The following is a 52,507-nucleotide window of genomic DNA, read 5'->3' on the forward strand; positions in this document are numbered from 1 at the left end:
AACCTTGGCTTTGTTTCTAGACTATGTAGTTGTCGAGGTTCGCTAAGCCCTCGGTCAGTCGCGCAGTTCAGCGCGTTTCCCTCAGGCGCTTTATCAATATAAGGCGGATTCCCTGGAGTGTCAACTACTTGGGACTATTTTGTTCCCGTGGCCTAAAACCCACACAACACAAGGGTTTCAGTCGCTCCGAAAAGCCCCGAAAGCAGGATTGACTAAAACTTTCTCGGGAAAATTTTTTGCTAAACGCTGCATCTTAAGTCTGAAATACAGGCGGTAGCAGCATCTGCAGCGTAGTGAAACGGCCTCTGTGTCTGTGTTAAGGGGGGTTAAGGGCAGGCTGTATCTCCGATACAGATAGTCTCTAAAAGCTTTTATTTGTATTGGCCGCTAGCAACAGGCTATCCGCGACTATCTACGAGCTAAGCCGGGGATGCTGAACGGTAGGGGTACTCTTTACTTTTTTGCTGCTGCTTGTTTGGGGTGAGTGGGCGCTGTTGACCCAAGGGAGTTGGTTCCCTTGGGTTGGGGCTGTCCTATCCTTTAGCTTTCCCCAGCTTCCTTAACCCGCTGTGGCACAGACTCATGACTATGAGGAGTTTTTTCCATGTCTTCGGTAAAGAACGGCAGACTTTTGGTTCGCGCTTGTGTTGGCCTGATAGTTAGTTTGCTGGCAGTCAGCTGTGCTTCGTCTGCCTTGGCACCTGACCATTCCAAAGCCCCGGTACGAACGGTCGACCTCACGGTATCGGCGGCAGCCAGCTTGGAGAATGCCCTAGAGGCGATCGCGCCTGAATTTCATGTGGCCTACCCCACGATTGAAATTAGCTATAACTTTGGTGCCTCGGGTGCCCTGCAGCAGCAGATTGAGCAGGGTGCCCCAGCTGATGTCTTCTTTTCTGCTGCTGTCAAGCAGATGGATGTGCTAGCTGAGAAGGGACTGATTCTAAAGGATTCCCGACGGGATGTACTGACAAATACCCTGGTGCTGATTGCCCCAGTTCAGTCGCAGATCGCGGTTACAGATATGGCCCAGATTAAAGATGCTGAGGTGGGAATTATTGCAGTGGGGGAGTTTCGTAGCGTACCGGCCGGGCAGTACACAGAGCAGGTGTTTACTAAGCTGAATCTGCTTGAACCTCTGCGGTCAAAGCTGGTGTTTAGCAACAATGTGCGGGGTGTGTTGGCTGCTGTAGAGAGCGGCAACGCCGACCTGGGCCTAGTCTATGCCACCGATGCGGCTCTTTCGGAGAGAGTCAAGGTGTTGGCTACGGCGTCTGCGGCAACTCACCAGCCCATTGTCTACCCGATCGCCGTGGTGAGCGCTAGCCCAAACCTTGACGCAGCGAGGATGTTTATTGCATTTTTGCAGACGCCCGTGGCTCAAACTAAGTTTAAGGAGTTTGGCTTTGGGGTTGTTGCTCCATAACGCCCGCCCTACGGCTGCAAAACTTACCTATGATTTTCCTCTCTCCCCTGTGGATCTCCCTTCGCATTGCTGCGATCGCCACTCTGCTAGCCTTTATCTCAGGCATTGCCGCCGCGCAGTTTATGCAGGGCTATCGGGGTCGCTGGCGATCGCTCTTAGACAGCCTGTTTTTGGCCCCCATGGTGCTGCCTCCTACGGTGCTGGGCTTTTTGCTGCTGCTGCTGCTGGGTAAGTATGGCCCCCTCGGGGCGCTGATGGGAGCAGCAGGAGCCAACGTTGTGTTTACCTGGTATGCGGCGGTGATCACCGCGACGGTGGTGGCATTTCCGCTGATGTACAAAACCGTGCTGGGCAGCCTGGAGCAGATCGATCGCTCCGTGCAGCAGGCCGCTCGCACCCTGGGCGCAACCGAGTGGCAGCTGTTTTGGGGCATTACGCTGCCCCTGGCTCTACCCGGTATTGGAGCCGGTACTGCCCTCGCCTTTACCCGTGCCTTGGGGGAGTTTGGGGCCACCCTGATGCTGGCGGGCAATATTCCGGGCAAAACCCAGACCCTGCCCATGGCGATTTTTTTTGCCGTCGAAGCCGGAGCCTTTCGCGAAGCCGCCCTGTGGACTGGGGTGATTTTAGCTATTTCCCTGAGCGGGCTGATGCTGATGAACCGTTGGCAATCTAAAGGTGCTAGATTGCCGGTCTTGGGGTGGATCGAGCGAGGCCGGGCTGTTGTTCGCCACACCATCAGTAGGCCGTTCGAACCCTCTGATGGGAAGACACTCTGCGTAGGCGCAGCTAATTCCAAAACGCCGCACCACTCAGTCACCGTGCCCCCTCACCTCTCGGTTGAGATGACCCACCATCGGCCTGGGTTTAGTCTGGATGTGGCCTTTTCTACTGACAACCATCCCCTGGGTCTGCTGGGGGCCTCGGGAGCGGGTAAAAGCCTGGTTTTGAGGTGTCTGGCGGGGCTAGAGACACCCCACAGCGGACGGATTGTGATGAACGGGCGGGTGCTGTTTGACTCGGCGTTGGGGATTAATTTACCTAGCCGCGATCGCAGAGTTGGCTATCTCTTCCAGCACTACGCTCTGTTTCCCCACCTCACCGTGGCCCAAAATATCGCCTACGGGCTGCGGGGTTCGAAAGCGGCGATCGCCCGCGAGGTGGCCGAGCAGCTCCAGCAGGTGCAGCTGGTCGGGTTTGGCGATCGCTATCCCCACCAGCTCTCTGGTGGTCAGCAACAGCGGGTGGCCTTAGCCCGCGCCCTGGCCCCCAACCCCGAAATTTTGCTGCTCGATGAGCCCTTTTCAGCGCTCGATGCTCACCTACGCAGCGAACTCGAAAAGCAGCTGCTCAAGACCCTGACCGATTACCAAGGCCTCACCCTATTTGTCAGCCACAACTTGGAAGAAGCCTACCGAGTGTGTCAGCGCTTGCTGGTGCTCTCGGGCGGCAGCGTGGTGGCCGAGGGGCCGAAACAGGCCGTTTTTGACAGCCCTGGCAGCGTGACCGTAGCCCAACTTACCGGCTGCAAAAACGTTTCGGTACTGCAACGCCAGGGCGATCACGCCCTAAAAGCGCTGAACTGGCACTGCACTCTGCAAACCCTGGAGCCGGTGCTGCCCACCCACACCCACGTAGGCATTCGCGCCCACCGCCTGACCTTTCCTGAGCAGCCCACCCAGCCCAACACCTTCCCCGGCTGGATTGCCTGGACCAGCGAAACGCCCCACCGCATTAGTCTCTATCTCAAACTGGGCAGCCCCCCCGCTAACCTCGACGATTATCACCTTCAGGCGGAGGTCTTCAAAGACAGATGGGCTGAGCTGAAGGATCGGCCTTTTCCTTGGTATGTGCATCTTGATCCGGCTCAGCTGCTGTTGTTGGGGAGCTAGGGGACTGCTTTAAGGGTTGCGGTTTAGGGTTTGAGGTGTAGGGTTTAAGGCAGGTCGTGAACCTGGAACCTTGAATACTCACTAACCTGTCGTCTTTTGCTTGGCAGACTGTTGGTGAGCTGTCCACCTTTACTGAAGAAGTTCGTCATGTTGCCGCGATCGCCTGTATGACCTATGCAACACCTTTTTGGGCTTTGGGCTGACTCCTCCCTCCCTGGAGGGGATGACGCTGGTCCGTTTCTGACCTTCTCTGGGATAGAACCCTGAGGTCCTGTATTACCCACGTGAGGATTTGACCATGTTGACCCGCCCTGACCCAGTCATGGATCTTTGGAAAACCAGGAGCCATCCCCTCGACCCCATCTTTGCCCCCCGGTCGGTGGCGGTAATCGGGGCCACCGAGCGCTCTGGCAGCGTGGGCCGCACGGTGCTGTGGAATTTGATCCGCCACCCCTTTGGTGGCACGGTGTATCCAATCAACCCTAAGCGGCGCAATGTCCTGGGCGTTCAGGCGTTCGATCGCATCCAGTCGCTTCCCGAAGTGGTGGATTTGGCGATCATCGCGATTCCTGCACCGGGGGTGCCCGCCGTGGTGCAGGATTGCGTCGCTGCCGGGGTTAAAGGCGCGATCATTCTCTCGGCGGGGTTCAAAGAGATTGGGGCTGAGGGCGTTGAGCTAGAGCGGCAGATTAAGGCGATCGCGGCGGGTCGCCTGCGGCTGATTGGCCCCAACTGTCTGGGCATTCAGAATCCGCTGACGGGGCTGAACGCGACCTTTGCGAGCCACCTGGCGAGGCAGGGCAACGTCGGCTTTATTAGCCAGAGCGGGGCGCTGTGTACCTCGATTCTGGACTGGAGCCTGCGGGAGAACGTGGGTTTCAGCGCCTTTATCTCCCTGGGTTCCATGCTCGACGTGGGCTGGGGCGATCTGATCGATTACCTGGGCGACGACCCCCATACCCACAGCATCGTCATCTATATGGAATCGATTGGGGATGCCCGGTCGTTTTTGTCGGCGGCGCGGGAGGTAGCGCTAAGCAAGCCGATCATTGTGATTAAAGCCGGGCGCACCCAGGCGGCGGCCCAGGCGGCGGCCTCCCACACCGGGGCGCTGACGGGCAGCGATGCGGTGCTCGATGCGGCCTTTCGCCGTTGCGGCGTGCTGCGGGTTGACCACATCGACGAGCTATTTGATACCGCCGAAGTGCTGGCCAAACAGCCGCGCCCCCGGGGTCCGCGCCTGAGCATTATCACCAACGCGGGCGGGCCGGGGGTGCTGGCGACGGATGCGTTGATTCGCGCTGGGGGTACCCTGGCGGAGCTTTCTGCCGCTAGCTTGGATGCCCTCAACGGGGCGCTGCCCTCCCACTGGAGCCACGGCAACCCCATCGACATTTTGGGCGATGCCGAACCAGCCCGGTTTGCCCAGGCGCTCAAGACCACCCTGGCTGACCCCGACAGCGACGGCTGCCTGGTGGTGTCACCCCCCAGGCCATGACCGACCCGACTAAAACCGCTCAGGCGGTAGTCGAAACCTGGCGCAGCAGCGAATCGAGCCAGCCGATTTTGGCCAGCTGGATGGGAGGCGCTGAGGTCGATGCCGGCGAAGATATTCTCAACCGGGCGGGGATACCCACCTACCGCTACCCCGATCTAGCGGCGCGATTGTTTGGGCTGCTGTGGCGGCACAGCTATGCCCTCAAGGGGCTCTACGAAACCCCAACCTTGACCACCAGCCAAGGCATCGATCGCGCCACTGTGGCCACCATTCTGCAAACGGCCCAGGCGGAAGCACGCTCCCTGCTCACCGAAACCGAGTCAAAGGCGGTGCTGGCGGCCTACGGCATTCCGGTGGTGCCGACCCAGGTAGTGGCGACGGTGGAGGAGGCGATCGCTGCTGCCGACGCGATCGGCTATCCCGTAGTTCTCAAACTCTATAGCCACACCCTCACCCACAAAACTGACGTGGGCGGCGTGCAGCTCAATCTCGACAATAGCCATGCCGTCGCTCGGGCCTTCGATCGCATCCGCACCGGCGTCACCGAAAAGGCGGGGGCCGAGCATTTCCAGGGCGTCACCGTGCAGCCAATGATTCGCACCGATGGCTACGAGCTGATTTTGGGCAGCAGCCAGGATCCGCAGTTTGGCCCGGTGCTGCTGTTTGGCACTGGCGGCCAGCTGGTTGAGGTGTTTCAGGATAGCGCGATCGCCCTGCCTCCCCTCAACAGCACCCTGGCCCGCCGCCTGATGGAGCAAACCCTAATCTACAAAGCTCTCCAGGGGGTGCGGGGCCGAGAGGCTGTGGATATGGATGCTCTAGAGCAACTTTTGGTGCGCTTTAGCCAGCTGGTGGCCGAGCAGCCCGATATTGCCTCGATCGATATCAATCCTCTACTCGCCTCGTCCGAAAGACTGCTGGCCTTAGATGCGCGGGTGATCCTTCGCGCCCCTGACTCACCGCCTGCCCGGCTAGCTATTCGCCCCTACCCCACCCAATATGTCTGGCCTGGGGGCAACGGCGTTACCATTCGCCCTATTCGCCCCGAAGACGAGCCGCTGATCACCGCCTTCCACGACATGGTGTCTGAGCACAGCGTTTACCTGCGCTACTTCCACCCCATCAAGCACAGCACCCGCATCGCCCACGATCGCCTCACCCGCATCTGCTTTAACGATTACGACCGCGAGATTGCCCTGGTGGCCGAAGTGAGTGCCCCAGACCCCAAAATCATCGGTGTCTGTCGGCTCACCCAAAAGTATGGACTGCCCGAGGCCGAGTTTGCCATGCTGGTGGCCGACTCCTACCAGGGTCAGGGCTTTGGCACCGAGCTGCTGAGCCGCCTGATCGAGGTAGCCCGCACTGAAGGGCTAGAGCGCCTGACGGGGGAAATCTTAGCTGAGAACCACGGCATGCAGCGCCTGTGCAAACGGGTCGGGTTTCAGCTCAAACCCACGGCAGAACCCGACGTTTTATCCGCCACGTTAGACTTGACCCTCTGAGGTCGAAGAAACAAGGGTCACCTGCCCAGGGTTACGACCAGCTGCACGGGTGAGTTGCAGTCTGGCTAACTTCATGGTCAAAAGTCCGTGCTTGGATGACCTATGGTTACCAGCCCAGGCAGCCATCGCCTGATCGCCACGTTGCTCTGCCCCAATCCACCCAAGTACAAGCACTCGGGTTACTCAGGTGGATTGGGGTTTAACACCTCCTCGACCTCCATCTCTAAAATCGATTCGCCCGTGGTGAGGGTCAGCCGTCTAAACTCCCCCCGCAGCTGAATGGATTTGTCGAGTAGCCTGTAGAGAGCTTCTGTATCGGTAGCCTTCGATCTTAGGTAGACCGTCTCCAGCTCGGGTTCTACTAGATAGAGCCGATTGTCCATCCGGCTGTCGGGGTGACTGGCGCTATCAACGGCAAGTTGCCCTGACAGCACGACATCTGCTGGCTGCTCTAACACTTTCACCAAGCCCAGACAGGCGATCGCACCGGCAGCTGCGCCCACCAACATGCCTCTGAAAAACCCTTGGCGCATGGTCCATCTCCCCAATCAGCAGATGCCGCCAGTTTAGGTCACCAACCCACCGGTTTTGGTGAGGGTGCCATAATCGAAAGCATGCACCTTGTGGTTCCACCCCCTATGCCCGCCATTGACTACCTGCGCATTAGCCTTGTGGATCGCTGCAACTTTCAGTGCCAGTACTGTATGCCGGAAGGGGCCGACTTGCAGTATTTACCCCAGCAGTCATGGCTGTCCCGCGCCGAACTGCGGCAGCTTTTAGAGGAGGTATTTATGCCTCTGGGGTTCTCGAACTTTCGGCTCACTGGGGGCGAGCCGCTGGTGCGACCCGGCATTGTCGATATCGTGCGCGATATCGCAGAATTGCCGGGGACCAAGGACTTATCCCTGACCACCAACGCCTTTTTACTCAGCGATTTGGCCCAGAACCTCTGGGACGCGGGGCTGCGGCGGGTCAACATTAGCCTCGATTCGTTGGATCCCGTCATTTTTGATCAAATTGTGGGGGGGCGCGGAAAATCCCGCTGGCCCCAGGTTTGGGATGGCATTCAGACCGCTCACCGGGTGGGGTTCTCGCCGCTGAAGCTCAACGTGGTGGTGATTCCGGGCGTCAACGACCACGAAGTGTTGGATCTGGCGGCCCTAACCTTTGATCGCGAGTGGCACGTGCGGTTTATTGAGTTTATGCCCATCGGCAACGACAGCCTGTTTGAGGCCAAGGGCTGGGTCGATTCGGAAACGCTGCGCGATCGCATTCGCCAGCGCTGGGGCCTGACTGCAGGCGATGTGCTGGGCCACGGCCCGGCAGACGTGTTTCAGATTCCAAGCGCTAGGGGCACCGTGGGGTTCATCAGCCAGATGTCGGAATGCTTTTGCGATCGCTGCAACCGCATGCGTCTGTCGGCTGACGGCTGGCTGCGCCCCTGCCTGCTCAACGAAACTGGCCAAATCGACCTCAGAACCTCCCTGCGCGAGGGCGTCCCTACCACAGAACTCAAGCGCCAGGTAGCTGAGTTGCTGGCCGATAAGCCCGAGATCAACTACAAAATGCGACAGTCGGGCACCAGCGGAGCCTACGGGCGCACCATGTCGCAGATCGGCGGCTAGCCCAAAAACAGCTTGTAGGCGGGGTTTTGGTTTTCGTCCCAATACTGGTAGCCGAGGGTGTCGAGAAAGCTTTGCCACTGAGGCATTTCCTGGGGCGGCACCTGAATGCCGGTGACGATGCGGCCATAGTCGGAGCCGTTGTTGCGGTAGTGAAACAGGCTGATGTTCCAGTCGGGGCTCATGGCGCTGACAAACTTCATCAGCGCGCCGGGGCGCTCGGGGAACTCAAAGCGGTAGAGCAACTCGTCGTGGGCCAGGGCTGATTTGCCGCCCACCATATGGCGCAGGTGCATTTTTGAAAGCTCATCGTCGGTCAGATCCAGCGTTTTTAGGCCTTTGGATTCAAATACCTGGGCCATAGCGGCGGCATCGGCCCGACCCTGAACCTCTAGCCCCACAAAAATGTGGGCTTCGTGGTTGTCGGCAATGCGGTAGTTAAACTCCGTCAGGTTGCGGGTGCCCAGGCATTCGCAAAAGGCTTTGAGACTGCCTGGCGTCTCGGGGATGGTGACCGCAAAGATCGCCTCGCGGTGTTCGCCGATCTCGGCCCGCTCGGCTACGAATCGCAGGCGATCGAAGTTCATGTTGGCTCCGCAGGCCACCGCCACCAGGGTTTGATCAGTGATGCCCTCGCGCTCAACGTAGGCTTTAGCTCCGGCGATCGCCAACGCTCCCGCTGGCTCCAAAATCGATCGCGTGTCCTCAAACACGTCTTTAATCGCCGCGCAGATGTCGTCGGTGCCCACCAAAATAATGTCGTCTACATACTGCTGACAAAGGCGAAAGGTCTCTTCCCCCACCTGGCGCACCGCTACGCCATCGGCAAATAGCCCCACGGTGCTCAGTCGCACTCGCTCTCCAGCTTTCAGCGATCGCGACATCGCATCGGCCTCGATCGGCTCCACGCCGATAATCTTAATCTCCGGTCGCAGTCGCTTCACGTAGGCGGCAATACCCGAGATCAGCCCGCCGCCACCGATCGCTACAAACATGGCGTGAATGGGCTGCGGATGCTGCCGCAGAATCTCCATGCCGATGGTGCCCTGACCCGCAATCACATCTGGGTCATCGAAGGGGTGGACAAAGGTCAGCCCCTTTTCCTCCGAGAGCTGACGGGCGTGGGCATAGGCATCGTCGTAGGTTTCGCCATAGAGCACCACCTCGCCGCCGCGCGCCTTCACCGCATTCACCTTCATCATCGGCGTGGTTGTGGGCATGACAATGATGGCGCGGGTGCCTAGCTGCTTGGCCCCCAATGCCACCCCCTGGGCGTGGTTGCCCGCTGATGAGGCAATCACCCCCGCCGCCAGCTGCTCCGGCGATAGGTGGGCCATCTTGTTGTAAGCCCCCCGCAGCTTGAACGAAAATACCGACTGCATATCTTCTCGCTTCAGCAGTAGCCGGTTGTGCAGCCGTGCGGACAGGCTGGGGGCGATGTCTAAAGGCGTTTCCTGCGCTACGTCATAAACTCGGGCCGTGAGAATGCGTTCGAGGTAGTCGGTAGGCATTGCAGGGGAGAAACGAAGGAATAAACCCTCATTTTAGAGGGCTGGTGTATCTATAGCGTTGGCTATTGCGCTTAGAACCAAAGGCAGTACCACTGGCAAAAGCTGGGGCGGTGCATTGGCCTTAACAATCATCATCAATTTTTGGGAAAGGTCTAAGGTAGCCTCCTGACCTTGTACCCAAAACCCTATACCCTTTCCAATACTAGTCTTGTTCCCTTAGCCACTTCAGTTCTAGAGCTTAAAGTAGGCCAGTGCCCGCTGGAGCTGGGCGGCCTGAGACGCCATATCGTGGCTGGAGGTAGCTAGCTGCTCTGCTGCTACTGCGTTATGCTGAGTGACTTCGTCCAACTGCCCCATAGCGCTGTTGATCTGGGCAATGCCGTTGTTTTGCTCCAGGCTGGCACGAGTGATGTCGGCCATCAGCCCCGAGGTCTGCTGAATGCTGGGGACGATTTGCTTAAAAAGATCGCCGGTGCGTTTGCTAACTACCATACTGCGATCGGCTAAAGCCGTAATTTCCTCTGCAGCCGTACGACTGTGTTCGGCCAGCTTGCGCACTTCCTTAGCGACGACCGCAAACCCTCGGCCATGTTCACCAGCTCGGGCGGCCTCCATGGTGGCATTTAGAGCCAGCATATTGGTCTGCTCGGCAATATCCTCAATAACGTTGATTTTGGCGAGAATTTCCCGCATCACCTGCATCGTTTCGGTGACTGCCTGTTTGCCCTCATCCACCATAGTTGCCGACTGAATGGCCGATTGATAGGTGTGCTTGGCTTTTTGAGCATTGCTGTTAATGACAGCATTCATTTGCTCAATCGACACCGTCGTTTGAGCCACCCCAGCCGCTTGCTTAGAATTGCCAAAGGAAAGCCCCTGGGCAGCGTCGTTGAGATGGGCAGAAATTTCTAGCATCTGTTTGGCCGCCACCTGTTCGTCCTGAATAATGGTAGACAGACGCGTAGTCATCATCCTCATGGCCTCTAGCATGCGGCCAATTTCATCATCTCTACCAGCCGGGATTTCAACCTGCAAATCTCCGGCGGCAATGCGCTGAACGATCGCCGCCGTCGCGAGAATCGGCTGCGTAATGCGATCCGCTAGATAGTAGGCCAGAGTGATCACCGCGAGACCAATTAAAATGCTGCCCCACAGAATGCTCAGCGCTAGCTGGGATGAAAAATCAAGGGTGTTGTTGAGATCACTCTCAAGGGCGGCGAGCCCGTTCTGAGAATCGTTCAGAAAACTCTCGATGGTTTTGGTATAGGCATCTTTAGTCTGTTGGTACTCGGCACCATCCAGTAAAGCCAGGGCTTGTTCAGATTGCCCTGCCTGTAGTAGCCCAAGGGTTTCTGTCTCTAGCTCAGCCAGTTTGTCGTTGAGCACCTTTTGTTGATCAAAAAGCGCCTGAATTTTAGGGTCAGCGGCATTGGCCTGGGCCGCAATAATCAGGTTTTCGAGTGGAGCAAAGTAGAAATCGTAGCGTTCTTGCCAGCGGCTATCTTGGGTCAACACGTAGTTGCGCATCGACTGCGTGAGCACCTCGTCTAACCACATGATCTGCTGAGCGCGGGAGAGCTGTTGCTGTGATGCACTGACAGAAACCAGCCTGGTGCGAATTTGCTCGATGGCGGAGTAGGTCACGGTACCGACGGCGGTGAGCGTGAGTGCACCGAAGAGATAACCGACAAAAATCCGCGTGCGAATTTTGCTAGAGGCCAATCTCTTGAATAGAAACATGATCACGTTTTCCCTGGTTGCTGTAGATGGGGTTGAGCGGCGGCAGCGGTATCAGTAACAGTCTGTTCTGGTGTTCTGTCCTGACAAAGGATCTCCCCGCTGGCTAACAATGCTCCTGGCCTGAGCAAAGAACGTTACACAATTCTTCCCGTTATAAAGTGTTACTCAACGTCTCTTTGGCTAGAGAATTTTGGCTTTAGGGTGCTGGCTGGCAGCGAACGGGGGCTGAGCTTCGTCAACCGCTGGCAAAAGGCCTCGCCGGAGGATCTGCCCTCGGTATCCTGCGATAGAGTTGCAGAGGAAATTGGCACAGTCCCTATGGCCCTTCGTTCAGCTCGTCGTCCTAAAGTTTCAACCGCCAGCGCTCCGGGTGCTGTGCAGATTTGGGTCGGTACTCGCTCTCGTCGGCTCTGGCGCAGGCCATTGGTGCTGGGGCTGGTGGGGGTTGGGCTCAGCGGCGGACTGCTGCTGCTGGGGCTGAGTTTTCGCCTGGGGCTGCGGCTGATGCTTGACCCAGCGGCGTTGCCCCAGGCCCTAGCTCGCTTGGCGCGATCGCAGCCAGTGAACCTGCCCCCCGCCATTAGCCTAGAGGAGCTGCGCCAGCAGGCGGAGGCGAGCCAGCAGCAGATGGGAGAACCGCTGCCGTTAGATATGCCTGGAGCCAAAGATCGGGATGCGCTGATTGTGCCGGTGTTTGAGGCGACAGGGGCGATCGCATCCCTTCACCTATTTGCGAACGAGGGCAGCGGGAGAGAGCTGCGGGCGATCGCCACCTTGCCCACTGCGGCCCTGCCTAAAGACACCGTGCTAGCGCCCTGGCTCAGCAGGCCCCAAGTGCCTACGGCTGCTCCGGCAAATTTTAACTTCACTCGGGTCGTGCCGCTGCCGGCCCCACCCGTTGCCAGCGACGGGCTTTGGTTCACCCTAGAGGGCAGTTGGCAGCAGCAGGGCCTCACCCTGCGCTACGGTCAGCTACTGCATGTTGACCCCGAGGCCCAGCAGCTAGAGCTGCTCACCCCCTGGAGCAGCCCGGCCAACCGTCCGCCCCAGTGGGCCGACCTCGATGGTGACGGCCCTAGCGATCTCGTCATTGACGAAACTGTGGGGCTGGAGCCAGCCCTGCGCGGCTTACAAGTGATGCCCGGACCGCGCCTCCAGTCAGTGTCGTGGGTGCGGGTGCCGGTGGATGCCGGTGCCCAGGCAGGCGACTATCAGCAGGCTCTGCGCCTGGCTCGAAGCGGACTATGGCACCCCGCCCAGGCCCAGCTGGCCAACCTCAAAACAGGCTTAGCCCAAAGCTGGAATCCGGCAGCGGAGGCCCAGCTGCGGCTGATGGAGCGCCATCGGGCGATCACCCGTCAGCAGGCTGAACAAGATTGGTCAACGCCCACCCAGCACATTCTCGCCCTGCTAATCGACGGGCGATGGGAGCCGGCCCTGACTCGGCTGGAGGCTAGCCCTGAGCTACTGCCCACCCTGCTGAATCGCCTCGGCGTTGACCGCGGTCGCCTGTGGAACCGCATTAGCGCCGCCGCTGCCCTGCCCGACCCGCCACCGGCTGTGTATGTGTGGGGCGGTCTAGCCCTCAAGGCTCAGCAGAACCAACCCACCAATCGAGATGGGGCTACCCCAGACTGGCTCAATCGCCAGCCGGTGACGCCCGCCGCCCGCCAGCGGTTGGCCAAGGTTTTGGCCACTCTGACCACAACCCAGGCACAAGCGGTTGCCAGCGCTAAGGCAGGTGCAACCGCCGCGATCGCCGCCCAGCCTTCTAGTACCCAGGCCACAGGAAATATTGCCCTGCCGCCCGTCACCGCCCTCATTGGCCAGGCCCGCTCCATCCCTGCCCCCCAGTCTGGCTATGCCGCCCCCGGCCAATCGCTCGATGCCGCCCTAGGCCAGTGGTACGCCATTGATGTTAAGGCAGTGCAAAGTCAAACCTGGCAGCGGGGGATGGGGGCAATTCCCGCTGGGGCAGCTCCGGCAGCAATCTGGCCAGCGGTACAGCCAGCGGCCCAGGCATCGCCTCAGCTGCTGCGCTGGGTGAGCCCTACCACCGGCGTTTCGGCCCCCCTAACCGTGCGCGGGCTCAGCTTAACCAATGGCACCGTGACGCTACTGGCTACCGGCCCCGCCACCAATGCCTCTGCTCTGCCGCCGCTGGCGTTTTCTCAGGGGGCGCTGATGTGGCTTGATGCTGACCAGGGCCAGAGGGCAGAATCAGGGGCGATCGCTGCCATAGCCGCCACAGTCTTTGGCGATCAGCCGTTGCCGACAGACTTTGAGGCTGCCCTGGCCAGCCTCACCCAGCACAGCATTGACCTGACCGGTGACGGCCAGCCAGAGCGAGTGCTGACCTTAGATAATGCGGCCTTGGTTCAGCTCCAGTCCTGGGGGGTTCAGGTGGAAGGCACTGCCCCAAAAACCATCATTGTGGGTCAAGACAACAGAGTTCTCTATAGCGATCTAGCCCAAACCCAGACCCTCATAGCCCTAACTAGCCCTAACGCGGGTCAGCCTGTGGAGTTGCTGGTGCACCGGGCTGAAGAGTACGAGCTATTAATTTGGCTATCGGCCACCCAGCGGTTTGAGTAAAGCCTCTACCTCGCGACCAGAGGAAACAATCTAGGCCCCAATGGGTGCTTTCAGCCCCGTTAGCGCCCTAATCTACCCTAAAAAATGTAAAGAGGTCTAACGGCGATCGCTATTTGCTTACCCCAATTGGGTACCCTCGCCTGCAAAACCAATAGTACACACATCCTACAGAGCAAATAAGTCCCCTGGTGAAACTGGTATAAACAACCACACCGTAACTGTATTCAGCTCAACAGGATTAGCTAGCAAATGTAGCGCAAGCCTCGCCCATGCCCTCGCCGTCTACATTGCGGCCTGTTAAGGAGGCCGCAATGTAGACGGGTTACCTTTCTTGAGCGCTGCTAGAGCGCTGCTTGGTCAAAATACTCTTCATATGCTTTTTGACAGTATTAGGCGTAATGTTTAGCGTTTCAGCGATTTGTTTGTAGGTGTAGTTAGTTTGGTGTAACAGCCACACATCTTGTTCACGGGAGGTCAAGCCCATTTGCCTAGCTTCTTCTAAGGCAATATTCTGAGAAAATTGGTTTTGGTCTTCCATATTGAGCAGCAAGTAGTTATAGCTAGAGTTATCTCCTTGAATCCAACGAGCATAAATATTAAACACCGTGAGACAATCCACAAAAATAGTGGACTGATTTAGCCAATTTTGCTGAGAAAACTCGCGTCGAGCCCCTCGCATAAACTTTGTGATATGCATGATTTCCTTAGGAATAGCCTGAGCCCCCTCGGTGCATCGAGTCATTTTTTCTACTATAGCGAGTGCTTTTCTATTGATGTAAATCAATTTATCTTGATCGTCAAGCAAAATAATTCCTCCTAAAACATCAGTCAGAATGCTCTTAAGCAAACTAGGCAAAGAGGCATCGTGGGCAATATTAGGCAACTCAACAAATGTGTCGCTAAGGCTAAGGTTAAAACTGCCCAAGGGGGTCTTTAAAACCATAATTCACCTGAAATTTTTAGCATTAAATCTTTATTACTTGGATATTACTCCTAATGATTCAGGCACAATATCCCGGCTATTTTTCTTGGCCTAATATCTAGCAAATGCCGATTGCTTTCATCTAAAGGAACAGATTTTCAATGCTATCACTCTTTACCATGCGGCATATTGACCCCACGCAAATATCTTGTATGCTTGCTTTCAATCTAAGCCAAAGGCAAACTTTTTCAAGTCGCCATTCCGTATAAATACGACTATATTTGTTGCAAATGGAGCAGCCGTGTCTGCGTGCATAGAGTTTGGCCCATACAAAGATTTAACCAGTCAATACTGGTCAGTTAAACACTATCAGTAGTGGTAAAGATGGCAAAAATGCCATCTTTAATCCATATATAAGGAATTTGAACTGAATTTTAATCCTTAAAACTAGGGTACCTGTAGAGGGGGATTTTCAAATCTGGCTGCTTTTGTGACGATGCAGGCTACAGGGAGCTAACTCACCTACTTTTTCTGAAGCAGGGACGATAGAAATTAGCTCCTTGCCGGTAAATTCACGTCCAACAAGCAGAGGTTACCTCTATGACTACGACGCTACCGACCATCGAACAAAAGGCAGAAATCGTTGCACCCGCTGAAATTGCCAATCCCCCCCAAGAATTCATCAACCGACTGCCCGCCCAAGGCGGTCTGGTAGGTGATACAGAAACCTATAGTCGTGAAATTTTGGGGCAGAGCCAGTTTGAACTGTATCACCTCAAAGCCACCGGTCTGCGAGGGCAACTGCCGCCCTGGGGGCCGCACCCGGAACAATCTAAGCACATTGTTGATCTCGACGAAGATCTGCGAGTTGGCCTGGTGATTAAATTTGACCAAAGCCCGCTCACGCGATTGCTGCTGTGCTTGGGAGTAGATATCAAAGCCTACTTTCACTTTGAGGGTCTTGGTTCTGCGGCAGCAGAAAAAGATCTCACCGTGATCATTAAATCGGTTGAAGGCCAGTTTAAGTACTGGGTTGGCACCGTGATTAAACCCCAAGATCTTGGCTTGACCAAGGGGTACTACCTAGTAGGAGCTACCGTCGAAGTGGGGCCAGTAACGCATCAATGCGGCCAAGTCATTCTTGGCTATGGCTACATTGGCGAGCGCCGACTCCAAATTGCCGACCAGCCCTTTAGCTAGGGGCTTTGCATGCAGGGATTGACCAGGGGTTTAATCCATCTGCGCAGTCCCTGTGATCGGTTCCGGCATTGAGTCAACTTTTAACTGGCAGGTTGCTAGTGCCTGCTGGTTTTCTTAAACCGTTGCAAAGCTGGGATAGGGCAAAAGCAGAGTCCCTGACCTGGCGCTAGTGGAGAACGAACTATGAGTACCTCATCTGGGGGGACATCCCCAGCTCACGATCATCCTTTGAATCCAATTAAGGGTATCGGCCCCGCCCGCCAGCAGCTGCTACGAGAGCGACTTTCTATTCACACTGTGCAAGATTTGGCCGCTGCATCAGCCGAAATGATTGAGGCGTTGTTTCGTTCAGCGGGTCAGTCTGTGACTCGGTCTAAGGCAGCCGATTGGATTACCCAAGCCAGGCACTTAGCCGACTCAGCCGTTAGCGATGGGCCTTCAGACAGTGACCCTGTAGCGGCTCAGATTTCGTCAGGCGCTGATGTCATCTCGCCCGATCAGGTGCCGTCAGAGGGCAATGGGTCTAAAGATAACCCTGAGCCTCAACCCGATCGGCCTCATGCAACAGACGCATCCGCAGAACTGATCACGTTGAGGATGGGTCAGATCAGAGTGATACAGCCTCCAGAGACGGGCGTTCCCCAAGTGGCGACAGCGTGCGATCGCAGTCTGCCCGGGCCGCTTTTGAACAAGCAACCTTTTCAGATCAGCCTTACCTTCGAGCTAGACGGGCTAGCTAGCCTACCGCTTTCGCCCCAGGCTAGCTACAGCCTACAAGGATTTGTAAAATCGCTGGCATATCCACCTCAAACTACCGCTTTGGGCGAAAGTCCTGCCCATTTTTTGGCAGGTCACCGTTCGCCCTACAGCGCCCTGATTACAGTGCCTGGGTTGGCGTCAGGGCTATATCGACTACAGCTACTGATTGCTTTTCAGGGTATCTCCATTCCATTTGGCATGCATGAGATCCCACGTTTTCAGGTAGTTTAAACTGCCAAAAATTGTAGTCAATAATCATCATAAGCTTTGGTCATGGGCACCTTTGACTGGCGACACTTTCTTGAGAACTGGAGCCAAGACTATCTCGCTTGCACAGAAAAAGACAATACACCTAACTCCGAGGTTTTGGCATCTGGCTGGCTTGGGTTTCCGGGAGCTACCGAAGTTCAGATCGCAGAGACCGAGGCTCGACTTTCAATTCAGTTGCCGTCTTCCTACCGGGAATTTTTAAAAATCAGTAATGGTTGGAGGCAGACAACGCCTTTTATTTATCGCATCTTAGCGGTTGAGGAGGTGGAATGGTTTCATGTTAGGCATGCGGATTGGATCGCCTCATTCAGCCAAAGATATGGCCAAACTCAGGCTCCGACACCGGCTGACTGTCAATCTAATGGTACCTATCCAGGTCACAGGATTTCTGATGCTGATTACTTGACTTATGGGAATGATCAAGACTGTAGCAAGATTCGCATTGAGTATTTGAGCAGCAGTTTGGAGATCAGTGAAAAAGGGGAGTCTTCAATTTATTTGCTCAACCCTGAAATCATGAATGATCAGCAGGAATGGGAAGCCTGGTTTTTTGGCGACTGGCTGCCGGGTGCTGACCGATATCCCTCTTTCCAGGCCATGATGGAGGCAGAGTATAAGAATTTTTTAGATTTGAGAGATGTGCTTTAGAGTCAGGTTAAACGGTAAAAGCGTGCTCCCAATATATAAAACCCATTGACAAGCATTCTCAACCTAGTTGTCGGTACAACCGGAGATACGGAAATCATGGTGGCATCCCCTTTAAAGTCAACTCTTTTTAATTTTTTAGCAGAGCAAGGTTTTGAAGATGCCTCTATTACTAACCCAAAAACTATTTCCGATAAAATAGACGATCATCAGTTTAATAAAGCCCTGGTGGAGGAGTGCATTGGCGGCATTTTAGTCTTTACCGAGCAGCAGCAGCTTGTGTATGCTAGCAAAACAGCTCATCAGGTTTTAAGTCAGTTAAACCAGGAAAGTTCGGCGTCTTGCTTGATACCTGACGAAATTTTGCACATTTGTCAGTCTTTGATTCAAAGTCGGCATTTGTTTCCTGAGCAAAACTGGCTGATTGAGTTCGATATTTTCACCAATGCGGCAACTACACTCCACATTTGCTCGCGCTGGCTGACGGTGGATGTGGTGGCCAATCCCTGTCTATTGCTCACCATTGAAGATCGCCAGCAAGCCATTCTTAATCTTGTGTTGGAGAAGGCTAATCGCTATGGTTTAACCCCCCGAGAAAAGGAGGTTTGGCTACTTCAGCACAACAACTACACCTATAAACAAATTGCTGCTGAGTTGGGCATCACTCCAAATACGGTTAAAAAGCACACTCGCAGCATCTACGCAAAGAAGAAAGCCCATCAGGAGGAGGAGACTTGATATCGCTTTGGGTGTTATACCCTTGGCTGCAATAGTTCAGGTTATTTGGCCGCAAAAGGGGTTGTGTAGAGGCGATCGATCCGAAATTCAAGGGAGGTAGTCTGGTGCTCCCAGGTGAGTTTTTCGATGACGATGTCGGCGTGGGCGAGCCAGTTTTCATCGACCAAACTCAGCGGCACATCAATAGGAAAAATGCGGTAGCCGTTTTTTTGCACCCGGTGCCGAGCCCCGACTTCGAGCGTAGCGGGGTAGCCCTGATCAGGTTTGAGTTTGAGCAGGCTATTGACTTGGCAAGGCATTCCCATCGGCTGTGTCTCGGTTTAGGGTTTCGGGTTTTAGACAGGGTAATCTGGCGCAGAGGTTAGAGATTAACCTCTACTGCGCCGCTGCGTCTAGGCGCTGCTCCCAATGGCCCGCCATGGCCCCCAGTAGCCCCAGAGCAACTGAGTCAAGGATTATCCTAGGTCTGTGGGTTTTATCGTGGGATAAAATTCGCGTTGCCACAGCGTTTTTGCGATCGCCCCATGCCCCCAACAGCCCACCCCCCAGCCGCCGCCGTCATCGCCATCGAGAATGTGTCGCGGGTGTTTGGCAGCGGCGAGGCGGCGGTGCGGGCTTGCGATCGCATCAACATCACCATTGCCCCCGGCGAATACTGCGCCATCATGGGCCAGTCGGGCTCGGGCAAATCGACGCTGATGAATATCATCGGCTGCCTCGATCGCCCCACCCGTGGTCGCTACCTCCTCGACGGCACCGATGTCTCAACGGTGGACAAAACCCGGCTGACCCGCATTCGCAACCGCAAAATTGGTTTTATCTTTCAGCGCTACGAGCTGCTGCCCAACCTGACGGCACTAGAAAACGTAATTTTGCCGATGATGTACGCCGGGTTGGGGCGATCGGTGCGGCAGCGCCGGGCGGCAGCGGCTCTCACCCACATGGGCCTGGCCAACCGCATGGATAAACGCCCCTCCCAGCTCTCGGGCGGGCAGCAGCAGCGGGTCGCCATTGCCCGCGCCATCGTCAACCAGCCGGTGCTCTTGCTGGCCGACGAGCCGACAGGGGCGCTCGACTCGCAGTCGGCAACAGAGGTGCTGAGCATTTTTGAGGCCCTGCACCAGCGAGGCATTACCATCGTCATGGTGACCCACTCCCACGAAGTGGCCCGCCACAGTCAGCGGATTATTATGATGAGCGATGGCCGGGTTACCGACACCCACCTTAGCCCTGCCGAACTGGGCCACCTGGCTCCCCTGTAGCCCCTGCCGTTAGCTGCCCTTTGTTTGGAATGCTCCGTGCCGCCCGAACCCCACCCCGACACCTCCACCCGCACCAATGCCTCAGCGGATGCTGACCCTATCCCGCTGAGGCCGGATCAGGCGGAAGCCTCTCAACTCCTCAGCTCCGGCCTGTTTGATGATGATCTGCTCGACGATGGCGCTCGGGCCAACTCTCGCCCTGGGCTGAGGTGGATCGTGGCGTCGGGGCTAGTGCTGGTGCTGGGCGTGGGAGGCTGGCTAGGCTACCGCACCTGGCAGCGCCGCAGCGTCGACCCCGTGGTGGTGACCACCGGCACCCCCAGCCGCGACACCCTGGAGAACCGGGTGGACGCCTCGGGGATAATGAGTCTGGGCAATCAGCAAGTTCTCAAGGCCCCGGCGGATGTCACGGTGGAGGCCGTGCTGGTAGAAGAGCGCCAGCGGGTAGAGCGGGGCACAGTGCTGCTGCGGCTGCGCGATCGCAGCCTAGAGCAAGCGCTAGACGACGCCCAAATTGAAACCGAAATTCTCAGGCTTCAGCGGCAACGCCATGCTGAGGTACTGCAAGATCGTCAGCGCACCGTGCGGCGGGCCGAAGAGCGACTGACTGAATCGCGATCGCTGGTCGATCAGGGGTTTATCTCTGAGGATGAGTACAACGGCGATCGCGACGAGCTAGAAACAGCCCAGTCGGAGCTGCGAGGGGCCGAAGTTGACCTCCAGCGCTCCGAGCTGGAAATTCGCCAAAACCAGGCCAAATTAACCAACGTTCGGGCTCGCATTGCCGATAACGCCATCGTCGCCCCCTTCGACGCCGTGGTGCTCAATATCGACGTGCAGCCCGGCGACGGTGTGCAGAGCGAAGGCACCCTGCTCACCATCGGTGACCCCAACCAAGAAGTGGTGCTCTTTGACCTCATGACCCTCGACGCCAACAAAGTGTCGGTCAACATGCCGGTGCGGGTCAGCATCATCGGCCCCAGCCCCGAGAACTACAGGGGCCGAGTGACCAGCATTGCCCCCCAGGCGATTACCGATAGTGAAGGCGACGGCGGGGGCTCCCAGGCTATGGTCAAGGCGATCGCCCAGCTCGATCGCCCCAGCGGCGTGCTCATCCCCGGCAGCTCCGTCAGCGTCGAAGTGATCTTGGCGCAGCGAGAAAACGCCCTAGCTCTGCCCACTAACGCCATTCAGCAAGCAGACGGCGAAACCTTTGTCTGGGTTGTTGATGCCAACAGCCGCGCCCAAAAACGCCCCGTCACCACCGGCCTCGACACCCTAGAGGCAGTTGAAATTGTCTCTGGCCTACAAGACACCGACACCGTCATCCTCACCCCCCCACCCGACCAATCCCTCGAACCCGGCATGACTGTGGAAACAACCCCCACCGGCAGCCACCCACCCACCCCCTAACTCACCCCTCACCCCCTACTCCATCACGCCCCGATGCCCCTCTCCCCCCTCGACCTCAGCCTCACCACCCTGCGAGATCTGACCGGCAACTGGGTGCGATCGGGCCTCACCGCCCTGGGCATTTTTATGGGCGTTGCCGCCGTCAACGCCACCCTCAACATCGACACCATTGCCAACCGCGTGCTGCAAGAGCAACTAGCCGCGAGGGACAACCCCAACATCACTGTGTCTGTTTTTGGCGGACGCGATCGTCCCCCCGTCGAGTTTGACGCCGCCGAAATTTCTGAACTAGAGCAGTCTGTACCCGGCATTCTCAGCACTAGCCGCGTGTCTTATCTGTGGCGGGTCAACGATGTGCGCTATGCCGATAGCGTCACTGATAACTTCGAAGCTTGGAGTGTTTCTGAAAACTACCAGCGCACCACTGGGCGGCGGGTGCTGGATGGGCGTTTCTTCGATTTTGAAGACTACGAGGCGTTTCGACCCGTGGCTGTGATCGATACAGTGCTGGCTCAGCGGTTGTTTGAGGAGGTTTCACCCCTGGGAGAAGGCATCTTTATCAACAACACCCGTTTCACCGTAGTCGGACTGATTGAGACCAAAAATATCGAAGGTAGTGAGGATGGAGAACCCCCTGGTACCTTGTGGTTGCCTGAGCCCTATGGCGCTATTTTGATGGGCAACTCTCGCTCTTGGAGCCAGCTTCAGGTCGCCCTACGAGACCTCAACGACTACGACACCGTCCCCGAACAGGTCGAGGCCCAGCTTCAGCAGATGTTTCCCGGCTACGACATTTACGCTGGCGGCAATGTCGAAGACCTCTACGAAGAGGAGCAGCGCCAGCGGGCCTCCATTCGCGTGCTCAAGGCCGTGGGGCTGCTGGCCCTGGTGATCGGCGGGGTCGGCATCGCCAACATCACCATTGCCGCCATTATGGAACGCACCCGCGAGATTGGCCTGCGCCGCGCCATTGGGGCCACCGATTTAGAAATTATGGCCCAGTTCATCGCTGAAGCTGCTCTGCTTAGCCTGATTGGCGGTACCACGGCGGTGGCCACCGTCCACGGGTTGACCAAAGTGGCGACCACTACCGTGTTTGAGGCTCCCTACGAGTTCAACTGGCGCGATGCGGCCCTGTCGATGGGAGCTGCCTTTGGGGTTGGCGTTGGTGCTAGTTTCCTGCCCGCCCTGCGGGTGACGCGCATTGACGTAGTGCAGGCGCTACGAGGAGAGTAGCACCTTAGTTAGTTCCTCCAAAATGATCGAGACGCCCAGGGTGCCGAGGTTGCCCACCTAACCGCATGCCCGAATTGTGGCAGTTGAACTCACAGGGGCCGAGAAGCACCACAGGCCAACAGCGCCCCCACCAAGGCGACCCAAACCAAACGGCGCTGTCAACGATGACCTCAGAACAACGTCTGGCTAAAATAAGGGGATCGTGGCATCGATCGCCGCGCCAAAAAAGGTGTCGTTAAACCGTACCCGAGGTTCAGAGGAGCGGCCAAAGCTAACGCCGCCGTAGACGTTGAAACGCAGGTTGGGGCTAATGCGGTAGACCACCTGTCCTAGCACCTGCTGAAAGGTGTCGTAGCGGTCTTGGGTGGTGTAGTCAATGAAATTGAGCTGGTAGCTGATGCCCGCTTGCAGGTTGGGGGTGATGTCGTAGCCCAGGTAGCCGCCAGCCGACTGAAAGAAACGGCTAAAGTCGGTGGCGGTGCCGCTGCTGGTAGACTGAGCCCCGTTGAACTGAAGCAGATAATAGGTGTCGAGGGCCAGCTTTGGCGTAATGGGGTCACGGCGACCTAGGGTAAGGCCCAGAGCCGTGTTTTTGAAAAATCTTTCCCGGTTGGCACCAGGGCGATATAGCTCTTGGTAGGTAAAAATTAGCTGCCCGTAGCTGCGGGGGGTTAACCCCTGACGCAGCCCCACCCGCAGCCGCAGATCGTCGTAGTTGAGCGATGACTGGGCCGTGTAGCGCTGTAGCCCATAGTCAGCGGTGGCAATCAAGGCGGTTTGCGGCCCAAGGGCAGGGTAGACGCCAAAGCCAATTGAAGGACGCAGAAAGGTATCGCCGGTCAGCCCACCCACATCGTTGACCGCCAACAAAATATTGTCACTATTGGCGATTGCCAGGCGGGCCGAGAAAAACCCAATTTTTGCCGGGGGCCGCGGCGGCGCTACCGGAATCTGAGGCTGATCGCGAATGCGCAAAATTCCCAGGTCGTTGTCCTCTAGCAGGCTGCGCACCTGAATGACTCCCAGCTCGGGGTCTTGCCCCGTGGGGTCGGCAGGGGGGACAGTCTGGGCCAAGGATGCTGGGGCGGGCAGAGATGGCGGAGTCAGCGCGGCAGCCGTAGTTAGATAGGTGTCGGTAACCAGAGCCTGGTCAGGGGCGATCGCCGGACTGGAGACAGCCGGGTTAACGCTCAGGGGCTCGGCGGCTGACTCCTCGGCGGGCTCCCCCTCGGGGGCTGGGGCTAGGGTCACAGTCAGCCCTCCCGAGGCAAAGGGGAGCCCTGACAATGGCGGCATCGGTACCGCAGCCGCCTCGCTCGGAGTCGAGGTCATCAGCTCAACCTTGGCGGCAGGGGCCGTTGAAGGGCTGAGCTGATCGGCCCTAGCGCGATCCGGCAGGATGCCGCTGCAGAGCAGGCCAAAGCTGATTAACGCCAGGGGGATGGGGGAGTGCCGCTTAACCAATGGAGTCTGCCCGGATATAACGTGTGTTGTCCTGTCACCAGCAGAATCACTGATCTTGCCGCTAATTCCCGAAAAAAAGGCTCAAATTTATTAAAGATTTAATTTGAAGAGAACACAAGATTTATGAATCGCCCCGAGTTGGGCTGCCCGACCCCTACCATAGAGCTAAGCCTCCACTTCGATAGCGCCCAGTTTGCCAGAACTCTGCCAAAACAGCGACGGTGCTGCACCAATGTTGAGTCGATGGTGTCACCCCTGGCGCTCAACTGCCACTGTTGGGGTATTCTACGCACAATTACCCTGTCCACCTAGGGGCTAGGGCATTTGGCCGCATCTACCTTAGGGCCAGCGTCCTATTACAATTCGTGGTCACTCTTCACTGAGCTATGGTTTTTAGTACCAACGGTTTTTCGGCAGTGCTGCTGGCGTTTGTGGGCAGTACTGCGATCGCGTCTCCGGCCCTGGCAGAGGTGCCTTGGGCCTGGGCCAATCTAAAGGCCAGCACCTATCAAGTGAGCCTGGTTTCCGCCAGCGGCAACATTCGCCCAGCCGCCGTGGCCGACTGCTTTTGCCCAGGGGAAACTCTGAACACCAGCACGGCGGCGAGGGCCGAAGTACTCTTCAACGATGGGTCGCTGACTCGAGTGGGCGAGCAGGCCAGCCTGCGATTTTGGCCCAACACCCGCCAGCTGCTGCTCAATCAAGGTACGGTAGCCCTGTTTGTGCCCCCCAATCAGGGGCGGACGACGGTTCAAACCCCAAACGCCACCGTGGGGCTCAACAGCACGGCTGTAGTCGTCCGTTACGTGCCCTCCCGACAGCTAACCCTGGTGATGGCCCTGGCCGACTTGCCCACGGCCCCGGTACTGGTGACGGCGGCTGAAACCGGCCAGGAGCTGGCCCTCTATGGGGGGCAAATGGCCTTTATCGGCGGTGGTGGCTGGCAGGTTGTGGAGTTTGACCTGCTGGAGTTCTACCAAACCAGCGCTCTGATGGCGGGTCTGCACCTAGACGACCCTACCTACCGCCCTGCTCCCCACGACCCCCTAGCCGCTGTGCGCCCCGATCTGCTGCGTACGCTACGCCAGCAGACGCCTTTTAATACCGAAAACGCCATTTTAGACCCTGCCTTAATTAACAACTTTGCCCCTAACGCCAGCCTCCAAAGAGCAGAAGATTCGCTGCTTGCAACGCCTTCTACCCCAGTGGAAGAGCTGAGACGCCTCAACGATGCGCCGCCTGGGGTAGTCAATCCGCTCCCAGACATCCCGGCTACGGCTTCCCCACCGGCTGAAGGGCCTTTAACGGTTGAGGCTCCAGGGGTTGAAAGTTCAGCGGCAACCGCTGTTGAACCTTCAACGGCGACCCCCGCTAACGCTGAAACTCCAGCATTTAGCCCGCCCCCGTAGGGGCCGTCGGCGTCGCCTAATTCTGAACGTTGCCTGCCCCCAAGATTTGACGGGCAATACCTAGCGATCGCCCCAGGGTCGCGTCTCGATTTCGTTGCCTGCGCCCATTGACTAAACTACACCGTTCAGTTAAATTCAGTGCAGTTGTCCTATGCACCTATGTCTACTCACCCGATTCAGCCTTGGAGAAAGCCGAGTTTTTGGCTGTTAATTGGTGCCCTGCTGATTGTGGGGGCAGGTTCCACCGTAGCGGTGCGCAACGTCATGCAAAGTCGCCAGGCCGCCCGAGAGCAGGCCGAGCTACCGCCCCCGCAGCAAGTGAAGGTGGTCGCTCTGGGGCGCATTGAGCCTGCCAGCCGCGTCATTGACGTGGCCACCGCCGAAGCTGGGCGGATCGATCGCCTCGAAGTTGAGAAGGGCGACCAGGTGCAGGCGGGCCAGGTGTTGGCTTACCTCGACACCTACGACGTGCGCCGAGCCGAGCGCGATGTGGCCGCCAGTCAGCTAGCCGAGGCCCGCGCCCAGCTCGCTGCCGAAACAACCTTAGGCAATTCCCAGGTGCAGGAGGCCAGCACTCGGGTCGGGCAGATCGACGGGCCGCAGCAGGCGGCGATCGCCGCCCAACAATCTGCCGTTGAAAGCCTCCAGGCCGAGCTGAGCGTCGCTGAAATTGATCTGGCTCGATTTCAAGCCCTCAACGAGTCGGGGGCGATCTCTCGCCAGGAGCTAGACCGCCAGCAAGCCACCGTCAACAGCCTGCGCGCCGATCTGGGCAATGCCCAGGCCACTAAACAGCGGCTGGAGCAGGCCCGGCTCAGCGACATCAGAAACGCTCAGGCTCAGGTGGTTTCGGCTCGCGCCACCACCACCCGCGCCCAGGTGGCCAGCCAGGTTGACTCTGCGGCCCAAAACCTGGCCCTGGCCGAAGCTCAACTGGCTCGCACCATTGTGCGATCGCCCCAGGCCGGTCAGGTGCTCGATGTCTTTGCCTACCCTGGAGAAGCTGTTTCTCCGGCTGATGGCCCCATTTTGGCCCTAGGCGATACCCGCCAGATGGTGGTGGTAGCCGAGGTCTACGAGACTGACATTGGCCTGGTTGAGGTGGGTCAGCCCGCCACCATCACCAGCCGCAACGGGGCTTTTGCTGAAACCCTGACCGGCACCGTCAGCGAGATTGGTCTGCAAATTGCCAAAAATGACGTGCTCGACGACGACCCCGCCGCTAACGCCGACGCCCGCGTGGTCGAAGTGCGGGTGCAGGTTGACCAGAGCGATGCAGTGGCGGCGCTCACCAACCTCCAGGTCGATGTCGCCATCGATATTGAGTCCTAGGAGGCGGCCATGAAATTCCCCTCCCTGCCGCGCATTCCCCTGGCCTGGTATAACCTGCGCCACGATCGCCCCCGCTTACTGGTGGCCGTGGCTGGCGTCACCTTTGCGGTGCTGCTGATGTTTATGAATCTGGGCTTTTTGGGGGCGCTGGTCAGCACCACCACCAACTTCTACGACCAGTTCAACGGCGATATTTTTCTCATTTCCCCCCAGTCCCTCGAAATCAGCTCCACCAAAGCGTTTCCTCGTGAGCGGCTGTACCAGGCGGCGGGCATTGAGGGAGTGCAGCAGGCGATGCCTCTCTACGCCGAATACGCCCTCTGGAAAAATCCCGAGACCAGTCTCAGTCGAGCCCTGTTTGTCTACGCCTTTAACCCCAGTGACCCGGTGTTTCTCATGCCCGAGCTGGATACCTTAGAGGAACGCCAGGCCTTGCAGCAGCCCAATAGCGCCTTTATCGATCGGCGATCGCGCCCCGAGTTTGGCCCCCAGACCGTAGGCCTCGAAACCGAGGCCGATCGCCGCCGCATTACCATCGCCGGCCAGTACGACCTGGGGGGCGGCTTTGCTGCCGATGGCACCCTGATTATGAGCGATCAAAACTTCCGCCGCTACTTTGACCCGCGCCCGCTGGATCAAATCAATCTGGGGCTGGTGTTGCTAGAGCCCGATGCTAACACCGAGCGGGTTAAAGCCGCCCTGCAAGCGCAGTTGCCCGCCGACGTAGAGGTTTACACCAAACCCGAAATCATTGCCAAAGAGAGCCGGTTTTGGATTCAAACCACCTCGATTGGCTTCATTTTTGGGCTGGGGGTGTTGGTCTCCTTCGTGGTGGGCACCGTCATTGTCTATCAGATTCTCTATACCGACATTCGTGACCACCTGCGAGAATATGCCACCCTCAAGGCGATCGGCTACAGCGGCGGTTATCTCTTCAAAACCGTGATTCAAGAAGCGCTGCTGCTGGCTCTGATGGGCTACGTGCCGGGGCTAATTTTGGCACTGGGGCTCTACCAGATGGCCTACAACGCCACGGCGGGTACCCTGCCCATGCAGATGACGGTATTTCGGGTGATTTTTGTGTTCTCTCTCACGGTGCTGATGTGTGCCCTGTCGGGGCTGATTTCGGTGCGCAAGGCCGTCACCGCTGACCCGGCGGAGGTGTTTGCATGACCGCTTGCGTCAGAAATAGAGTCTGGAACTGGGATGCAGCTGGTTCGAAGTGCAGCTGTCCCGCCTGCAACCACTGCTTGAAGCATCGACCCACTCAGAAAACGACTCTGCTCACTCAGCCCCTCCGAATCACCCGTATGACTCAACGTTTTCTGCCGCTGCTGTTTCCCGCTGTGGATCAGCCGATCTCTAGAGTTTCCAGCCCCATACTCTTTGATTGCCCTCGATTGGCAAAAGCGCAGGCTCCCTGTAGGGTGGGCATTTCCCACCACCCACCCCGGTTTAACCAGCCAGCACAACCCAGCAAACAATCTGTTTAGTCCCAGAGGTCAATGGTGGGCAGTGCCCACCCTACCGCCCCTTCGCTAAGGCACCATCGCCATGCGCCGCACCCCCCTCGCGCTCCTCAACCTGATTCACGATCGCAAAAAGTTTCTCACCTCCATGGCCGGGGTGGCCTTTGCGGTGCTGCTGATGTTTTTGTTTAGCGGCTTCAAAAACGCCCTCTACGACAGCCAGACCCAGTTGCTTGAGCGGCTCAACGGTGAAATTGTGATCATCAACCGGCTGAAGGAGAACATGTTTGTGCCCCGCTCCTTTGCCCGCCGCCGCCTCTACCAGGCCCAGGCCTTTGATGGAGTGGAGGGGGCCTACGCTATCTACCTCAGCGACGCCCGCTGGAAAAACCCCGACACCCGCAAAACTCGCCCGGTGCGGGTGATTGCCTACAACCCCTCCGACCCGGTGCTGCCCATGCCCGAGGTGCTGGCCCGGCAGCAGGAGCTGCGGCTGCCCAACACCGCCATGATCGACACGCGATCGCGCGACGAGGTCGGCCCCCGCGAAACCGGAGTGATCACCGAGCTGGCCGATCGCGAGATTCGCGTTGTGGGCACCTTTAGCCTGGGCACCGACTTTGCCTCGGGCAACGGCAACTTGATCATGAGCGACCAAAACTTTCTGCGCTTTTTTGCCAATCGTGGCCCTGAGGAAGAGGAGCGCAGCTTTGCCACCGCCGACATTGGCCTGCTGCGAGTGACTCCTGGCACCGACATTGAGCCTCTGGTGCAGGCCCTCAGCGAGGGGCTACCCAAGGACGTGCTGGTCTTGCCCATGCAGGGACCGGGAGGGTTCATCGCCCGCGAGCGCACCTACTGGGAAGTCAATACCAGCATTGGTTTTATATTCTCACTGCTAACGGCGATGGGATTTGTGGTGGGCATCATTCTCGTCTACCAAATCCTCTACACCGATGTGGCCGACCACTGGTCGGAGTACGCCACCCTCAAGGCGATCGGCTACGACAATGCCTACCTGTTTGGAGTGGTGATTCAGGAGGCGGTCATTCTCTCGGTACTGGGGTTTATTCCGGGCTTTTTGATTAGCGCCCTGTTCTACAACCTGGGGGCCAGCGTCACCGGCCTGTTGTTTAAGATGACCCTAGAGCGGGTGGTTAACCTATATCTAGCGACCTTCATTATGTGTTTGATTTCTGGCGCTGTTGCCGTGCGTAAGGTACAGCGCACTGACCCCGCAGAGGTATTTGGCCTATGAGTGCTACGCCGTTGTCTACGTCCTCCCCTATGCCCAAGGTCACCACCAGTTCGGTGCAGGTGCGCCACCTCGACTATTTCTTTGGCCGGGGCGATCTGCGTAAGCAGGTGCTCTTTGACATTAGCCTCGATCTACACCCCGGCCAGATTGTAATTATGACCGGGCCGTCGGGTTCTGGGAAAACCACGCTGCTGACGCTGATTGGGGCGCTGCGATCGGCTAGCGAAGGGAGCCTCAAGGTGCTCAACCAAGAACTGGTAGGCATGGGCAACCGCCAGCTAGTCGGAATTCGCCGCAACATTGGCTTTATCTTTCAGGCGCACAACCTGTTTGAGTCGCTGACAGCGGCCCAAAATGTGGAGATGGCAGTAGAACTCACCGGCAACTTTCGCGGCAAGCGGCGGCTGGCGGTGGATATTCTCAGCCAGGTGGGGCTGGCTGAGCGGGCCGACTATAAACCGGCGGCCCTGAGCGGCGGGCAAAAGCAGCGGGTGGCGATCGCCCGCGCCCTAGTCAACCAGCCCCAGCTAATCTTGGCCGACGAGCCCACTGCCGCCCTCGATAAAAAGTCGGGCCGCGACGTAGTGACCTTGATGCAGCATCTAGCTAGCGAAAGGGGCTGCACCATTCTCATGGTCACCCACGACAACCGCATTCTCGATGTGGCCGATCGCATCATCAACCTCGTCGACGGTCGGCTGGAGTCCGACGAAAGCCCCCAACAGTTTGTCGACTCCCACACCCCCAAATCCCTCGATCAAAAAATGTTCATCATGTAAAACGCCAGGACAAGAAACCGGGTTTCTTTACCACCTCAACAGCCACTGCATCTCCCCAAGCAACCCGGTTTCTGTACGCCGCACAGAATGCAATTGCCCTAACCCCCTTACCCCCACTCCCCACCCCTCCATGGCCATCTCCTTTGTCAGCAACGTCCAGGCGCTCACCTATACCAAGGTCGCCGACTATCTCCAGACCGCAGCCCTATTCAGAGACAGCCTGCGGGCCTACCCCGATCAGCCCCAGTTTGATATTCTCTACGGATCTACCCTGGTTGAAATCGAGGTGCTGCCCTGGGAAGTACATCCTTGGGAAAAGGCCGATCTAGCTACCGTGCGCGCCACTAGCTGCGTCACCATCGGCAGCAATGTTGACCGTGAACTGATGCACTTTTTGCTGGCCGAAAATCGCCGCATGCGCTTTGGGGCTTTTCAGCTAGATGAGGCTAACCAAGTGCTCTTCTCGGAAAGCGTTCTCGGCGGCGAAAACATGGATCTGATGGAGCTACAGACCTGCATTCTCTCGGTCGTGACGATCGCCGACACCTACGACGACATTATTGCCCAGCGTTTTGGGGGGCGGCGCGCCATTGACCGAGTGAGGGGGGCGATCGCGTCCTAACGCCACTAGCCCTTTAAGCTATAGCGTTCATCCTACCCACCACCCAGCGCAAAATTGACCACCAAGTTCTCGACAAGGGTGTTGGGCAGAGCAATGTAGCGGCCTCAGCGGTTGCAACGGCTAGGCCGATCTTGCTTTGAGCTAGCTAGCCAGAACTACGTATAGCGATCGTAACGTTGTGCCACGATCGGTAGCCTCTCAAGCCAGAGCGGTGGATATGCCTATGCTCATGCAGCGAGGCATCCGGGGAATCAGGACTACGCAGGCAGATAAGCAACATGATTCTATGAAGCTACCTGGTATTTCTACTTAGGCAGAAATTTATTAACAATATCCGCAGCTTCCCAATTCCGGAGCTTAGCGGATAATTTCATCAAACCATTACATTAACCCCCTCTCAATAAAAAGATAGTGCGAAGATTAGATATCTGTCGGCTCACAATCCAAGGAGATCGTGGTTATGTTGTTCTATTCCAGCGAGATAGGCCTGCTAGAGGCTAAAGGTTTACCGAAGAATTGAGATTGATAAAGTGAGCAGTTGAAAATTAGGCAGCTGCAATCTAACTAAAAACACTATGGTTTGTAGAGCGTTGAGCCGGTAGGCGTTTCCATCTGACAACAAATAAACCTACTCAACAGGCTTAAAGAACGCGATTTAATTCGTTTTTTAAGACACATTTTTGGAAGGCTAGAGGCTACTTTAGGCTAATCATTAGTGGTTAGGAGAAAAGCTATCAGTCCAGAAGCCATACACAAAATCCAACATAGTTGATGCAGTCCTCAAATCACACCATAACGGCTTGACTTAAGCTGGGCAAATGCCCAAGAAAAAGAGCAAAACTTTAAAAATTTTTTAAGACATCCCATGTTCACAAGACGCTCTAATTGGCCTGCCGACAGCATCCTTAATAGGCAGATTTTCTATGCAAGCCAACCCTGTGCCAATCAGTTTTTCATGTACATTAAAAGTCAGCTAATTCCCTGGGACATCTACGACCCGGAACCAGAGAATTGTAGCTTTGTTGCCTACTTTGGCAAAGTCTTACAAACTGTTGATCAGGCTTTGCCTAATCAAGGATTGACTTTCTATGTCACTATGGTCGACATAAAAGAACTTCCTTCCTACGGTGACAACGTCTTTGTATTAATTCTGGGTGATGAATTTTACCGGATTCCAGAATATATTAATCAAGTTGGCGGGGTCTTTAAATGCTACGGCACTCATCAAATTCGCGAGCAGATCAATCTCTACCGCCCTCTATTAAGACTTTCTTACTTTAAGTTTTTAGTACTAGGTCAGTCGGTCAAGAACATGGGCTATAGACTGATCAAGAAAATTAAGCACAGACTTAGAAAGCTGCGATTTTTGCTGATTGGGAAGGCCCATATCGCCCCTATTTATGACATCCCACCAGGTTATTTTAATTCCAGAAACTTGCCTGTCAAACCCATCCAAAATCGCACCTGCGACATATTTTTTGACGGCAGCATTGTCCAGCATATTTATCCAGTTTGGTCGTTGCGGTACTGGTCTAAGACCCCTAAAGCCTATTCCCGCGAACAGATGGTGAGTAGCCTAAAACAATTCAAGGCAAACCATCCTCAATTTCAGGTTGATCTAGCCGTTTCCGTTGGCTATGTAGGCTCAAACCATGCCGCCCATTCCACCTACAGCGACGACATGATGAATGCCAAGATCTGTTTGGCTCCCAGGGGTACTACCCTAGAAACTTACAGGCTGCTGGAGGCTATGCGCTACGGCTGTGTGACCATCGTTGAATCGCTGCCCGACCGCTGGTTTTACAACGGTGCACCTATTATTCAAATTGGTAGCTGGCAGAATCTAGAGCCGGTGTTGACAAGGCTGCTCAACGATCCAGAGCTGCTTCAAACACTGCATCAGCAGACTTTAGACTGGTGGGAAACAAAGTGCTCAGAAAAAGCGGTGGGTCGATATATAACTGAGCAGATTAATGCTCTGCGACTACGAGTGTAATGTGCAGGGAGCGATCGCCACAGCCGTCAGCCAACCACCGATACCCAGCCCCCAGGCCTGATGGGAACTACTCAAGGCCCTGCAAAATATGCTGCGTGGTGACAAAAGCACCTAGGCCCACAAAGCCGTTGCAGCGACCGCGCTGGGCCGTCATCCCTAGGGCAATAGAGGAGGCCTGGGCTGGGTTGCGCACAAATCGCGGGGAGGTGTTGATATAGATGACGGCGCTGGTGGCGAGCTGAGTAAAGCGGCTGCTTTCGGCGTAGGATTCAGTGGCGATCGCATTGGCGTGACCGCTACTGTAGCGGTTGATCAGCGTGGCTGCGGCTTGCACGCTGTCAACCGAACGTAGCGCCACCGTTTTACCCAGAAATGGGCGCTTCCAGTCAGTGTCCACCGCCGGTTTCACATCGGGCAGATCGGGTAGCAGCTCCTCGTCGGCTAGTATTTCAAAGTCTTGATCCCATAGGGTATGGCATAGCTGCACCAGGGTCGAAGGATTGCAGCCTCGGTGTACCAGCACCTTTTCTACCGCATTGACCGCATCGGGCTCACCGCGATGGCTGTCGAGCACCATGTGGGTGACCATGTCGAGCTGCCCAGTGGGCGACCAGTAGAGATAGCAGTTGCCCATGGCTGTGGGCAGCACGGGCACACCGGCCTGACGCACCACCTGCTGCACCAGCCCTGGCCGCCCGTAGGGAATAATCAAGTCGATGCCGGGATCCTGCAAGAGCCAGCTGCGAGCAACGTCGCCCTGCTCTTCGGTCAGCGACAAAATACAGTAGGGAGACAGCCCTAGGGAGTCTAGAGCCTCGTGGAGGGCCTGCAAAATCGCCTGGTTGGTTTGACTGGCTTCGTTGCTGCCCTTGAGGATGAGGCCGTTGCCCGTGCGCAGGCTCAGCCCCGCCGCGATCGCCGCCAGTTCTGGAAACGCTTCATAGACCAGGGCCACGACCCCCAGGGGCACCACCTGGCCATAGCCTGCTACGGCCTTGCTCAGTCGACTGGGGGCGGGGTGCAGCAACCCTCGGGGGTCACCCAGGTAGGCCAGCCGCCGCAAAATTTTAGCGGTGGTTTGCAGGCGTTCGGGGGTCAGCTTTAGCCAGTCGAGCACCCGTTCGGGCACCGCCATCTCCAAACTGGCCTCAAGGTCGAGGGTGTTGGCTTCAAGAATGTCGTCAAAGCTCGCTTCAATGGCGGTGGCGACCGCCTCTAGCAGGCGGGTCTGGGTGTCAAACCCGACGGCAACTAGGTCGCGACCGGCCCGGCGCACCTGCTCAACCGCCGCGCTAAAGTCTGCCTGGGTAGTGAGGTTTACCATAAGCCTAACGCCGAGAGGCCAGCCAAAACATGCCCACCACCGCCAGCGCCACCGCCAGGGTAGTCAGCAATCGCGCCACCGATTGGGCACCATCAGGGGATTGCAGGGTGGCCAACAGCAAAAAGAACACCATCATGCCAAAGGCGGCCAGCACCACCAGAGGTAGGTAGCTGACGTTGAGGGAGGAGCGATCGAGCCGCCACTGCTGCCCGGTCCAGCGCCAGAGGCGTTTGTAGGGGTAGTGGGTAGACAGCTGCTCAATCACGTAGCCATCGTCTTGCACAACAAAAATTTGCTGACAGCGATCGCAGCCAAAGGCCTCAGTCAGGGTAATGGGCTTAATGCACCCATTGCGACGACAAGGGCAGGGATAGTCGGCGTTCTGGTCGATCTTTTGGCTTTTATAAGTACGCACAGCACTGCCGGGGTGGGGGCGAAGACGGGCTGGAAATTACTCATCATTCTGACACATTAACCAAAACCTCCCCGGAAATACAACCTGCGGCAGACGAAGAACTGACTGGCGGCAGCGGTGAGGCTGGTCGGCAGAGCTTCGCTTTATCGTTAAACTGTATCCTCTGCCGCTTGAAATTTTGAGGATAAACGTGGTAGGTAAGGGCTAATCAAACCCTGTTTCCACTCGCCCCCCACTCGCCCCTATGGGCAGGATGTTGCTATGGTTACCGATCGCCTGGAGACGGCAGTGAGAAACTTTCAGCACGTCAATCAGATGGTAGAGCGCTACACTCGCCTCTGTCGCGCCTACATCACCCTATCAGAACGGTTCAATCAGCTCGATGTCGAGCACATGACCCTGAAGGGACAAATGGTACCGCTGCTGAAAGCGCTAAAGGCTCACCAGGCCAAATTGCGTGCCGCTGAATTCGAAAAGGCAGCCATGCAAACGGCCTTGAAAGAGCAAGACGCGCGGCTGCAAGCTGCCCTCGATCAGCAAGAGACCCAGCACCGGCAAGAGCTTCAGCAGTTGACCACCGCCTATGAGGAGAAGCTGCAAGCCCTCGCTAGCCACGTGGCCGAACTGCAACCCCTCGAGCAATTGCTCAACGCCGAAACCCATCACGAGCTCAGCGCCGCCGAAGCGCAGATGGAGCTGATCGAAACGACCTTTGAAGAGATTGAGCAAGATAGCTCGCCAGATCTCTCCGCCGAAGAGAAGGCTCTGCTGGCCGCCTACCGCTCCGACCCCGATGCCTTCCTGGTTGCTGCCGCCGATGCCCCGGTCGGCAGTGCGATCGAGATAGAAGAACCAGTGGCCTCTCTGGGGCACTACTACTCCGACGAGCAGGTGCCCAAGGGGTTTGGGGTTTAGGTAACCGGTTGAAACGCTTGACCCAAGCTACTTCCTAAGACACCAGCTTGCTGACTAGCCAGTTGGCCAAGCCACCGCCGTAGGGCGCACAGATCGATAGAATGCGTTCGGCAGGGAACTGATGCTGATAAAAACACAGCATGTTGCCATAGACCCCATTGGGATAGAAGGGTGCCTCTCGGGCCAGATCTAGGACTTGAAGATCAAATACCTTAGGCTGGGTGCCGGCGGCGTAGTCAACCATGATGCTAAAGCCGTAGCCCCGCTGTTGTAGGGTTTGCAAGCAATCCATAGTGCCCGTCAAAAATTTGGGTGACCAGCCCTTTTCACCCTGGGTGCGGCTGCTGCCGCCGCCGTACTCAAACATCACCACCTGGGGCAGTTGTTCCGTAGGCAAAGCGGTAAATTGCTTAATCACGACGGGTTCCCAACCTTCGATATCGAGCTTGAAGGCGGTGATCTGGGTGGCGGTGATCTGGTTGAGCAAGGTTGCCAGGTCGAGGGTCAGCACCGGGCGCGTAATTGTCGAGGCCCCAAACCAGTCAGCCGATAGGGAGCTAAAGTTGCTGTTGGCAACATTGGCAAATTGGCCCATATGTAGGGTTTGAGTCCCGACGCGATCGGATAGACACTGCTCGATCAGTCGAATGGGATATTGCTGGCAGACCATCCGCAATTTGTCGGTGGGAGAAGGTTCTACAGCGACGGTGGGAAACCCAAGACGGGCAAACAGCTCGCAGTAAAAGGCGAAGGTGCCCACCCCCACATCGACACAAAGCCCCTGGCGCTGAGGGTCGATATCGGGCAGTAGGTGCTCAAAGAGGGCCTGGCAGCAAGCTTCTACACGCATTAGATTGCCCTTGGAGAAAAATAATGTTCTAAGCGTAGAGCATCTCGGCCCCAGGAGAGTTTGTGGACTTCATCAAGATTGTCGTCAGCACCGCATATCCATCGCAGAGCAGACGCACTGAGAGCAGCCCATCGTTAAGGTGAAAAGCTCTAACACACGCGCTAATGCAGCGGCAGCGGAGCGACGGTTTACTAGGGCAAACGTAGTTGCCTAAGTCTGCTGCTAGCTGGCGAAACGCTTCATGAATCGGGAACGGAAAGATACACCATGTCAACTAAGTCTGTTAAGAAGAAAAACAACAAGAAGAGTTCTCAGCTTAGTCAACCGGCTAATGAATCTGAGAGCAAGCAGCCCCAGAGCGACAGCACCGTTTTAGGACTCAGTCCGCGAAAGCTTGGCTCCGTAGTGGCAGCGGCTGTGCTTGCCGAAGTTTCCCAAGTTGCCGCCAATAAGATCTCTCAGGCAGTAGCCCAATCAAACCCCAAAGAAACACTTCAAGATCAGCTCGACCCGCTCAATCATTCGGTGAAGACTGCTGTAGGCGGGGTAAAAGAGGCGATTGTCAATGCCGTTGCGCCAGCCTCAGAAGCGTCGGATGTGGTGGAAAGCACCCTAGTTAACGGTCAATCTGCCGCCGCCGGAGTTGACCAGGGCATAGAAAATGCCAAAGAAGCCGCCGCCGTGACGGCAGGTATTGCCCAAGAGCGGGCTGGCGAACTGATCGACGGCACTAAACAGAAAGCGGATCAGACGCGAGAGTTTGTGGTGGCTCAAATCGAGCATGCGATCGCTGGAGCAAAAGGCAAAGCCGGTAAAACGCGCCATGCTTTAGGCGATCGCATTGACGCCACCCAAGATAGCGCTAGCGCCACCCAAAAAGCGGTAGCTCAAGTTATTGACGAGGCTGTTGACAAGGTGAAGACAATTCTGGCCGCTGCCTCAACCTCTTCTCAAGGGAATGAAAAACGAGGGAAGAAGGCAAAAAAGGCCAAGAAGAAGAAAGGTAAGTAGTGGAAGTAAGCCCATGTCCTTGCTGTCGTCGGCAGGGGCCTTAAAACGTCATTGGCGCGATCGGTTCAATATCCGGGTCGTGGCCACCCACTTGGCTGGTGCGCAGTACCCAGGCCGATGCGCCGTACTTGAGAAACTTATGCACCACCACGTCGCTGGCCTTGCGGGGAAACACCGTGCGCCAGCTGCCCAGCCCCATCAATAGGTTACGCAAAGGTTCGTCTTCGATCGAGCTGCCCAGGTTAAATTCGTTCTTTTCCCAGGCGGGACGCAGGCCCCCCAAGGGTTGCAGGGTGTCTTTGAGGTCTTTGCCGAAGAGGGCGAGTTGATATAGGGGCTCAGCCTGGTCGGGGTGCTGATCAAGCAGAGCATCGGCATGGTGGTAGAGGCTGACACCAATGCCTTGCAAACTGGCAAACAGCGCCTGGTTAGAGTCTTGGGAGCAGTTATTGGACGGGCCGACAAAGGTGCCGCCGGTGCCGTCGCCAATGCGGTAGCGGGCGGTCATCGCTTGCAGGTGGGCCTCCATGCGGGTGAGGGGAGAGCGGCGCTCATCGTCAAAGTAGTAGTAGCGGTTGAAGGCGTCGAGCTTAACTAAAATGTCGCAGGTGGGGCGGGTGCCCAGCCAGCCCCGCTGGCGATCGCCCTGATACCGCGACCAGTGAATCGTGCCCGCAATTAGCCCGTCAATGTTGTGGGCGTAGACCTGGTAATAGCGAATCTCAAACCGCCGTTCATCAGCCAGCGGGTCGTACACCACGTCGGCCCGACCGTAGGCAAAGTGGCCAAAGAAAATCGGGGTGGCGGCGGCGGGCTCTCGGTGGTTGCCGCCGATGCCGCCGTAGGTGTGGAGGATGAGGGCGCGATCGCCCACCTGCCACTCGTCGATTGCGTCGCGAATCGCCTCGGGTCGCCCGTTGTCGCGCACCGTACAGAGCACCGAGCTGACCTTGCCTTTTTGGGCCACCACGTCGGCCCACGACTCGTTGCGAATGTAGCGGTAGGCTGATTTTGCTCCGCCAAATACAACGCGATCGGGCTGGAGCCGAAACAGTGCCCTGGGAGCGAGAGCCTGCACCACAAAGGTGCCACTGGCATCAGGCGCGCCGTAGATATACCAACCAGTCTCGTTGTAGGGCGATCGCTCCAGACCTTCTGTAGTAGAGGGGTGGCTGCCGTAGACCGCCATTGGGGCCACCGGGGGCAGGCTCACCCCCTCTTCGGGGCCATCAAAAGCGCGGCTGGCCTTGTTGAAATGCCGTACTCGCCACTGGTCGCCCGATGAGCCCACAAACTGCACCAGGCCGTAGTAGCGCCCCGTCACCTCCATCGGCTGAGCCGCGATCAAAAGCGTGACCCCGTCGCGATCGAGCACCACCTGGGGATTTTCGACCACTACCACCAGGTCATCCTCCGGCAGCGACCCGGCCAGAGATTCTAACGGGTCGACCCGCAGCCAGTGGTTGAGCCGCACCGGATTAACCACGCCGCCAAAGCGGCTGGCATACTCGGCATCCGCGCTAAAGTGCACATCGTGGGTGACGGCTTGCACCATCTGTTGGGTGAGGGGGTGGTCAGACCAGCGCAGCTTTACCACTCGACCCACCAGCCTGCGGTGATCGTTGGGCGCGTGGTGAATTTCGTAGAAGACACCGCCAAAGCGCTCGGCCTTGGCGGGCAAAATCAGCCGCCCAATCCAGTCGCCAATGGGCACGTAGAGCGCTAGGTTAGGGTGCTGATCGAGCGGATAGCTCTCGTACTGCACCAGGGGATGGGCGCGAAAGATATCGTAGTTATTTGCCTTGCTGCCCCGCTCCAGCCCGGTTTCTAAGATTTCACCCCGCAGAATGGCGTTGATAGTGTCGATGGTCTGAGTCAAGGAACTGCGGCCATCGGGCAGCACCAGCTTGGGGTCGAGAATGCCCCCCGGCACCTGATGGCCCACCGGCCCCAGGGAAATGAACGAGATTTTGCCCCTGCGCTTCGCCCGATTCCAGAACGAGAGCGGAAACAGCCGCCAGCGCCCCGGAAAAATCTTTGGCCCCAGCTTTTCCACCACATCCTTCTCGCCTGAGAGGTGATAGAGATGCTCCAGTTGGAGTAGGTTGATGTTGGCACTCATCACCCCACCCAGGGAGATGACGTCGATGGGCGCACCTAGGGCCCGCTTGAGGTAGGGGGCGCTGGCACAGCACATCTGCCCGCCGCCGCTGTAGCCCATCAGCGTGACGGGGGTGCCGCTGCCCACTCGGTAGCCATTTTTGATCAGACCGTTAAACACCACCTGGGCAATGCCCTGGTTGTAGAGCGGGCCGTAGCGCTTGTCAGCCGACACCCCCACAATCAGCACGTTGCGAATGTTGACCAGCAGACCCAGCACGCTCATGGGGTTGGCAAATCGCAGCCTGTCAGCGTAGCGCCACAGAAACGACAGGGGCCGATCTTCATCCAGGGGCGCATTCATCACCGAGTAGGGCATGATGCCGCGAATCAGCGCCACGCCCTGGGGCAGGGTGGGGGCCAGGGTGTCGAGAAATTCTTCGATGTCGGGCAGGTACTCAAAGCTGGAAATGCCGATGCCGTCAAGGTAAACCATGTAGCGGCTGACCTGGCTGTGGTCGACCACGGGTTCAGCCAGTTCTCCGGCGTTGACGGTGGTGTTAACCTCGTCGTCATACCAGCCGGCCCACCAGCCCAGAGTTTCGAGCGGGGCCAGCAGCCCGGCCACCACCAGAGCGACAATACCAATCCAGACAAAGTTCAGCACTAGCAGCGCCAGGCTGGGCAGACCGCTCAACCAGCCAAACCACCAGGCTCGAATAGGCCGCAGCAGTGCCAGCACCACTACCGTTAGCACCGCCATAGCGCCTAGGACGAGCAGTGTCTTAAAGCTATCAAGGCGATCGCCGTTTGAACCGGCATTGACCGAGACGGTCGAGCCCCCGACTCTGGCCAGAGCTAGGGTCGGAGGCTCACCAGTGACAGCGGCGATCGCATCCCCCTGACTGAGGGCGCTGAATCGCTGGGTAAACTCTTCGTGCCAGCGGGTAGAGGTGTCGGCCAACCCCGCTTGATACGACTCGGTCAAAGCTCGGCGATTGGTGACGAGATCGACCCCCGCCGCCCGATTGGCAATGCGCTTGCCCAAGTTGGCAATGGGCTGACCCACAGTGTTTTGCAAAACTTGCAGCAAAATCCAGCCCAGGGCAATGTAGCTAAAGGCATGGCTGGTGCCCAGGTTGGCGATCGCCCCAAAGCCCACCACCATAGCCAGCAAATGCCACACCGACAGCAGGTTGAGAATGGGCACCCCCAGGTAGGGCAATGCTCCCAAAAAGCTAAACAGCAGCGGGGCGTAGGCCAACCCCAGCACCGTCACCAGCTGCCCCAGGGGAAGGTTCTGCGACCAAGGGGCCAGGGTCACTAGCCAGGTACTCACCACCAAGGCCAAAAAACCAAAGGCAAACAGCACCGCATTAATGCCCAGACTGAGCACAAATCGGGCGGGCCGCACCTGGTTAATGAAGAGAATAATACTCTGCCCAATGCCCTGAGATAGCCCCGCCAGCAAAACCACTAACAGCGCCAGGCTTCTCCCCGCTGGTACGGTGGTGGCAATGCGAAAAGCCTCGTCGTTGAGAGCAAACACGTAGCCCAGCACTTCCCAGAAGCGATCTAGCATTGGCTCAGCCTCAACCTTGTGCCGAGATTTTACTCCAAGGTTAAAGGCAAAACTGCCACTGTTAGGTTAAATGAAGGATTTTGGAGCGATTGCGAAACGAACGCTCCACGAATCGCAACGTTAGCTCAGACTAGGCACGAAAGGGGACGCACGTTGCTGAATGCGGCTTAGCCAACACAGGCTTTTCTCACTTTAACCCACCGCCAGCATGGCCTCAGCGGTCATTGCCCAATCGGGAAAAGTAGGCGATTCAACCACAGCTTTTCCCTCAAATGTGGCTTCGCCAATGCCACGCCACTTGTACTGATTGCGCTTTTCTAAATAGTCACGGCGGCGATTCTCGGCTCCTGGGCTAACCACCTCGACTACCCGCTAAGGGGGAGCCATCTGTAGGGTAATGGCCGCTTGCCCCAGCTTGCGCATCTGCTCGGGATAATCAGATGCAGCATTTGTCAGGTCGGGACAGCAATTTTTGGGCTGACCTGGCACAGCTAGGGCCAAACCCTGGAGACAAATTTGAGCAGCATCTACCAACACTTTCAATACGTCTTAACGCTTTAGGGCGCAACGCAAATTGTCGTACAGCTCTGGCGGCATCTCAACCAATTCTCCGTTAGTGAGTTCGTAGTAGCCTTCGACCTCCTGGGCGTAGGAGAGAACGTTGCTAAAGGGCAATTGAGCGACCCAAGAAGCCCAAGGCACTGGAGAAAAGTCTAGTGATCGGTGAGTTGCATGGTATATCTAGGCTTGGTGATTGGAAACGTTAGCTTGTTTCAGTTCTTGATTGAGGCACCGTAAAAAAAGAACTGTGGAGTACATCCATAACATCAGTTTCAGTAGTGCGATTTTTAATTTTGCATCCCCAAAAAATGTCGAAGCTTCGTCTAAAACTCTATGTATCTTGCATTGCGTTCGTTCTTTGCCCTGGCATAGCAAGTCCTGTTTTTGCAATTTCCAACCAATCAGTTATCAGTCTTGCCAGAGAGAACTACTCCATTGCCACAGCTCTAGAGAGTTATCCATCTATTACACCTATCCAAGAACCTAATGTTGAAGTTGAGGGTGCCGACATAACATTGACAGAAGCAACAATAACTGATGCACCGTCAGCTCTTGAGCAAGCATTAGAACTTGGTGATAAAGCGACTGAACAAAGTAACGTTGCAGCTAGTAGTGAGGACTGGGGTAACGTTTCTCGCCAATGGTTAAAAGCTATTGACCTTCTTCAGCAAGCTTCTCAAGATGAGGCGCAACGCAGTGAAGCATCGCAAAAAATTGGAGAATACCAACAAAATCTTGCTGACTCGACACGCGAGTTCTTTGCTTTAAGCTCTGGAGAAGGAACAACATCCGGAAGAGCAAGAGTCGGAGCGTCGATGTCGGCTATAGCTCGAAATAACTCTCCTGCTTTTCAGGATAAAAAAACCGAGTACGATACCTGGGAATTAATTCATCGTAAAAACACATTGCGATTAAGTTTTTACTCCAGCATTGCAATTTTTGCATTAGTAGTTGTCATTGTGATAGCTGGGATTCTTCTATCTTATGAGCAGCTTAGAAGGGGCTTGTCATCAGAAACAAAGTTTTCCGTTAAAGGAGGTACGGTCGAGCTCAGCTCTTCGATCATTGGTCTTTTGGTTTTGTTTATATCACTAGCTTTCTTCTACCTCTACTTGCTGGAAGTTTATCCCATACATGAGATTGGAGCAAAAATTGAAGACAATTCTGGTTTAACTGGTGAAATCAAATGAATTACTAGACTATAAGTTATCGTTGATGATTGTAGTTTCAGATAGAGCTGTCTAACAGTCACCAAGCTAAACAACCGTGGTGCAGCGAGTTGTTGCGATATGCTAGTAGAGTTACAAAGAACTTTGCAACCGCTGACCACGAAGATTAGACTAATTTGAGAGAATGGAAAGACTCAAATACTGTAGCTATTTGAGTTAGCGCAACGCTGCATTTACGTCAGATAATGCCCGAGTTGTTGCGCCAGAATTTGTACATGAGGTTGTTTTAGCAACGATAAATGATTACCGGGAACTTCGTGTAGTTGTATATTCTTAACTAATTCACTCCAGCCCAGTGTTTCATCAAATTGATTAGCATCTGATTGTTCTGCTGCCTTAAATAGGGCGATCGCCTGAGAATAAGGCTGAGGCACATAATCTTGGGTTGCCTGACTATTCGCATAGACAATAGGCAGCATGGCATTAATGGCAGATTCATCCGCCAGGCGCAGTCGAGACTCTTCGGGAATGAGTCGGGTGATGGCTGACCATTGCCAGCGAGAGAACCAGGAATTTTGAGATTGCAGGCGCTGGGTCGCTAGTGCGCCAAGATCCAACAAAAATGGCAGGGTAGACCAGAGGGCAGTTTTCATCAAGAATTTGAAACTTTGAGAAAAAGAGGGTTTGGTGCAGGGCGCAACCGTATCGAAAATTGCCAGCAGTTCAACTTTTTCGCCTGCTTGAGTCAGTTGTTGCGCCATCTCAAAGGCAACTAACCCCCCAAAAGACCAACCTCCTAGGTAATAGGGGCCGTGGGGCTGAAGGGTTTGAATGGCCTGAATGTAATAGGCCGCGATCGCCTCCATGCGATTCAGCGGGCGAGATTTGCCATCCAGCCCCAGAGGTTGCAACCCATAGAAACTGCGATCGCTCTTCAGGTGATGAGCCAGTTCTAAATAGGGAAATACAACCCCGAACATAGGATGCACACAGAAGAAGGGAGGCTCGCTACCGCCCAAAGCTAGGGGAACGAGTGGTGAAGTAGGGGGTAGGGTGAGTGAAGTTTCCTGTTGGGGAGGAACAGAAATGACCTGAGACGGCTGACTGAGCAACGTCGATTGTTTGCGCCGATAAGCGGTGCGATCGAGTCGAACAAGGGGAGGAGTGGTTGGGGTGGTATCGCGTAATGCGTCCAGAATGGGTGCTAGTTGGGCAATGGTAGGAGCTGCAAAGACATTCTTTAGCGGGAGTTCTAACTTAAAGGTGTCGCGGATGCGAGAGGTCATTTGGGTGGCTAATAGGGAATGCCCACCCGACTCAAAAAAGTTATCGTGACGGTTGACATGCTTGAGTTGTAAGAGTTCTTGCCAGATCTCAATGAGAGCCGTCTCGGTTGAAGTTTGGGGTGCGTTTGACGCAGGCAGATCGTTATGCTGAGCGTGGTCAAGCGGGGGAAGGGCACGTCGATCGACTTTACCACTCGAATTTAACGGCAGGGTGGCTAACGGCACAAACGCCGCAGGAACCATGTAGTCAGGTAACGCCTGAGTGAGATATTGCCGAAGCTCAGGAATGAGTTGCCGAGCGATATTTGCCTGAAGGGGATAGTTGGTGAACGGCTGGGGCGATCGCTCGTTGTGCGGTAATACATCCTCCGCTGCATCAACCCCATGACGAATTAACATTACATCGTAATCCCCAGCCGCAGAAGATGTTGACCAAGTAATCTCTACGGTGTAGGGCAGTGTTGTTTCTAAATTCCACCAGTCCTGCGGATCGATTGCTAAGCTTTCAGTGTCTTTCAATTGCTCTCGCATTCGCCCAACGGTTTTGGGTGCTTTTTTATTCTGAAGCCAGTTTGCTGTTGTAACAGCACCATTCACTCGGCTATTGGCCACATTCGTGATGATGAAAATTTCTGGCTCAGCGGCAAGGAGTTGCTGGTGGGTCTCTTGGACGGTCACTGAATGATGTTTCCAGTCAAGTTGCTCCCTCGGATCTCTAATAGCTAGCGTAGGTTGAGCTGAGGCACAAAACCCAACATCACGGGATTGTTCCACTCGCAGCAAAACGTTGTAACGGAACTGTGTCATTTCATTCTGGCTATGGCCCCGCGTGAGTCGAATATCAACCTGTCGAATTTGGGTAAATTGCGATCGCAGCGCATAAAAGAACGCTGGATCAATGGCCAATTCTGGCTCTTCAAACTGCGATCGCTCAACTTGATGCCAGAGTTGCGATCGCTCTACACCATCCTCTGCCTGAACAAATTTCATCCAGCTATGAAATGCAGGTAATAAGGCTAGGTTTCGCACATCTCCAACAAATAAAATGCCATTCTCTGCTACAGTTGCAATTGCTTTTTCTAAAACCTGCATTAAATAGGCTTCGTCTGGAAAGTACTGCACAACCGAGTTCAAAATCACGACATCAAACGATTCCAGATCAATTCCCTCAAAATCGGTTGCTATACGCTGTAAAAGCTCAATATGGGAGAAATTTAGATTGTCTAGTTGAGCTTGAACTGACGATAGAGAAACCGCCGAAAAGTCTGTGCCTACATACTGCTGACAATGCGGTGCAATTTGAAATAACAACAATCCTGTACCACAGCCAATCTCCAAAACGCGCTTAGGTTTCAGTGCGAGAATTTGCTGAACGCGATCGCTCACCCATTCCTGCATCTGCTCAAGGGGAATGGGTTTTCCGGTGTAGCTGCTGTTCCAGCCAGTGATGTTGAATTGTGGATTGCTGGGTTCTGGGTGCTGAGGGGTTCCTGTAGATTGGTAAGTTTGGTTGTAGAGGGTTTGCCAGTGTTGCAGGTGTTGAGTTTGGAGCGATCGCAGACCTGTTTCTTTCAGGTAGTCAGTATCAAGGCTGAAGTAGGCAATCAGAGACGATGCAGCGGAGGGGATGACAACGGCATCTTGAATCGCGGGATGACGCTGTAGTGTCGTTTCAATTTCACCCAATTCCACCCGAAAACCCCGAATCTTGATCTGGTGATCTATTCGGCCCAGAAAATGAATAGTGCCATCACGGTTATACAGGACGCGATCGCCGGTTTTATAGAGAGTTGACTGCTGTTTATTAGTTGGGGAGAAAACACCTTTTAAGTCAGTACTGACAAACCGTTTCATCGTCAAACCCGGACGATTGAGATACCCTTGGGCGACTCCTGCCCCCCCGATGTACAACTCCCCTGGGATTCCTGCGGGAACGGGGTTTAAGTGAGCATCTAAAATATAGACCTGAGTATTGAGAATAGGACGACCAATCGTAAGAGGATTGTCTCCTGGATGAAGTTCGGCAACGGTGGCCCAGATGGTAGTTTCGGTGGGGCCGTAAGCGTTGAAGAAGCGGCGGTTGGCAGCCCAGCGATCGATTACCTGGCTGGAGCAGATTTCTCCCCCAGTGATTAACACTTGAAGATTAGGCAATTCTCCAGAGGGCAAAACGGCGAGTACGGCTGGCGTCATTAGAGCGTGAGTGATGGCATGCTCTTGCAGAAATTGCATCAGTGCCATACCCGGTAATTGGGCAGACTGAGGAGGAATATATAAGGTGCCGCCAGAGCCAAGGGCAAGGGCAATCTCGAAAATAGACGCATCAAAGCTGAGAGAGCTAAATTGCAAAACTCGGCTAGTGCGGTTGGGCTGAAAGACCTGTTGTTGAGCCCGTACCACGTTACATAGACCCCAGTGAGAGAGTAGAACTCCCTTAGGGGTGCCCGTAGAGCCAGAGGTATAGATGACGTAGGCAAGATCGGGAAACCCCTCACCCCCTAGCCTTCTGTCCCCATGACGAGAGAGGAGAGACTGAGCCGATAAGGTTTCCCCTGATTTTCTACTTTCTTCCTGCTCTTGCTCCCCTTCTCCCTTATCGGGAGAAGGGGTTGGGGAATGAGGGCACAACGGCTGGTCTAAGCAAACAATGGTTGCTGAAGTTGCGGGTAAGGATTCGGTAAGCCAAGACTGCGTTAGCAGAATAGAAACTTGCGTGTCATTGAGAATGAATTGGAGGCGATCGCTTGGATAGGTCGGGTCAAGCGGCACATAAGCTCCTCCCGCTTTGAGAATGCCGAGAATGCCAATCACCATGTCGGCAGAGCGATCGACACACAACCCCACCAGGGAATTGGGTTGAACTCTCATTTTTCTCAGGCTTTGTCCTAACTGATCGGCCTGACGATCGAGTGCTTGATAGGTAAGAGTTTGGAATTCGGTGACAAGAGCGATCGTCTTTGGAGTCTGCTTTGCATAGGCTTCAACAAAGTGATGAAAGTAAACTATCTCCTTCACTGGAGAAGCTTCTACGCTGGTTTTCTCCTGATGAGAAAATCCGGCTGGACTTCCGGTCTTCCCATTCTTTAAACATCCGCTCCAGTCATGCAAAATCTGCTGATTTTCTTCGGGTGTGAGCAACGGCAAGTCTGATAATCGAGCATCTGGATTCGCGACAATCCCTTCTAAAAGCGTTTTGAAATGACCGACCAAGCGCGCAATTCTATCGCGATCGAACAGATCAGTGCTGTAGGAGATGAAGCCGCCCAAACCGTCTTGCGATCGCCAAAAACTCTTCAACCCGTGGGCGGGTTCCCACAGGTGCACCTCCAGATCAAAGCGGGTGCTGGCAGAGTCTAGAGGTGCAGGTTCTAGCGTCAGTGCAGGTAGATCTAGGGGCTGCATGGGGGCGTTTTGCAGGGCAAAAGCCACCTGAAATAATGGGTTGCGGCTCAGGTCGCGATCGGGATCTAATTCTTCAACCAGTTTCTCAAAGGGTAGATCTTGATGCTCATAGGCTCCTAGGGCAACCTGGCGAACCTGCTCCAGCAGTTCACGAAAGGTAGGATTGCCCGACAACTCCGATCGCATCACCAAACTGTTTACAAAAAAGCCGATTAATCCCTCCACCTCACTGCGATGGCGGTTGGCAATGGGAGTTCCAATCGCAATGTCTTCTTGGCCTGTGTATCGATAAAGTAAGGTTTGAAACGCGGCCAGCAGGGTCATAAACAGAGATGTTCCAGACTGCTGGCTGAATGTTTCTAGTGCCTGGGAAAGGGCAGGGGAAATGTGTACGGGATAGGTCGCGCCTCGATAGGTTTGAACAGCAGGACGGGGGCGATCGCTCGGCAATTCCAGTACAGGCAAGTCTTGCAATTGTTGCCGCCAGTAACTCAATTGTTTCTCTAAAACCTCTCCCTGCAACCAGTTATGCTGCCAGCGGGCAAAGTCAGCGTATTGAATTGGCAAGGGAGGTAAAGTCGGCGATCGATCCTCCACAAATGCCGTATAGAAATAGCCCAGTTCTCGAATCAATATTCCTAAAGACCATCCATCGGCAACAATGTGATGCATGGTCAGCAACAACACAGATTCGGCTGCGTCAAAATGCAGCAGTGTCATGCGCACTAGAGAGTCGGTCGTTAAGTTAAATGGGCGTTGAGCTTCGGCTGCCGCTAATTGTTGCCGAATGCGATCGCGTTCACTAATCGCAACCGCTTGCAAATTCACAACAGCAAGTTCGACATTGGCGTTAGGTTCAACGACTTGAACGGGTTGCCCATCCACAGTTGTAAATCGGGTACGCAGGGCAGCATGGCGATGCACAATTTCTTGGAGCGATCGCTCCAGTGCAGAGCGATCGAGCGCTCCCTTTAAGTGAATGGCGGCAGGTACGTTGTAGAAGGGATTGTGAGGGGCGAGCTGGTAGAGAAACCAGAGCCGCTGTTGGGCAAAGGAGAGGGGGGAGGTAGATGTGTGGGAGGGAGAGTGGGTGGATGGAAAACTATCTTTTGGATGCAGTTCTCCGCTGCCTAAATTTATTTGTAGATAGGTAATGAGTTCGGCTTTGCGGTCGGTTAATTCTTGACGGAGGGCGGGGGTGAGGGTTCCTTCGGGGGCGTTGCAGCGGAGCCGAGTCTGGTTATTTTCAACGGTAGGATCAGTTTCGATGGAGAGCTTAATATCGAGTTGGTGGAGGTGGGAAATAAAGTCAGCGATCGCCCGGTTGGTCATAGGTCTATTTCCTCACGTCGTTGAGAATTAACTCCGCTTTGATCGCTTATTAATGCGGTGAAGTCGGGTTGGAGCGTTGCCTGGAGGGTATTGATCTGCTGCGCTAATTCGGCAATGGTAGGGGTTTCAAAGATGCTTCGCAGGGGCAGCTCGATATGTAAGCGATCACGTACCCGTGAAACGACCTGAGTAGCTAACAAGGAATGTCCTCCCAGTTCAAAAAAGTTGTCGTCAATGCCCACTTGTTGTCCCAATAGCTGCACCCAAATTTCCACTAACGTTGCTTCCAAAGACGTTGTAGGAGCTGTCGTTGCACTGGATTCTGCCCTGTGCAATGTTGGGGGTGGTAATGCTTTCTGGTCTACTTTGCCGTTAGCCGTTAGAGGCAGCCTATCCAGCACCACAAACGCCGCAGGAATCATGTATGCAGGAAGCCGTTTTTTTAGTAGCGATCGCAGTTCTCGTTCTATCAGGGCTGCCGCTGCATTGAGCACAATATAGGCAACCAACTGTCGATCTTGATCAATCTCCCGCACGACAACAATCACGGCTTGCACCGATGAATGTTGCGCGATCGTCAGTTCAATCTCACTTAGCTCTACTCGAAATCCCCGAATTTTAATCTGGTTATCTGCACGGCCTAAAAACTCCAAATTGCCGTCAGGATGGTAGAGCGCACGATCGCCTGTTTTGTATAAAAACTCATTGATATTTTCCCTTATCCAATCCTGTGGCCAACTACTAGATGAGCAATCTATAAACTTTTCAGCCGTCAAGTCCGGACGATTCAAATACCCTTTTGCTAAACCGTTCCCACCTAAATAGATTTCACCAACGACCCCTGCCGGAACCGGGTTCATGTGGGCATCGAACAGATACGTTTGAGTATTGGCGATCGCCATGCCAATAGGAATTGTTGCAGCATTTTGGGGAATTTCTTGAATCTCGTACCAGGTGGAAAACGTTGTATTTTCTGTAGGGCCGTACACATGTAGCAGGTGTTGGGGTTTGCCCTGTTGCACCAGCGATCGCACCCGCTCAACATTCACCATTTCACCGCCAAACAGCAGATATTTAAGCGATCGAAAGGCATCAGGAATTTGACTAACGGTTTGATTTAACAAAGCGGTGGTAAGAAACAGAATACTAATATTTAGCTGCTGTAATGTGCCAGAAAAATCAGCGGGAGACAGGGTGATTTCTCGCTCGATGCCGATTAGCTGTGCGCCGTTTAACAAGGCCCCCCACACTTCAAAGGTGGCGGCATCAAAGGCGAGGTTGGCTACCTGAGCCATGCGATCGCCAGCTCTGATCTGCACATAATCCGTATTGCACACCAACCGATTGACCGCTCGATGAGGCACCATAACGCCTTTAGGAGTGCCCGTAGAGCCAGAGGTATAAATCACATAGGCAAGCTGAGCAGCGGCATAGGGAGTACATAAGTTCTGCTCTGATTCCTGGGCGATCGCGTCCCATGCCTGCTCTAAACAAACCACCTGAGTGGTCGCTGTTTGCAATTCGTCTACCCAGTTTGCTTCTGAGAGAACAACGGTAATTCCCGCATCCTCGACCATAAAGCGCAACCGCTCTACCGGATAACTGGGGTCAAGAGGTACGTAAACTCCTCCCGCTTTGAGAATGGCCAACATGGCAGCGATCGCTTCTATCCCCCGTTCCAGGCAGATGCCGACGGGCATCTCTGTGCCAATGCCCAGCCGTTGCAAATATCGTGCCAGTTGGTTGCTGCCCTGATTTAACTGCTGATAGGTGAATTGTTGGTTGCTAAATTGCAGGGCAATCGCATCAGGTCGTTCTCTCACCTGAGCTTCAAATAGATGATGAATACAATCATTAGGATTGCTGGATTGATTGATAATCCACCGTTTGATTAACTCTTGTTGGTCTTCAGTTGTAAGTAATGACAGGGCAGAAAGAGGCGTGTTTGGGTTAGCAGAAATTCCCTCTAGCAGGGTTTGAAAGTGCTTGAGCAGGGATGCGATCGCGCTGGCCTCAAACACCTCAGCGTTGTAAATCACCATGCCCCGTAACCCGTTTGAGTGTTGCCAACCCTTACCCCACAAATTTCTAAAGTTATCTTCACAGATCCAAACGTAAAATTCCAGATCAAAGCGAGATGTCTTGGTCTCCAGATCTACCGGGCTGAGAATTAGCCCCGGCAATTCTAGTTGCGTCATGGGTGAGTTTTGCAGGGCAAACACCACTTGAAATAGGGGATTTTGACCAAGTTTACGAACGGGCTGTAGTTCCTCGACCAGCTTTTCAAACGGCAAATCTTGATGATCGTAGGCGGCTAGAGTAACCTCCCGTACTCGCTCTAACAATTCCAAAAACGTTGGATCGCCTTCTAGGTTAGTTCGCAGAACCAGGCTATTCACAAAAAAGCCGATTAGCCCCTCCAATTCACTCTGATGCCGATTGGCAATGGGAGTGCCGATCGCTAAATCGGTTTGCCCGGTATAGCGGTGCAGCAGGGTTTGAAATGCCGCCAGCAGGGTCATAAACAGCGTCACTTCTGCCTGTTGGCTCAGGTTTTCTAACGCCTCCAATAATCGCTGAGGCAGTTCCAGCAATTGACTTGCGCCCTGAGACCTTTGGGATAATGACTGTCCTGATATGGGCAATGATGCACCTGGCAGTTGCAGCACTGGGACATCTTTTAACTGCTGTTTCCAATAGCTCAACTGAGTATTCAGCACTTCACCCTGCAACCATTGCCGCTGCCAGTGAGCAAAATCTGCATATTGAATCGGCAATTCGGGCAGTACAACAGATTTATTTTGAACTGAAGCGGCATATCCTTCACCCAATTCTCGAATCAAAACACCACTTGACCATTCATCAAAAATAATGTGATGCAGCGCAATGAGCATCAGGTGTTCGTCATCCTGCAATTGCCACAGTTGCACTCGAAAGAGTGGTTGCTGATTGAGGTGAAACGGGTGTTGGAGAGTTTGCCAGATGTCTTGTAACGCTATGACTTCGCGATCGGGGGCAGGGTGCGATCGCAAATCTATCAGCGGCAGTGGCACATCCACCTGATCGGCGACGATCTGCATTAATTGACCATCAACGACATCAAAGGAGGTTCGCAAAATTTCGTGCCGCCGCACAATCGTCTGCATACTGCACTGGAGATGCGATCGCTGTAAATCACCGCTAAGGCGAAATACTAGAGGACTCGTATAAAGAGCATCTCCCGGCAGTAGCTGGTCAATAAACCACAAACGCTGCTGGGCAAACGAGGCGGGAAAGACAAAAACATCTGCCTCAATGTGCGCCTGAGTCGGTTCGTCTACAATCATTTACACCCTGCATCTGTTGAACCCCACTCTGTTGTAAGGAAAAAGAAGAGTTGAGAATTATGCTTTAGGGTAGATTTTGACAAAAATCTCTGTGTCTTTTTATTGCGCGCTCACTAATAAAAGGCTGTATAACGCTGAATGCACCTGTTTACACAAAATATTTCAACTTGTTCATTAAAATTGCTGCAATTTTAGGCAAGGCTAGTAGTCACTATTAAGCTCAATCTGCAAGGTGCATTCGTCAACCTCTATGGTTTAGTCGAGGGCGAAATGCTTATATCTAACATTTTCACTGCACTAGAACAAAAACAGGCGTTGCTGATCAACGGTATAATTTGCCCCCCTAGCCCCCCAATTCTGGGGGGAACCAGACGACTTCAAAGCCCCCCAAGTTTGGGGGGTTGGGGGCGATGCAGCAACTGTTGCTTTTGCAGATTCATTCCTCAATTCAGCAACGCCCAAAAACAATCTGTCGTTGAGCGACAAAAGCCATTGCGTCCAGCGAGCGCGTTCTGCATGGTGGCCGTTCGATTTAAACGGCTCGATGGATGAGCGCAATGAGGGCGATCCCTAAGAGGGCGTTTGAAAAGGGGTAGGGGTGTAGCCAATTAAGCCAAGCGCCTGAGCATGATGCGAACCATAGCAATCTGGAGCATAGCCTCAGCGTTTTCAGG

The 52,507-nt window shown here is 55.3% G+C and carries 37 protein-coding genes; 23 read left to right on the top strand and 14 right to left on the bottom strand.

Annotation, left to right across the window (positions count from 1 at the left end):
- Window positions 1-604 precede the first annotated feature (604 nt).
- The 4 genes from modA (at window position 605) to H6G07_RS27275 (ending at window position 6,318) form a co-directional block, all read left to right on the top strand.
- Complete coding sequence (gene modA / locus H6G07_RS24585) at window positions 605-1,426, top strand: molybdate ABC transporter substrate-binding protein (protein WP_073610970.1); 822 nt, start codon at window positions 605-607, stop codon at window positions 1,424-1,426.
- A gap of 29 nt (window positions 1,427-1,455) precedes the next feature.
- Window positions 1,456-3,318 carry a molybdate ABC transporter permease subunit gene (gene modB / locus H6G07_RS24590; protein WP_073610971.1) on the top strand — a complete coding sequence of 621 codons (1,863 nt, stop codon included), beginning with the start codon at window positions 1,456-1,458 and terminating at the stop codon, window positions 3,316-3,318.
- Between the two features lie 298 nt (window positions 3,319-3,616).
- Window positions 3,617-4,816 carry an acetate--CoA ligase family protein gene (locus H6G07_RS27270; RefSeq protein ID WP_425320116.1) on the top strand — a complete coding sequence of 400 codons (1,200 nt, stop codon included), beginning with the start codon at window positions 3,617-3,619 and terminating at the stop codon, window positions 4,814-4,816.
- The gene (locus H6G07_RS27275) at window positions 4,813-6,318 is read left to right on the top strand and encodes a bifunctional acetate--CoA ligase family protein/GNAT family N-acetyltransferase (protein WP_425320117.1); all 1,506 of its coding nucleotides are present in this window, start codon (window positions 4,813-4,815) and stop codon (window positions 6,316-6,318) included. The genes H6G07_RS27270 and H6G07_RS27275 overlap by 4 nt, the downstream gene beginning before the upstream one ends.
- A 179-nt stretch (window positions 6,319-6,497) precedes the next feature.
- On the opposite strand, the gene H6G07_RS24600 is transcribed toward H6G07_RS27275, so the two are convergent.
- Entirely contained in the window at window positions 6,498-6,851 is a 354-nt protein-coding gene (locus H6G07_RS24600) for a hypothetical protein (RefSeq protein ID WP_073610972.1), read from the bottom strand.
- Window positions 6,852-6,956: 105 nt separating this feature from the next.
- On the opposite strand from H6G07_RS24600, the gene moaA reads away from it, so the two are divergent.
- A complete protein-coding gene (gene moaA / locus H6G07_RS24605) occupies window positions 6,957-7,943 on the top strand; it encodes a GTP 3',8-cyclase MoaA (RefSeq protein ID WP_073610999.1) in 987 nt (328 codons plus the stop codon).
- On the opposite strand, the gene ilvA is transcribed toward moaA, so the two are convergent.
- Window positions 7,940-9,451: a threonine ammonia-lyase, biosynthetic gene (gene ilvA / locus H6G07_RS24610; RefSeq protein WP_073610973.1), complete on the bottom strand. Its 1,512-nt coding sequence runs from the start codon at window positions 9,449-9,451 to the stop codon at window positions 7,940-7,942. The genes moaA and ilvA overlap by 4 nt on opposite strands.
- A 231-nt stretch (window positions 9,452-9,682) precedes the next feature.
- The gene (locus H6G07_RS24615) at window positions 9,683-11,191 is read right to left on the bottom strand and encodes a methyl-accepting chemotaxis protein (protein ID WP_073610974.1); all 1,509 of its coding nucleotides are present in this window, start codon (window positions 11,189-11,191) and stop codon (window positions 9,683-9,685) included.
- Between the two features lie 318 nt (window positions 11,192-11,509).
- Here H6G07_RS24615 and H6G07_RS24620 point away from each other — a divergent pair, with 318 nt between their 5' ends.
- Window positions 11,510-13,786, top strand: coding sequence for a hypothetical protein (locus tag H6G07_RS24620; protein WP_139297198.1), 2,277 nt, complete (start codon window positions 11,510-11,512; stop codon window positions 13,784-13,786).
- A 322-nt stretch (window positions 13,787-14,108) separates the two neighbouring features.
- Here the strand turns inward: H6G07_RS24620 and H6G07_RS24625 are convergent, their stop codons facing one another.
- The gene (locus H6G07_RS24625; RefSeq protein ID WP_073610976.1) at window positions 14,109-14,729 is read right to left on the bottom strand and encodes a helix-turn-helix transcriptional regulator; all 621 of its coding nucleotides are present in this window, start codon (window positions 14,727-14,729) and stop codon (window positions 14,109-14,111) included.
- Between the two features lie 579 nt (window positions 14,730-15,308).
- Between H6G07_RS24625 and H6G07_RS24630 the strand changes: the two genes are divergently transcribed.
- From H6G07_RS24630 to H6G07_RS24645, 4 genes are all read left to right on the top strand, one after another.
- On the top strand, window positions 15,309-15,908 hold the full coding sequence (locus H6G07_RS24630; protein ID WP_084173645.1) for a hypothetical protein: 600 nt from the start codon (window positions 15,309-15,311) through the stop codon (window positions 15,906-15,908).
- Window positions 15,909-16,091: 183 nt separating this feature from the next.
- Window positions 16,092-16,898, top strand: a complete 807-nt coding sequence (locus tag H6G07_RS24635; RefSeq protein ID WP_139297199.1) for a helix-hairpin-helix domain-containing protein — start codon at window positions 16,092-16,094, stop codon at window positions 16,896-16,898.
- Window positions 16,899-16,940: 42 nt separating this feature from the next.
- Window positions 16,941-17,585 carry an SMI1/KNR4 family protein gene (locus tag H6G07_RS24640; protein ID WP_073610978.1) on the top strand — a complete coding sequence of 215 codons (645 nt, stop codon included), beginning with the start codon at window positions 16,941-16,943 and terminating at the stop codon, window positions 17,583-17,585.
- Between the two features lie 45 nt (window positions 17,586-17,630).
- On the top strand, window positions 17,631-18,320 hold the full coding sequence (locus H6G07_RS24645) for a helix-turn-helix transcriptional regulator (protein WP_139297200.1): 690 nt from the start codon (window positions 17,631-17,633) through the stop codon (window positions 18,318-18,320).
- Window positions 18,321-18,361: 41 nt separating this feature from the next.
- Here the strand turns inward: H6G07_RS24645 and H6G07_RS24650 are convergent, their stop codons facing one another.
- Window positions 18,362-18,625 carry a DUF2584 family protein gene (locus tag H6G07_RS24650; RefSeq protein WP_073610980.1) on the bottom strand — a complete coding sequence of 88 codons (264 nt, stop codon included), beginning with the start codon at window positions 18,623-18,625 and terminating at the stop codon, window positions 18,362-18,364.
- 219 nt (window positions 18,626-18,844) lie between these two features.
- On the opposite strand from H6G07_RS24650, the gene H6G07_RS24655 reads away from it, so the two are divergent.
- Genes H6G07_RS24655 through H6G07_RS24665 form a run of 3 tightly spaced genes read left to right on the top strand, consistent with a single transcriptional unit; the run spans window position 18,845 to window position 22,231 of the window.
- A complete protein-coding gene (locus tag H6G07_RS24655) occupies window positions 18,845-19,582 on the top strand; it encodes an ABC transporter ATP-binding protein (protein WP_073610981.1) in 738 nt (245 codons plus the stop codon).
- 36 nt (window positions 19,583-19,618) lie between these two features.
- Complete coding sequence (locus tag H6G07_RS24660; RefSeq protein WP_171973103.1) at window positions 19,619-20,995, top strand: efflux RND transporter periplasmic adaptor subunit; 1,377 nt, start codon at window positions 19,619-19,621, stop codon at window positions 20,993-20,995.
- Between the two features lie 33 nt (window positions 20,996-21,028).
- Entirely contained in the window at window positions 21,029-22,231 is a 1,203-nt protein-coding gene (locus H6G07_RS24665) for an ABC transporter permease (protein ID WP_073610982.1), read from the top strand.
- A gap of 186 nt (window positions 22,232-22,417) precedes the next feature.
- On the opposite strand, the gene H6G07_RS24670 is transcribed toward H6G07_RS24665, so the two are convergent.
- Window positions 22,418-23,695 (bottom strand): hypothetical protein, encoded by a 1,278-nt coding sequence (locus H6G07_RS24670; protein ID WP_073610983.1) that lies wholly within the window; start codon window positions 23,693-23,695, stop codon window positions 22,418-22,420.
- Between the two features lie 386 nt (window positions 23,696-24,081).
- Between H6G07_RS24670 and H6G07_RS24675 the strand changes: the two genes are divergently transcribed.
- The 7 genes from H6G07_RS24675 (at window position 24,082) to H6G07_RS24705 (ending at window position 32,560) form a co-directional block, all read left to right on the top strand.
- Window positions 24,082-25,104 (top strand): FecR domain-containing protein, encoded by a 1,023-nt coding sequence (locus tag H6G07_RS24675; protein ID WP_073610984.1) that lies wholly within the window; start codon window positions 24,082-24,084, stop codon window positions 25,102-25,104.
- A 159-nt stretch (window positions 25,105-25,263) separates the two neighbouring features.
- Window positions 25,264-26,436 (top strand): efflux RND transporter periplasmic adaptor subunit, encoded by a 1,173-nt coding sequence (locus H6G07_RS24680; protein ID WP_073610985.1) that lies wholly within the window; start codon window positions 25,264-25,266, stop codon window positions 26,434-26,436.
- 9 nt (window positions 26,437-26,445) lie between these two features.
- The gene (gene devC / locus H6G07_RS24685; RefSeq protein WP_073610986.1) at window positions 26,446-27,609 is read left to right on the top strand and encodes an ABC transporter permease DevC; all 1,164 of its coding nucleotides are present in this window, start codon (window positions 26,446-26,448) and stop codon (window positions 27,607-27,609) included.
- Window positions 27,610-27,990: 381 nt separating this feature from the next.
- Window positions 27,991-29,163, top strand: a complete 1,173-nt coding sequence (gene devC / locus H6G07_RS24690) for an ABC transporter permease DevC (RefSeq protein ID WP_073610987.1) — start codon at window positions 27,991-27,993, stop codon at window positions 29,161-29,163.
- Between the two features lie 29 nt (window positions 29,164-29,192).
- Entirely contained in the window at window positions 29,193-29,942 is a 750-nt protein-coding gene (locus tag H6G07_RS24695; protein ID WP_242026977.1) for an ATP-binding cassette domain-containing protein, read from the top strand.
- 130 nt (window positions 29,943-30,072) lie between these two features.
- A complete protein-coding gene (locus tag H6G07_RS24700; protein WP_073610989.1) occupies window positions 30,073-30,564 on the top strand; it encodes a T3SS (YopN, CesT) and YbjN peptide-binding chaperone 1 in 492 nt (163 codons plus the stop codon).
- Between the two features lie 865 nt (window positions 30,565-31,429).
- On the top strand, window positions 31,430-32,560 hold the full coding sequence (locus H6G07_RS24705) for a hypothetical protein (RefSeq protein WP_084173649.1): 1,131 nt from the start codon (window positions 31,430-31,432) through the stop codon (window positions 32,558-32,560).
- A 67-nt stretch (window positions 32,561-32,627) separates the two neighbouring features.
- Here the strand turns inward: H6G07_RS24705 and H6G07_RS24710 are convergent, their stop codons facing one another.
- On the bottom strand, window positions 32,628-33,884 hold the full coding sequence (locus H6G07_RS24710) for an aldehyde dehydrogenase family protein (protein ID WP_073610990.1): 1,257 nt from the start codon (window positions 33,882-33,884) through the stop codon (window positions 32,628-32,630).
- A 4-nt stretch (window positions 33,885-33,888) separates the two neighbouring features.
- Window positions 33,889-34,299, bottom strand: coding sequence for a hypothetical protein (locus H6G07_RS24715; protein ID WP_073610991.1), 411 nt, complete (start codon window positions 34,297-34,299; stop codon window positions 33,889-33,891).
- Window positions 34,300-34,560: 261 nt separating this feature from the next.
- Between H6G07_RS24715 and H6G07_RS24720 the strand changes: the two genes are divergently transcribed.
- Complete coding sequence (locus tag H6G07_RS24720; protein WP_073610992.1) at window positions 34,561-35,214, top strand: hypothetical protein; 654 nt, start codon at window positions 34,561-34,563, stop codon at window positions 35,212-35,214.
- Between the two features lie 34 nt (window positions 35,215-35,248).
- Here the strand turns inward: H6G07_RS24720 and H6G07_RS24725 are convergent, their stop codons facing one another.
- Window positions 35,249-36,064 (bottom strand): FkbM family methyltransferase, encoded by an 816-nt coding sequence (locus H6G07_RS24725; RefSeq protein ID WP_073610993.1) that lies wholly within the window; start codon window positions 36,062-36,064, stop codon window positions 35,249-35,251.
- 267 nt (window positions 36,065-36,331) lie between these two features.
- Here H6G07_RS24725 and H6G07_RS24730 point away from each other — a divergent pair, with 267 nt between their 5' ends.
- A complete protein-coding gene (locus H6G07_RS24730) occupies window positions 36,332-37,075 on the top strand; it encodes a hypothetical protein (RefSeq protein ID WP_139297201.1) in 744 nt (247 codons plus the stop codon).
- A gap of 40 nt (window positions 37,076-37,115) precedes the next feature.
- On the opposite strand, the gene H6G07_RS24735 is transcribed toward H6G07_RS24730, so the two are convergent.
- The 3 genes from H6G07_RS24735 to H6G07_RS24745 all read right to left on the bottom strand — a co-directional run bounded on the left by H6G07_RS24735 (window position 37,116) and on the right by H6G07_RS24745 (window position 41,459).
- Window positions 37,116-40,757 (bottom strand): CAAX protease, encoded by a 3,642-nt coding sequence (locus H6G07_RS24735; protein WP_073610995.1) that lies wholly within the window; start codon window positions 40,755-40,757, stop codon window positions 37,116-37,118.
- A gap of 192 nt (window positions 40,758-40,949) precedes the next feature.
- Window positions 40,950-41,117, bottom strand: coding sequence for a hypothetical protein (locus H6G07_RS24740; RefSeq protein ID WP_171973104.1), 168 nt, complete (start codon window positions 41,115-41,117; stop codon window positions 40,950-40,952).
- Window positions 41,118-41,306: 189 nt separating this feature from the next.
- Complete coding sequence (locus H6G07_RS24745; protein ID WP_171973105.1) at window positions 41,307-41,459, bottom strand: hypothetical protein; 153 nt, start codon at window positions 41,457-41,459, stop codon at window positions 41,307-41,309.
- 167 nt (window positions 41,460-41,626) lie between these two features.
- On the opposite strand from H6G07_RS24745, the gene H6G07_RS24750 reads away from it, so the two are divergent.
- Complete coding sequence (locus tag H6G07_RS24750) at window positions 41,627-42,508, top strand: hypothetical protein (protein ID WP_073610996.1); 882 nt, start codon at window positions 41,627-41,629, stop codon at window positions 42,506-42,508.
- Between the two features lie 212 nt (window positions 42,509-42,720).
- Here H6G07_RS24750 and H6G07_RS24755 read toward each other — a convergent pair whose 3' ends face one another.
- Complete coding sequence (locus H6G07_RS24755; RefSeq protein WP_073610997.1) at window positions 42,721-48,507, bottom strand: non-ribosomal peptide synthetase; 5,787 nt, start codon at window positions 48,505-48,507, stop codon at window positions 42,721-42,723.
- Window positions 48,504-51,833, bottom strand: coding sequence for a non-ribosomal peptide synthetase (locus H6G07_RS24760; protein WP_073610998.1), 3,330 nt, complete (start codon window positions 51,831-51,833; stop codon window positions 48,504-48,506). Before H6G07_RS24760 ends, H6G07_RS24755 begins: the two co-directional genes overlap by 4 nt.
- Window positions 51,834-52,507 lie beyond the last annotated feature (674 nt).

This window comes from Phormidium tenue FACHB-1052, assembly GCF_014696675.1.
Taxonomy (GTDB): Bacteria; Cyanobacteriota; Cyanobacteriia; order Phormidesmidales; family Phormidesmidaceae; genus Nodosilinea; species Nodosilinea tenuis_A.

Bases quoted from the DNA above. Each gene is read 5' to 3' on its own strand.
- modA (WP_073610970.1), top strand. From the start codon at position 605: ATGTCTTCGGTAAAGAACGGCAGACTTTTGGTTCGCGCTTGTGTTGGC.
- modB (WP_073610971.1), top strand. From the start codon at position 1,456: ATGATTTTCCTCTCTCCCCTGTGGATCTCCCTTCGCATTGCTGCGATC.
- H6G07_RS27270 (WP_425320116.1), top strand. From the start codon at position 3,617: ATGTTGACCCGCCCTGACCCAGTCATGGATCTTTGGAAAACCAGGAGC.
- H6G07_RS27275 (WP_425320117.1), top strand. From the start codon at position 4,813: ATGACCGACCCGACTAAAACCGCTCAGGCGGTAGTCGAAACCTGGCGC.
- H6G07_RS24600 (WP_073610972.1), bottom strand. From the start codon at position 6,851: ATGCGCCAAGGGTTTTTCAGAGGCATGTTGGTGGGCGCAGCTGCCGGT.
- moaA (WP_073610999.1), top strand. From the start codon at position 6,957: ATGCCCGCCATTGACTACCTGCGCATTAGCCTTGTGGATCGCTGCAAC.
- ilvA (WP_073610973.1), bottom strand. From the start codon at position 9,451: ATGCCTACCGACTACCTCGAACGCATTCTCACGGCCCGAGTTTATGAC.
- H6G07_RS24615 (WP_073610974.1), bottom strand. From the start codon at position 11,191: ATGTTTCTATTCAAGAGATTGGCCTCTAGCAAAATTCGCACGCGGATT.
- H6G07_RS24620 (WP_139297198.1), top strand. From the start codon at position 11,510: ATGGCCCTTCGTTCAGCTCGTCGTCCTAAAGTTTCAACCGCCAGCGCT.
- H6G07_RS24625 (WP_073610976.1), bottom strand. From the start codon at position 14,729: ATGGTTTTAAAGACCCCCTTGGGCAGTTTTAACCTTAGCCTTAGCGAC.
- H6G07_RS24630 (WP_084173645.1), top strand. From the start codon at position 15,309: ATGACTACGACGCTACCGACCATCGAACAAAAGGCAGAAATCGTTGCA.
- H6G07_RS24635 (WP_139297199.1), top strand. From the start codon at position 16,092: ATGAGTACCTCATCTGGGGGGACATCCCCAGCTCACGATCATCCTTTG.
- H6G07_RS24640 (WP_073610978.1), top strand. From the start codon at position 16,941: ATGGGCACCTTTGACTGGCGACACTTTCTTGAGAACTGGAGCCAAGAC.
- H6G07_RS24650 (WP_073610980.1), bottom strand. From the start codon at position 18,625: ATGGGAATGCCTTGCCAAGTCAATAGCCTGCTCAAACTCAAACCTGAT.
- H6G07_RS24655 (WP_073610981.1), top strand. From the start codon at position 18,845: ATGCCCCCAACAGCCCACCCCCCAGCCGCCGCCGTCATCGCCATCGAG.
- H6G07_RS24665 (WP_073610982.1), top strand. From the start codon at position 21,029: ATGCCCCTCTCCCCCCTCGACCTCAGCCTCACCACCCTGCGAGATCTG.
- H6G07_RS24675 (WP_073610984.1), top strand. From the start codon at position 24,082: ATGGTTTTTAGTACCAACGGTTTTTCGGCAGTGCTGCTGGCGTTTGTG.
- H6G07_RS24680 (WP_073610985.1), top strand. From the start codon at position 25,264: ATGTCTACTCACCCGATTCAGCCTTGGAGAAAGCCGAGTTTTTGGCTG.
- devC (WP_073610986.1), top strand. From the start codon at position 26,446: ATGAAATTCCCCTCCCTGCCGCGCATTCCCCTGGCCTGGTATAACCTG.
- devC (WP_073610987.1), top strand. From the start codon at position 27,991: ATGCGCCGCACCCCCCTCGCGCTCCTCAACCTGATTCACGATCGCAAA.
- H6G07_RS24695 (WP_242026977.1), top strand. From the start codon at position 29,193: ATGCCCAAGGTCACCACCAGTTCGGTGCAGGTGCGCCACCTCGACTAT.
- H6G07_RS24700 (WP_073610989.1), top strand. From the start codon at position 30,073: ATGGCCATCTCCTTTGTCAGCAACGTCCAGGCGCTCACCTATACCAAG.
- H6G07_RS24705 (WP_084173649.1), top strand. From the start codon at position 31,430: ATGTTCACAAGACGCTCTAATTGGCCTGCCGACAGCATCCTTAATAGG.
- H6G07_RS24710 (WP_073610990.1), bottom strand. From the start codon at position 33,884: ATGGTAAACCTCACTACCCAGGCAGACTTTAGCGCGGCGGTTGAGCAG.
- H6G07_RS24720 (WP_073610992.1), top strand. From the start codon at position 34,561: ATGGTTACCGATCGCCTGGAGACGGCAGTGAGAAACTTTCAGCACGTC.
- H6G07_RS24725 (WP_073610993.1), bottom strand. From the start codon at position 36,064: ATGCGTGTAGAAGCTTGCTGCCAGGCCCTCTTTGAGCACCTACTGCCC.
- H6G07_RS24730 (WP_139297201.1), top strand. From the start codon at position 36,332: ATGTCAACTAAGTCTGTTAAGAAGAAAAACAACAAGAAGAGTTCTCAG.
- H6G07_RS24735 (WP_073610995.1), bottom strand. From the start codon at position 40,757: ATGCTAGATCGCTTCTGGGAAGTGCTGGGCTACGTGTTTGCTCTCAAC.
- H6G07_RS24750 (WP_073610996.1), top strand. From the start codon at position 41,627: ATGTCGAAGCTTCGTCTAAAACTCTATGTATCTTGCATTGCGTTCGTT.
- H6G07_RS24755 (WP_073610997.1), bottom strand. From the start codon at position 48,507: ATGACCAACCGGGCGATCGCTGACTTTATTTCCCACCTCCACCAACTC.
- H6G07_RS24760 (WP_073610998.1), bottom strand. From the start codon at position 51,833: ATGATTGTAGACGAACCGACTCAGGCGCACATTGAGGCAGATGTTTTT.